General features: G+C 76.2%; 59 protein-coding genes, 1 pseudogene and 1 riboswitch (2 of these 61 cut by a window edge). Of the genes and pseudogenes, 29 read left to right on the forward strand and 31 right to left on the reverse strand.

Annotated elements, in window-relative coordinates; genetic code table 11:
* The 4 genes in view from ACWIX3_RS06830 to ACWIX3_RS06845 are tightly spaced (at most 16 nt apart) and all read right to left on the reverse strand, a layout consistent with a single transcriptional unit that may run on beyond the window.
* Positions 1-271, reverse strand: the beginning of a protein-coding gene (locus tag ACWIX3_RS06830; RefSeq protein WP_448611321.1) for an energy-coupling factor ABC transporter permease. 404 nt of this gene lie to the left of the window's left edge; 271 of the gene's 675 nt are visible here — the first part of the coding sequence; the start codon lies at positions 269-271; its stop codon lies beyond the left edge, outside the window.
* Positions 258-1,670 (reverse strand): cobyrinate a,c-diamide synthase, encoded by a 1,413-nt coding sequence (locus tag ACWIX3_RS06835; RefSeq protein ID WP_448611322.1) that lies wholly within the window; start codon positions 1,668-1,670, stop codon positions 258-260. The genes ACWIX3_RS06830 and ACWIX3_RS06835 overlap by 14 nt, the downstream gene beginning before the upstream one ends.
* A gap of 16 nt (positions 1,671-1,686) precedes the next feature.
* Positions 1,687-2,301 (reverse strand): cob(I)yrinic acid a,c-diamide adenosyltransferase, encoded by a 615-nt coding sequence (gene cobO / locus ACWIX3_RS06840; protein WP_448611323.1) that lies wholly within the window; start codon positions 2,299-2,301, stop codon positions 1,687-1,689.
* Between the two features lies 1 nt (position 2,302).
* On the reverse strand, positions 2,303-4,297 hold the full coding sequence (locus ACWIX3_RS06845) for a putative cobaltochelatase (protein ID WP_448611324.1): 1,995 nt from the start codon (positions 4,295-4,297) through the stop codon (positions 2,303-2,305).
* Positions 4,298-4,358: 61 nt separating this feature from the next.
* A riboswitch (cobalamin riboswitch) is annotated at positions 4,359-4,430 on the reverse strand.
* Between the two features lie 106 nt (positions 4,431-4,536).
* On the opposite strand from ACWIX3_RS06845, the gene ACWIX3_RS06850 reads away from it, so the two are divergent.
* From ACWIX3_RS06850 to ACWIX3_RS06870, 5 genes are all read left to right on the forward strand, one after another.
* The gene (locus tag ACWIX3_RS06850) at positions 4,537-5,025 is read left to right on the forward strand and encodes a hypothetical protein (protein ID WP_448611325.1); all 489 of its coding nucleotides are present in this window, start codon (positions 4,537-4,539) and stop codon (positions 5,023-5,025) included.
* Positions 5,022-5,483: a hypothetical protein gene (locus ACWIX3_RS06855; protein ID WP_448611326.1), complete on the forward strand. Its 462-nt coding sequence runs from the start codon at positions 5,022-5,024 to the stop codon at positions 5,481-5,483. Before ACWIX3_RS06850 ends, ACWIX3_RS06855 begins: the two co-directional genes overlap by 4 nt.
* A complete protein-coding gene (locus tag ACWIX3_RS06860; RefSeq protein WP_448611327.1) occupies positions 5,480-5,773 on the forward strand; it encodes a transcriptional regulator in 294 nt (97 codons plus the stop codon). The genes ACWIX3_RS06855 and ACWIX3_RS06860 overlap by 4 nt, the downstream gene beginning before the upstream one ends.
* 145 nt (positions 5,774-5,918) lie before the next feature.
* Positions 5,919-6,977, forward strand: a complete 1,059-nt coding sequence (locus ACWIX3_RS06865; RefSeq protein WP_448611328.1) for an AbrB family transcriptional regulator — start codon at positions 5,919-5,921, stop codon at positions 6,975-6,977.
* Positions 6,978-7,072: 95 nt separating this feature from the next.
* Positions 7,073-7,360: a hypothetical protein gene (locus tag ACWIX3_RS06870; RefSeq protein ID WP_448611329.1), complete on the forward strand. Its 288-nt coding sequence runs from the start codon at positions 7,073-7,075 to the stop codon at positions 7,358-7,360.
* A 266-nt stretch (positions 7,361-7,626) separates the two neighbouring features.
* On the opposite strand, the gene ACWIX3_RS06875 is transcribed toward ACWIX3_RS06870, so the two are convergent.
* Positions 7,627-8,172 (reverse strand): type II toxin-antitoxin system PemK/MazF family toxin, encoded by a 546-nt coding sequence (locus ACWIX3_RS06875; RefSeq protein WP_448611330.1) that lies wholly within the window; start codon positions 8,170-8,172, stop codon positions 7,627-7,629.
* Positions 8,173-8,339: 167 nt separating this feature from the next.
* Between ACWIX3_RS06875 and ACWIX3_RS06880 the strand changes: the two genes are divergently transcribed.
* Positions 8,340-8,537, forward strand: coding sequence for a hypothetical protein (locus ACWIX3_RS06880; protein ID WP_448611331.1), 198 nt, complete (start codon positions 8,340-8,342; stop codon positions 8,535-8,537).
* 190 nt (positions 8,538-8,727) lie between these two features.
* Here the strand turns inward: ACWIX3_RS06880 and ACWIX3_RS06885 are convergent, their stop codons facing one another.
* Together ACWIX3_RS06885 and ACWIX3_RS06890 are read right to left on the reverse strand one after the other, a co-directional pair.
* On the reverse strand, positions 8,728-9,153 hold the full coding sequence (locus tag ACWIX3_RS06885) for a VOC family protein (RefSeq protein WP_448611332.1): 426 nt from the start codon (positions 9,151-9,153) through the stop codon (positions 8,728-8,730).
* Between the two features lie 67 nt (positions 9,154-9,220).
* Entirely contained in the window at positions 9,221-9,820 is a 600-nt protein-coding gene (locus ACWIX3_RS06890; protein WP_448611333.1) for an MSMEG_1061 family FMN-dependent PPOX-type flavoprotein, read from the reverse strand.
* 33 nt (positions 9,821-9,853) lie between these two features.
* Here ACWIX3_RS06890 and ACWIX3_RS06895 point away from each other — a divergent pair, with 33 nt between their 5' ends.
* Positions 9,854-10,243 carry an acyl-CoA thioesterase gene (locus ACWIX3_RS06895; RefSeq protein ID WP_448611334.1) on the forward strand — a complete coding sequence of 130 codons (390 nt, stop codon included), beginning with the start codon at positions 9,854-9,856 and terminating at the stop codon, positions 10,241-10,243.
* Positions 10,244-10,266: 23 nt separating this feature from the next.
* Here ACWIX3_RS06895 and ACWIX3_RS06900 read toward each other — a convergent pair whose 3' ends face one another.
* From ACWIX3_RS06900 to ACWIX3_RS06925, 6 genes are all read right to left on the reverse strand, one after another.
* Complete coding sequence (locus ACWIX3_RS06900) at positions 10,267-10,950, reverse strand: DUF2182 domain-containing protein (RefSeq protein WP_448611335.1); 684 nt, start codon at positions 10,948-10,950, stop codon at positions 10,267-10,269.
* 148 nt (positions 10,951-11,098) lie between these two features.
* The gene (locus tag ACWIX3_RS06905; RefSeq protein WP_448611336.1) at positions 11,099-11,701 is read right to left on the reverse strand and encodes a DUF1326 domain-containing protein; all 603 of its coding nucleotides are present in this window, start codon (positions 11,699-11,701) and stop codon (positions 11,099-11,101) included.
* A gap of 85 nt (positions 11,702-11,786) precedes the next feature.
* A complete protein-coding gene (locus ACWIX3_RS06910) occupies positions 11,787-13,337 on the reverse strand; it encodes a cobyric acid synthase (protein WP_448611337.1) in 1,551 nt (516 codons plus the stop codon).
* A complete protein-coding gene (locus tag ACWIX3_RS06915) occupies positions 13,334-13,993 on the reverse strand; it encodes a lysophospholipid acyltransferase family protein (RefSeq protein ID WP_448611338.1) in 660 nt (219 codons plus the stop codon). Before ACWIX3_RS06915 ends, ACWIX3_RS06910 begins: the two co-directional genes overlap by 4 nt.
* A gap of 104 nt (positions 13,994-14,097) precedes the next feature.
* On the reverse strand, positions 14,098-14,835 hold the full coding sequence (locus ACWIX3_RS06920) for an ANTAR domain-containing response regulator (protein ID WP_448611339.1): 738 nt from the start codon (positions 14,833-14,835) through the stop codon (positions 14,098-14,100).
* A gap of 233 nt (positions 14,836-15,068) precedes the next feature.
* Complete coding sequence (locus ACWIX3_RS06925; protein ID WP_448611340.1) at positions 15,069-16,025, reverse strand: cobalamin biosynthesis protein; 957 nt, start codon at positions 16,023-16,025, stop codon at positions 15,069-15,071.
* A gap of 44 nt (positions 16,026-16,069) precedes the next feature.
* Here ACWIX3_RS06925 and def point away from each other — a divergent pair, with 44 nt between their 5' ends.
* From def to cobM, 3 genes are read left to right on the forward strand one after another with little or no spacing between them, the layout of a single operon-like run.
* Positions 16,070-16,627, forward strand: a complete 558-nt coding sequence (def, locus tag ACWIX3_RS06930) for a peptide deformylase (protein WP_448611341.1) — start codon at positions 16,070-16,072, stop codon at positions 16,625-16,627.
* Positions 16,624-17,931 carry a precorrin-6y C5,15-methyltransferase (decarboxylating) subunit CbiE gene (gene cbiE, locus ACWIX3_RS06935; RefSeq protein ID WP_448611342.1) on the forward strand — a complete coding sequence of 436 codons (1,308 nt, stop codon included), beginning with the start codon at positions 16,624-16,626 and terminating at the stop codon, positions 17,929-17,931. The genes def and cbiE overlap by 4 nt, the downstream gene beginning before the upstream one ends.
* On the forward strand, positions 17,928-18,668 hold the full coding sequence (gene cobM / locus ACWIX3_RS06940) for a precorrin-4 C(11)-methyltransferase (RefSeq protein ID WP_448611343.1): 741 nt from the start codon (positions 17,928-17,930) through the stop codon (positions 18,666-18,668). Before cbiE ends, cobM begins: the two co-directional genes overlap by 4 nt.
* Positions 18,669-18,775: 107 nt before the next feature.
* Here the strand turns inward: cobM and ACWIX3_RS06945 are convergent, their stop codons facing one another.
* A complete protein-coding gene (locus tag ACWIX3_RS06945) occupies positions 18,776-19,867 on the reverse strand; it encodes a cobalt-precorrin-5B (C(1))-methyltransferase (protein WP_448611344.1) in 1,092 nt (363 codons plus the stop codon).
* Positions 19,868-19,893: 26 nt separating this feature from the next.
* Here ACWIX3_RS06945 and ACWIX3_RS06950 point away from each other — a divergent pair, with 26 nt between their 5' ends.
* On the forward strand, positions 19,894-20,634 hold the full coding sequence (locus ACWIX3_RS06950; RefSeq protein WP_448611345.1) for a cobalt-precorrin-6A reductase: 741 nt from the start codon (positions 19,894-19,896) through the stop codon (positions 20,632-20,634).
* Between the two features lie 66 nt (positions 20,635-20,700).
* Here ACWIX3_RS06950 and ACWIX3_RS06955 read toward each other — a convergent pair whose 3' ends face one another.
* Positions 20,701-21,093, reverse strand: a complete 393-nt coding sequence (locus ACWIX3_RS06955; RefSeq protein WP_448611346.1) for a hypothetical protein — start codon at positions 21,091-21,093, stop codon at positions 20,701-20,703.
* A 34-nt stretch (positions 21,094-21,127) separates the two neighbouring features.
* On the opposite strand from ACWIX3_RS06955, the gene ACWIX3_RS06960 reads away from it, so the two are divergent.
* The gene (locus ACWIX3_RS06960) at positions 21,128-21,814 is read left to right on the forward strand and encodes an HAD hydrolase-like protein (RefSeq protein WP_448611347.1); all 687 of its coding nucleotides are present in this window, start codon (positions 21,128-21,130) and stop codon (positions 21,812-21,814) included.
* Positions 21,815-21,877: 63 nt separating this feature from the next.
* Entirely contained in the window at positions 21,878-22,369 is a 492-nt protein-coding gene (locus ACWIX3_RS06965; protein ID WP_448611348.1) for an FBP domain-containing protein, read from the forward strand.
* Positions 22,370-22,508: 139 nt separating this feature from the next.
* On the opposite strand, the gene ACWIX3_RS06970 is transcribed toward ACWIX3_RS06965, so the two are convergent.
* The 6 genes from ACWIX3_RS06970 to ACWIX3_RS06995 form a co-directional block, all read right to left on the reverse strand.
* Complete coding sequence (locus ACWIX3_RS06970; RefSeq protein WP_448611349.1) at positions 22,509-23,720, reverse strand: MFS transporter; 1,212 nt, start codon at positions 23,718-23,720, stop codon at positions 22,509-22,511.
* Between the two features lie 59 nt (positions 23,721-23,779).
* The gene (gene mftD / locus ACWIX3_RS06975) at positions 23,780-24,949 is read right to left on the reverse strand and encodes a pre-mycofactocin synthase MftD (RefSeq protein ID WP_448611350.1); all 1,170 of its coding nucleotides are present in this window, start codon (positions 24,947-24,949) and stop codon (positions 23,780-23,782) included.
* Between the two features lie 221 nt (positions 24,950-25,170).
* Positions 25,171-26,706 (reverse strand): precorrin-2 C(20)-methyltransferase, encoded by a 1,536-nt coding sequence (locus tag ACWIX3_RS06980; RefSeq protein ID WP_448611351.1) that lies wholly within the window; start codon positions 26,704-26,706, stop codon positions 25,171-25,173.
* Positions 26,707-26,858: 152 nt separating this feature from the next.
* Positions 26,859-27,485: a precorrin-8X methylmutase gene (locus tag ACWIX3_RS06985; protein WP_448611352.1), complete on the reverse strand. Its 627-nt coding sequence runs from the start codon at positions 27,483-27,485 to the stop codon at positions 26,859-26,861.
* Complete coding sequence (cobG, locus tag ACWIX3_RS06990; protein WP_448611353.1) at positions 27,485-28,735, reverse strand: precorrin-3B synthase; 1,251 nt, start codon at positions 28,733-28,735, stop codon at positions 27,485-27,487. Before cobG ends, ACWIX3_RS06985 begins: the two co-directional genes overlap by 1 nt.
* A 55-nt stretch (positions 28,736-28,790) precedes the next feature.
* Positions 28,791-29,486 carry a DUF4383 domain-containing protein gene (locus ACWIX3_RS06995; protein ID WP_448611354.1) on the reverse strand — a complete coding sequence of 232 codons (696 nt, stop codon included), beginning with the start codon at positions 29,484-29,486 and terminating at the stop codon, positions 28,791-28,793.
* A 126-nt stretch (positions 29,487-29,612) separates the two neighbouring features.
* Here ACWIX3_RS06995 and ACWIX3_RS07000 point away from each other — a divergent pair, with 126 nt between their 5' ends.
* Together ACWIX3_RS07000 and trxA are read left to right on the forward strand one after the other, a co-directional pair.
* Positions 29,613-29,933 carry a tetratricopeptide repeat protein gene (locus ACWIX3_RS07000; protein WP_448611355.1) on the forward strand — a complete coding sequence of 107 codons (321 nt, stop codon included), beginning with the start codon at positions 29,613-29,615 and terminating at the stop codon, positions 29,931-29,933.
* A 28-nt stretch (positions 29,934-29,961) separates the two neighbouring features.
* A complete protein-coding gene (trxA, locus tag ACWIX3_RS07005) occupies positions 29,962-30,402 on the forward strand; it encodes a thioredoxin (RefSeq protein WP_448611356.1) in 441 nt (146 codons plus the stop codon).
* Between the two features lie 3 nt (positions 30,403-30,405).
* Here the strand turns inward: trxA and ACWIX3_RS07010 are convergent, their stop codons facing one another.
* Positions 30,406-31,278 (reverse strand): helix-turn-helix domain-containing protein, encoded by an 873-nt coding sequence (locus ACWIX3_RS07010; protein WP_448611357.1) that lies wholly within the window; start codon positions 31,276-31,278, stop codon positions 30,406-30,408.
* A gap of 59 nt (positions 31,279-31,337) precedes the next feature.
* On the opposite strand from ACWIX3_RS07010, the gene ACWIX3_RS07015 reads away from it, so the two are divergent.
* Positions 31,338-32,069 (forward strand): TIGR04222 domain-containing membrane protein, encoded by a 732-nt coding sequence (locus ACWIX3_RS07015; RefSeq protein WP_448611358.1) that lies wholly within the window; start codon positions 31,338-31,340, stop codon positions 32,067-32,069.
* Positions 32,070-32,075: 6 nt separating this feature from the next.
* Here the strand turns inward: ACWIX3_RS07015 and ACWIX3_RS07020 are convergent, their stop codons facing one another.
* Positions 32,076-32,858, reverse strand: coding sequence for a PIG-L deacetylase family protein (locus ACWIX3_RS07020; protein WP_448611359.1), 783 nt, complete (start codon positions 32,856-32,858; stop codon positions 32,076-32,078).
* A gap of 138 nt (positions 32,859-32,996) precedes the next feature.
* Between ACWIX3_RS07020 and cobN the strand changes: the two genes are divergently transcribed.
* Positions 32,997-36,596 carry a cobaltochelatase subunit CobN gene (gene cobN, locus ACWIX3_RS07025; RefSeq protein WP_448611360.1) on the forward strand — a complete coding sequence of 1,200 codons (3,600 nt, stop codon included), beginning with the start codon at positions 32,997-32,999 and terminating at the stop codon, positions 36,594-36,596.
* A gap of 339 nt (positions 36,597-36,935) precedes the next feature.
* Here the strand turns inward: cobN and ACWIX3_RS07030 are convergent, their stop codons facing one another.
* From ACWIX3_RS07030 to ACWIX3_RS07040, 3 genes are all read right to left on the reverse strand, one after another.
* Positions 36,936-37,673 (reverse strand): adenosylcobinamide-GDP ribazoletransferase, encoded by a 738-nt coding sequence (locus tag ACWIX3_RS07030; RefSeq protein WP_448611361.1) that lies wholly within the window; start codon positions 37,671-37,673, stop codon positions 36,936-36,938.
* Positions 37,670-38,191 (reverse strand): bifunctional adenosylcobinamide kinase/adenosylcobinamide-phosphate guanylyltransferase, encoded by a 522-nt coding sequence (cobU, locus tag ACWIX3_RS07035; protein WP_448611362.1) that lies wholly within the window; start codon positions 38,189-38,191, stop codon positions 37,670-37,672. The genes ACWIX3_RS07030 and cobU overlap by 4 nt, the downstream gene beginning before the upstream one ends.
* Positions 38,192-38,273: 82 nt before the next feature.
* The gene (locus ACWIX3_RS07040; protein WP_448611363.1) at positions 38,274-38,825 is read right to left on the reverse strand and encodes a histidine phosphatase family protein; all 552 of its coding nucleotides are present in this window, start codon (positions 38,823-38,825) and stop codon (positions 38,274-38,276) included.
* A gap of 74 nt (positions 38,826-38,899) precedes the next feature.
* On the opposite strand from ACWIX3_RS07040, the gene ACWIX3_RS07045 reads away from it, so the two are divergent.
* Positions 38,900-39,688, forward strand: coding sequence for an oxidoreductase (locus ACWIX3_RS07045; protein ID WP_448611364.1), 789 nt, complete (start codon positions 38,900-38,902; stop codon positions 39,686-39,688).
* Between the two features lie 20 nt (positions 39,689-39,708).
* Positions 39,709-40,677, forward strand: a complete 969-nt coding sequence (locus ACWIX3_RS07050) for an aldo/keto reductase (RefSeq protein ID WP_448611365.1) — start codon at positions 39,709-39,711, stop codon at positions 40,675-40,677.
* Positions 40,678-40,791: 114 nt separating this feature from the next.
* On the opposite strand, the gene ACWIX3_RS07055 is transcribed toward ACWIX3_RS07050, so the two are convergent.
* Positions 40,792-41,634, reverse strand: a complete 843-nt coding sequence (locus ACWIX3_RS07055) for an HAD family hydrolase (RefSeq protein WP_448611366.1) — start codon at positions 41,632-41,634, stop codon at positions 40,792-40,794.
* 127 nt (positions 41,635-41,761) lie between these two features.
* Between ACWIX3_RS07055 and ssd the strand changes: the two genes are divergently transcribed.
* The 7 genes from ssd (at position 41,762) to ACWIX3_RS07090 (ending at position 46,658) form a co-directional block, all read left to right on the forward strand.
* Positions 41,762-42,859 carry a septum site-determining protein Ssd gene (gene ssd / locus ACWIX3_RS07060; protein WP_448611367.1) on the forward strand — a complete coding sequence of 366 codons (1,098 nt, stop codon included), beginning with the start codon at positions 41,762-41,764 and terminating at the stop codon, positions 42,857-42,859.
* On the forward strand, positions 42,856-43,995 hold the full coding sequence (locus tag ACWIX3_RS07065) for a TadA family conjugal transfer-associated ATPase (protein WP_448611368.1): 1,140 nt from the start codon (positions 42,856-42,858) through the stop codon (positions 43,993-43,995). Before ssd ends, ACWIX3_RS07065 begins: the two co-directional genes overlap by 4 nt.
* The gene (locus tag ACWIX3_RS07070) at positions 43,992-44,780 is read left to right on the forward strand and encodes a type II secretion system F family protein (protein WP_448611369.1); all 789 of its coding nucleotides are present in this window, start codon (positions 43,992-43,994) and stop codon (positions 44,778-44,780) included. The genes ACWIX3_RS07065 and ACWIX3_RS07070 overlap by 4 nt, the downstream gene beginning before the upstream one ends.
* Entirely contained in the window at positions 44,777-45,511 is a 735-nt protein-coding gene (locus ACWIX3_RS07075) for a type II secretion system F family protein (protein ID WP_448611370.1), read from the forward strand. Before ACWIX3_RS07070 ends, ACWIX3_RS07075 begins: the two co-directional genes overlap by 4 nt.
* Positions 45,512-45,640: 129 nt before the next feature.
* Entirely contained in the window at positions 45,641-45,904 is a 264-nt protein-coding gene (locus ACWIX3_RS07080; RefSeq protein WP_448611371.1) for a DUF4244 domain-containing protein, read from the forward strand.
* 47 nt (positions 45,905-45,951) lie between these two features.
* The gene (locus tag ACWIX3_RS07085) at positions 45,952-46,293 is read left to right on the forward strand and encodes a TadE family type IV pilus minor pilin (protein WP_448611372.1); all 342 of its coding nucleotides are present in this window, start codon (positions 45,952-45,954) and stop codon (positions 46,291-46,293) included.
* Entirely contained in the window at positions 46,290-46,658 is a 369-nt protein-coding gene (locus ACWIX3_RS07090; protein WP_448611373.1) for an Rv3654c family TadE-like protein, read from the forward strand. Before ACWIX3_RS07085 ends, ACWIX3_RS07090 begins: the two co-directional genes overlap by 4 nt.
* A gap of 7 nt (positions 46,659-46,665) precedes the next feature.
* On the opposite strand, the pseudogene ACWIX3_RS07095 reads toward ACWIX3_RS07090, so the two are convergent.
* Positions 46,666-46,950 (reverse strand): annotated as a pseudogene (locus tag ACWIX3_RS07095) (YybH family protein); the annotation flags it as partial.
* 125 nt (positions 46,951-47,075) lie between these two features.
* Positions 47,076-48,656: a purine-cytosine permease family protein gene (locus ACWIX3_RS07100; RefSeq protein WP_448611374.1), complete on the reverse strand. Its 1,581-nt coding sequence runs from the start codon at positions 48,654-48,656 to the stop codon at positions 47,076-47,078.
* Between the two features lie 146 nt (positions 48,657-48,802).
* On the opposite strand from ACWIX3_RS07100, the gene ACWIX3_RS07105 reads away from it, so the two are divergent.
* Entirely contained in the window at positions 48,803-49,387 is a 585-nt protein-coding gene (locus tag ACWIX3_RS07105) for a cupin domain-containing protein (RefSeq protein ID WP_448611375.1), read from the forward strand.
* A 19-nt stretch (positions 49,388-49,406) separates the two neighbouring features.
* Positions 49,407-50,093, forward strand: coding sequence for a cyclase family protein (locus tag ACWIX3_RS07110; protein WP_448611376.1), 687 nt, complete (start codon positions 49,407-49,409; stop codon positions 50,091-50,093).
* A gap of 98 nt (positions 50,094-50,191) precedes the next feature.
* Here ACWIX3_RS07110 and ACWIX3_RS07115 read toward each other — a convergent pair whose 3' ends face one another.
* The gene (locus tag ACWIX3_RS07115; protein WP_448611377.1) at positions 50,192-50,452 is read right to left on the reverse strand and encodes an SDR family NAD(P)-dependent oxidoreductase; all 261 of its coding nucleotides are present in this window, start codon (positions 50,450-50,452) and stop codon (positions 50,192-50,194) included.
* 92 nt (positions 50,453-50,544) lie between these two features.
* Positions 50,545-52,881: a DEAD/DEAH box helicase gene (locus ACWIX3_RS07120; RefSeq protein ID WP_448611378.1), complete on the reverse strand. Its 2,337-nt coding sequence runs from the start codon at positions 52,879-52,881 to the stop codon at positions 50,545-50,547.
* Between the two features lie 350 nt (positions 52,882-53,231).
* Between ACWIX3_RS07120 and ACWIX3_RS07125 the strand changes: the two genes are divergently transcribed.
* A protein-coding gene (locus ACWIX3_RS07125; RefSeq protein WP_448611379.1) for a sodium-translocating pyrophosphatase crosses the window boundary here: on the forward strand, positions 53,232-55,010 show its 5' portion. Its footprint extends 483 nt past the window's final position; the window shows 1,779 of its 2,262 coding nt (coding positions 1-1,779); it begins with the start codon at positions 53,232-53,234; the stop codon falls past the right edge of the window.

Here is a 55,010-nt window from a genome sequence, read left to right on the forward strand (position 1 = left end):
TCGTGCCCAGCAGCGCCATCACCGGCGGCCGGAACAGCACCGCGCCGGCCCCGGTGCCCGTCGGGTGGCTGGAGCTGCCGGTGAACGAGGGCAGCTTCACCGCGCTGAGCACGAAGGTGAACGCGCCCGCCGCGCCGAGCAGCAGCGTGTTCTCCGGGCGCTCCCGCACTTCCGTCACGACCTGCCGCGCCCCGTGGACGACGAACGGTGCGGCGGCCAGCGTCCAGCCGACCGCGTGCGTCACCGGCAGGAACCCCTCAGCGATGTGCATGCCGTGCCCGACTCCTCTCCCCGCCCGCCCCCGCCGCCGCGCAGGCGGACACGAACCGCTCGGCCAGGGCCGGGGAGCCGGCCCAGTTCAGGTGCAGGTAGGACGCGTGCACGCCACCCGAGACGAAGCCCTCGGGGTGGGCGGGTCCCTGGCGATCGGCCCACCGCCAGGCAGGGGCGGGGCCGGCGGCCGGGGTGGCGACCGTGCGGTGGAACTCGTGGCCGCGCACCCGCGTGCCGGCCGGGGCGAGCACCGAGTCGCCGAGCGCGACCGCCTCGCGGTAGCCGAGGGTCAGCCGCGGCGACATGACCGCGTCGGTGGCGAGGACGCCGCACATCGGGACGCCGTCCAGGCTGCGGGCCAGGTACAGCAGCCCGGCGCACTCGGCGGCGACCGGGCCACCCCGCGCGGCGAGCGCCGCGACGTCCGCGCGCAGCGTGCCGTTGGCCGAGAGGTCGGCGGCGTGCACCTCGGGGAACCCGCCGCCGACCACCAGGCCAGCGGTGCCCTCGGGGAGGGCCTCGTCGCGCAGCGGGTCGACCGTCACCACCTCGGCGCCGGCGGCCTCCAGCAGCTCGGTGTTCTCCGCGTAGCCGAAGGTGAAGGCCGCCCCGCCCGCGACGGCGATCCGCGGCCGGCGCGCCACCGGGGTGACCGCGGCCGCCGGGTCCCACGGGACGGCGTCCAGGGCCGGGGCGGTGCGGGCCAGCCGCAGGACGGCGTCCAGGTCCACCGCGCCGGCCACCACCTCGCCGAGCCGGCCGACGGTCGCCAGCGCCTCGGCCGACCGCTCGGCGGCGGGCACCAGGCCCAGGTGGCGGGACGGCGTGCCCAGCTCCGCCAGACGCCGCACCGCACCGAGCACCGGCACGCCGGACCCGCCGAGCGCGTCACGGAGGATCTCCTCGTGCCGGTCGCTGCCGACGCGGTTGAGCACCACGCCGCCGAGCCGCACGGTCGGGTCGTAGGTGGCGAAGCCGTGCACGAGCGCGGCGACGCTCTGCGCCTGCGCGCTCGCGTCGACCACCAGCACCACCGGGGCACGCAGCAGCCGGGCCACGTGCGCGGTGGAGGCGAAGCCGGGTTCGACGGCCGGGGAGGTCGCCCCGTCGAACAGGCCCATGACCCCCTCGACGACGGCGACGTCGGCGCCGCGCGCCCCGTGCAGGAACAGCGGGACGACGCGCTCCTCGCCGACCAGCACCGGGTCGAGGTTGCGCCCGGGGCGCCCGGCGGCCAGGCCGGTGTAGCCCGGGTCGATGTAGTCGGGGCCGACCTTGTGCGGGGAGACCGACAGCCCGCGGGCGGTGAGGGCGGCGACCAGCCCGGTGGCGACCGAGGTCTTGCCCGCGTTGCTCGACGGCGCGGCGACGACCACGCGCGGGACCGCGCTGTTCACCCGCCCACCCCTCCGGTCACCACTCGATCCCCCGCTGGCCCTTCTGGCCGGCGTCCATCGGGTGCTTGACCTTGGTCATCTCGACGACCAGGTCGGCGGCCTCGACCAGCGCCGGCGGGGCGTCCCGGCCGGTGACGACGACGTGCTGCGTGCCCGGCCGGTCGGCCAGCGTCCGCACGACGTCGTCGACGTCGACCCAGCCCCACTTCAGGGGGTAGGTGAACTCGTCGAGCACGTAGAACCGGTGCGCCTCGGCGGCCAGGTCGCGCTTGATCTGCGCCCAGCCCTCGGCGGCCTCGGCGGCGTGGTCGACCTCGGTGCCCTGCCGGCGCGACCAGCTCCAGCCCGCGCCCATCTTGTGCCAGACCACCGGCCCGCCCTCGCCGGTCTGCTCGTGCAGCCGGCCCAGTGCGGTGAGCGCGTTCTCCTCGCCCACCTTCCACTTGGCGCTCTTGACGAACTGGTAGACCGCGATCGACCAGCCCTGGTTCCAGGCGCGCATCGCCATGCCGAACGCGGCGGTGGACTTGCCCTTCATCTCGCCGGTGTGGACGGCGAGCAGCGGCCGGTTGCGGCGCTGCCTCGTCGTCAGCCCGTCCTGCGGGGTGACCGCGACCCGTCCCTGCGGCACGTCACGCGGCCTCTCGGACGCTGCGCACCGTGGCGGCCAGCGACTCGGCGGCCAGCTCCTCCAGGCGGAGGGTCTGCGCGCCGAGCGCGGTCCCGAGCGCGCCGGCCAGGCCGAGGCGCACCGGCCCGGACTCGCAGTCGACGACGACGGCCGCCGTCCCGTCGGCGGCGAGCAGGCCGGCCGCCCGCCGCGCCTGGCCCAGGTGGTCACCCCCGCGCGCGCCGGTGGCCCGCCCGTCGGTGACGACCACCAGCAGCGGACGGCGCTGCGGATCGCGGACCCGCTCCACCCGCAGCGTCTCGTGTGCCCGAAGCAGGCCGGCGGCCAGCGGGGTGCGCCCGCCGGTCGGCAGCGCGGTGAGCCGGGCCGCGGCGGCCTCGACCGACCAGGTCGGCGGCAGCGCCAGTTCGGCCTCGGCACCGCGGAAGGTGACCAGGCCGACCTTGTCCCGCCGCTGGTAGGCGTCGAGCAGCAGGGAGAGGACGGCGCCCTTCACCGCGGCCATCCGCGAGCGGGCGCCCATCGAGCCGCTGGCGTCGACGACGAAGAGCACGAGGTTGCCCTCGCGGCCCTCCAGCACCGCTTGGCGGAGGTCCTCGCGGGCGATCCGCAGGCCCGGGCCGGTGCGGCCCCGGGCGACCTGGTGGGGCGCCGCGGCGAGCACGGTGCCGGTCAGGTGCAGCCGGCTCACCGTGCCGCTCGGGCGGGTCGCGCCGACGACGCGGCCCCGGTCGCCGCGGGCCCGCGAGCGCCGGCCGGCCACGCCCGCGCCGGTGCCGGGCACCTCGAGGCGGCGGGTGCGGAACGGGTCGGCGGGTGCGACCGCGGCCCGCTCCCGCGCGGGTGCGTCCGCGCTCTCGGCTCCTTCCGCGGGGCGGTCGCTGTCGAGGTCACGTGGTCCCGGCGGTCCGGGGTCGCCGTCGGAGGGCGGAGGCGGGGGAGGCGGGGCGCCACCGTCGCCGTCGGGGCCCTCGGGCGGGTCCTCGTCGGGACGGGAGTCCTGCAGCGCCTGCTCGAGGGTCTCGTCGTCCAGGCCGGGCGCGTCGAACGGGTTGCGCCGCCGGCGGTGCGGCAGGGCCAGCCGGGCGGCGACGCGCACGTCGTCCTCGGTGACCTCCTCGCGGCCGCACCAGGCGGCGTGCGCGATCGCGGCGCGGGCGGTGACCAGGTCGGCGCGCAGCCCGTCGACGTCGAAGGCGGCGCAGACGGCGGTCACCTGGCGCAGGGCCTCGTCGGAGAGCACGACGTGCGGCAGCCGGGCGCGGGCCCCGGCGATCCGGCGCGCCAGCCCGGCCTCCTCGTCGGCCCAGGACGCGGCGAACCCGGCCGGGTCGGCGTCGTACGCGAACCGGCGCCGCACGACCTCGGCGCGCTCGGCCGGGTCACGGGGTGCGGCGACCTCGACGGTGAGCCCGAACCGGTCGAGCAGCTGGGGCCGCAGCTCGCCCTCCTCGGGGTTCATCGTCCCCACCAGGAGGAACCGTGCCGCGTGCCGTACCGAGACGCCCTCGCGCTCGACGTAGGCGGTGCCCAGCGCGGCGGCGTCGAGCAGCAGGTCGACCAGGTGGTCGTGCAGCAGGTTGACCTCGTCGACGTAGAGCACGCCGCGGTGCGCGGCGGCCAGCAGTCCCGGCTCGAAGGCCTTCACACCCTCGGTGAGCGCCCGCTCGAGGTCCAGCGAGCCGACGACGCGGTCCTCCGAGGCGCCCACCGGCAGTTCGACCAGCCGCGCCGGACGGGTGAGCCCCGCGACGCCGGCGTCGTGCGGGCCGTCGGGGCAGCCCGGGTCCGGGGCGGCGGGGTCGCAGGCGAAGCGGCAGCCGGCGACGACGTCCACCGGCGGGAGGACGGCGGCCAGCGCGCGCACCGTCGTCGACTTCGCCGTCCCCTTCTCCCCGCGGACGAGCACGCCGCCGACGGCGGGGGAGACGGCGTTGAGCAGCAGGGCGAGCCGCATGTCGTCCATGCCGACGACGGCGCCGAAGGGGTACGTCATGCGGGGGCACGTGTCCTCTCCCCGGGTGTCCACGCCCGGAGGTGGCAGGAGGCGACGGCGGGAGTTCCTGGCTCTGCCGGCGGGAGCCGGCTCACAGTGGCGGGACCGCGCCGGAGTCGCACCGGGCTTCCTCCACTGCCGTCGCTGTGGCCGCGCCATTCGACCACGACCACCCCGGTGGGTGACACCCCGGTGTCGTTCCTTGACGAAGTGGAAAGTGACCGGGCACTCTTTCCGGCATGGAAAGCGACGCGGTTCCGGACCGCCTCCCCGACGCGGTCTCCGACCGCTCCACCGCCACGGCCGAGCTGGCCGCCCTGCAGGCACAGCGGACCGCGCTGGCCGACCGCGTGACCACGCCCTGGTGGTACGACGCGTTGCTCGGGCTGCTGGTCTTCGGCCTGCTGGCCTCGTACTCCGCCCGCAACCCCTGGGTCGTCCTGGGCGCGCTGGTCGTCTTCGTGCCGGCGCTGCGCGGGATGGTCGTGCTCTACACGCGCCTGACCGGCGTGTGGGTCAGCGGCTTCCGGCAGGGCCCGACGCGCCGCGCGATCAACGTGTGGATCGTCCTCTACGCCGTCGTGCTGGCGGCCTCCGCAGTCGCCGAGTACCTGCTCGACGTGCGCGGGGCGATGGTGGTCGGCGCGGCGGTGATCGGCGTCGGCCTGGCGCTGATCAGCCGGTGGTGGACCCGCATCTACGTCGCGGAGCTGCGGGGCGCGCTGTGACCGCCGCCGAGCGGGACCCCGAGGCGGAGGCCGCGGCTGCGGAGCTGGCCGCCCTGCGGTCCCAGCGTGCCGCGCTGGCCGAGCGGGCGGTGCAGCCGTGGTGGTACGACGCGCTGCTCGGCCTGCTCCTGTTCGGGTTCGTGAGCTCCTACGCCCTGCACAGCACGTGGGTCACCCTGGCCGCGCTCGTCGTGTTCCTCCTGTGCCTGCGCGGGCTGGTCGCCGTCTACAGGAAGCGCACCGGCTTCTGGGTCTCCGGGCTCCGGGAGGGCCGGACCTGGCGGGCGGTGCTCGCGTGGGGCGCGTTCGCCCTCCTCGTGCTCCTCGCCGGGTTCGCCGGCGACGACCACTGGCGTGGCTCGATGGTGGTCGCCGGTGCCGTCCTGGGAGTCGGGGTGGCCGTGGTCAGCCGGTGGTGGACCCGCATCTACGTCGCCGAGCTGCGCGGGCAGCGGTGACCGCCGTCGTGCCGCGCTTCGACGCGGTCATCCACCCGCCACCCCGGCTGCAGGTCTGCGGCCTGCTCGCCGTCGTCGACACGATGGACTTCGCCGCGGTCCGCGACTCGGTCGGGGTCAGCGACTCGGTGCTGTCCAAGCACGTCAAGCAGCTGGAGGAGGCCGGCTACGTGCGCGTGCACAAGGCCACCCGCGCCTCCCGGCTGCGCACCAGCCTGGCGCTGACCAAGGCGGGCCGGGCCGCCTTCGACGCGCACGTGGCCGAGCTGCGGCGCATCACGGGCGGCTGAGACAGGACCCCTGCCCCCCCGTGCGAGGACCCCGTCCTCCTCATCCCTCGCAGGCTCGGGACGGGGCCGGCGGCGGGACCCTGCAGGAGGCCGCGGCGGGGCACTGCAGACGGGTCGGGGAGGGTCGCGCGGCAGAGTGGGCCGGGTGGGCAGGGGTGCGCGGGCGGTGGACCTGGCGCTCGTGGTCGCCGCCGCCCTCGCCGTCACGCTGGCCCTCGACGTCCTCGACCTGCCCTCGCCGTCCCTCTTCGGCGGCCTGGTGGCCGGGCTGGTGCGCGGTCTGGCCGGACGCCGCCGGCTCACCGTCCCCCGGCCGGCCACCACGGCGGCCCAGGGGCTGGTCGGCGTCTCGATCGGCGCGCTGGTCGACCTGGACACCCTCGAGGCGATCGGCCGCGACTGGCTGCCGGTCCTCCTGGTCACCGTCGGCACCCTGCTGCTCAGCGTGCTGGCCGGGCTGCTCATGCGCCTGCAGCCCGGCGTCAGCCCGGTGACCGGGGCGTTCGCCATGGTCGCCGGGGGCGCGTCGGGGATCACGGCGATGTCCCGCGAGCTGGGCGCCGACGACCGGATGGTCGCCGTCCTCCAGTACCTGCGGGTGCTGCTGATCGTCGTCCTCATGCCCGTGACGGCCACGGCCCTGTTCGGCGCGGAGCCCGGCTCCGGGGGGACGACGGTGGACGACGCCGGGCCCGGGTGGCCGGCCGGGCTGCTGTTCGCCGCGATCTGCCTGGGAACCGGTGCGCCGCTGGCCCGGCTGCTGCGGATCCCCGTGCCGACGCTGCTCGGACCGCTGCTGGTCGCCGCCGGGCTCGACCTCGGCGGGCTCTCGGGCGGGGCGGACGTCCCCGCGCCGCTGGAGACCGCGGCCTTCCTGGTCATCGGGCTGGTGGTCGGGTTGAACTTCGACCGGGACGGTCTGCGCACCGTCGGCCGGGCGCTGCCACTCGCGCTCGCCGTGATCCTCGGCCTGGTGGCCGCCTGTGCCGGGCTGGGCGCGGTGCTCGCCGCCACAACCGGGGCCAGCGCGCTGGACGCCTACCTCGCCACCACCCCCGGCGGGCTCTACGCCGTGCTGGCCACCGCCCAGGACGGCGGCGCCGACGCCACCTTCGTGCTCGCCGTCCAGGTGCTGCGGCTGTTCGTGATGCTGCTCTCGGCGCCGCTGCTGGCGCGCTGGCTGCGACGCACCGGGGGGAACTGAGGGACGACCCCGTCCTCCCCCGTCCCTCGCAGGCTCGGGGCGGTGCGCTGGACGGGGCCGTGCCACGGCTGCCGAGCGCGCCTACTCTCGACCGGGTGTCGGAGGAGGTGAGGGAGCTGTCCGAGGACCAGACCGGCGCGGACGCCGGCACGCAGGACGCGGTGCTGCTGTACGTCGGTGGCCCGCTCGACGGTCGGGTGGAGATCCGCGAGGCGCGGCACGGGGAGCCCCTGCCGACCGTCACGCACGTGCACCTGCACGGCGGCCCCAAGGTCGTGCACCGCTACGACCTGACCCCGCTGGGCCCGCAGGCCGGCGTCTACCACCTCCGCCCGCGGCAGGCGGTCCGCGACGAGGTCCGCGACGAGTCCGTCGCCGACTGAAGAAGGACCCCCTGCTCCCCGCCGCTCGCAGGCTCGCGGTGGGGCCTGCAGGGGAGCGGTGGCCGCGGTCACGGGCACCGGCGGGATCCTGGCGGTCCCGGCGCCGGGCCCGGGGTGGCTGCTCCCGGTGGCCGTGGCCACGGAGGCGCTCGCGGTCGCGAAGCGCCGGGTGCACGACGCAGGTGTCGGTGCGCCGGTCGCTCGGCCGGGACGTCCCTGACCGAGCCCGCCGCGCCGGCCGTCACGGGCGGCGGCGCCGAGGGCGGTCAGCGGTGCAGGTCGCGCAGTGCCGTCACCACGTCGTCGAACACCGCCCGCCCGACGGCCGCGCCCTCGCGGCGGGCCGAGCCGGGCGGGACGAGCAGCAGCCGGTCCAGCCGCACCTCGCTGGGCCGGCCCCGCGGGTCCCAGCCGCCGCGGCCGACGTCCATCCACCGGCGGCCGTGCCGGGCCTCGGCGGCGGCGTCCCGGTCGTGGTCCTGGCTGGAGAGCATGAGGCCGACCAGGTCCGGCCCGCGGCGGCCGACGACGAGGACCGGGCGGTCCTTGCCGCGGCCGTCGCCCTCGTCGTAGGGCACCCACGCCCAGACGACCTCGCCGGGGTCCGGCCGGCCGTCGTCCTCCGGACGGTGCACCAGGTCGACGCCGTCGAGGCCCCCGGCCAGGTCGCGCACGCCGCCGGCCGCGGCGGGCGCGACCCGGCTGGGTGCCGCAGGAGGTGCCGGGTGGGGCTCGGCAGGCCCCAGCGCCGTCCGCAGCAGCGACCTGAGCGTCCGGGACCTGAGCACCCGGGACAGGAAGGGTCCGGCCATGCCCGGCACGGTACGGGCGTGACACCTGGGACGGGTGGGGAACGCGGGGTGTTCCGTGTGACACACAGGTACCAATCGGTCACGAGGACGGTTGCGCCGGCCGATGGAGGGGCACCATGTGCGCACGGGGGCCGGGCACAGCTGTCCCCCGGGAGAGGGGGGCCGTCATGACCTCGGCCGAGCCGCTTCCCCCTGCCCAGCCGCGGGGGCGCGAGGTGAAGGCGAGCGTGCTCGCCGCCTTCCAGCTCGTGGAGGACGCCCGCTACCTGGGCACCGGCCGGCGCAGCCGGCACGGGCGCCGGCGGGCGCTCGCCGAACGCACCGTCGCCTACCGGAAACTGGCCCGGGACCTGCGCGTGGGCTGAGGAAGGACCCCTGCCCCCCACCGCTCGCGAGCTGGCGGCGGGACCCTGCAAGGGGCCGCCGTCCTCCCACCCTGCGTCGAAGGGCCCCTGCTCCCCGCCACCCGCGAGCTCGCGGCGGGACCCCGCAGGGGGCCGGCGGGGCCCGGGACGGGGCCGTGCCGGGGCGGCCCTCCCTGACCAGGGTCCTTCCTCAGGCGACGCAGAACTCGTTGCCCTCGGGGTCGGCCAGGGTGACCCACTCGAAGGGGCCCTGCGAGGCCCGGTAGAGCTGGGTGGCGCCCAGTCCGAGGACCCGGGCGACCTCGTCCTCCCGCCGGTCCGCGCCGACGTGCACGTCCAGGTGCACGCGGTTCTTGACCGTCTTGGCCTCGGGCACCCGTTGGAACAGCACGCGCGGCCGGCCCGGGTCGGGCGACCTGAGCGCCGCGCCCGACCGCCACACCAGCGCACCACGGTGGGTGGTGGTGTCCTCGGTCGAGGCCGCACCGGACTCCACCATGCGGCGGATGAACGCCTCGTCCTGCGGTTCGACCTGCCACCCGAGGACCTCGGCCCACCAGTCGGCCAACCCGTGCGGGTCGGCGCAGTCGATCACGATCTGGACGTCGGCGGCCATGTGCGGACGATAGGGCGGCCCACTGACAGGTCCTTCGTCAGAGCTCCTGGGCCGGCTCGGTCGGTCCTCAGAGTTCTGCGGCGAGCTCCGCGCGCATCGCCTCCTGGCCGGGCAGTGGCGTGCTCAGCCCGCAGTGGTCGCGCAGCACCTCGCCCAGCGACGGGAAGGTCGAGCGCTCGACCTGCCGCTGCGGGTCCCACAACCCCGAGCGCATGACCGCCTTGCCGCACTGGAAGTACGCCCGCTCGACGGTCAGCACCAGCACCGACCGCGGCGGGCGGCCGAACTCGGTCAGGTCCAGGCCGAGGTCGTCCGGACCCACGAGGGCCGTCGTCCCGAAGACCTTGAGTGTCTCCTCGAAGCCGGGCACGAAGAACAGCAGGGCGGCGCGCGGGTTGCCCACGGTGTTGCGCAGGCTGTCCACCCGGTTGTTGCCCTGCCGGTCCGGGAGGGCGAGCGTCCGCTCGTCGAGGACCCGCGCGAACCCCGGGTCACCGCCGCGCGGGGAGACGTCCGGCCAGCCGTCGGGAGAAGCCGTGGCCAGCGTGGCGAACGGCGACAGCGCGATGAAGGCCCGGCAGTGCCGGTCCAGGTGGTCGACGACCTTGTCCTGCACCAGCTGCGAGGGCGGGCGGTAGCCGGCCAGGACGTCGGGAGCGGTGTCCACGGGTGCACCGTAGCCCGGCTAGCCTGGCCCTCCGTGCCCGCACAGTGGAGCTCCCCGGTCCGGTACGTCGAGTGCGACCAGCAGGGCGTCGTCTTCAACGCCCACTACCTGACCTGGGCCGACGAGGCCTCCAACGCGTGGTGGACCGCCCACGGCCTGCCGTGGGACGAGCTGGTCGCGAGCGGCGTCGACCCGGTGGTCAAGGCCAGCTCCCTGGAGTGGACGTCGTCGGCGCGCTTCGGTGACACCGTCACCGTGGACGCCGTGACCGAGAAGGTCGGCCGCACCAGCGTGACCGTGCGGTTCACGGTCCGGGTGGGCGAGCGGGTCTGCTGCGTCGTCCGCACCACCTACGTGTGCATGACCGAGGCCGGCAAGGCGCCCTGGCCCGACGACGTGCGGGCGCGGCTCACCGCGGGTTGAGTTCGTCGGACCTGGGTGACGGGTCAGGAGGCCATCGGTCTCATCTCGTCCATCGGACCGCTGTCCGGGACGGCGAGGCCCGGGACGGCGTCGGGAGCGGCGAGCAGGAGCACGCCGAGGACGAGCAGCAGTGCGGCTGTCCCGTACGTGGCCACCCGACGCCACGGGAGGGTTTTCTCGACGGCGATCAGGCCGGCCACGAAGGCCATCCAGGCGACGCTCATGACGCCCAACGCGAACAGCGACGCCATCAGCGCCCAGCAGCAGCCGACGCACCAGGCACCGTGCTGCGCGCCCATCCGCAAGGCGCCCGACAGGCCGTTCCGCCAGGCGCCGAGCAGGAAGCCCAGCGGGCTGCGGCACCTACCGAGGCAGACGTCCTTGAGCGGGGTCAGTTCGTAGAGGGCCGCGACCAGGAGCGTCGAGCCCGCGACCCACCGGCCCGCGCGGTCCCACGCGAACACGTCCCCCGGGATCCGGGTCAGCGCAGACCCGATCAGGAACGCAACCACGCCCGCGCCGGCCCACACGACGAGATAACCCCCCGCGAAAAGCAGAGGCGAGAGCGGAGCCCGCTTCCGGGTCATGCGCGAGTACAGGGCGACCGTCGGCGCGACCGACGGCAGCATCATCGCGGCCATCATCACGACCCACACGCCGAGGAACCAGCCCAGCGCACCGAGGCCGGTCCACGGCCCGTCGTCCATGCCGCGCATCCGATCGGCCGTCCACCACCACCCGACGGCGGCGAAGGCGAACAGGGCGAGGACCAGTGCCAGGCGGACCCGTACCGCGGCGAAGGCGGGGCCGAGGTCCCAGGCACGAGAGAGTTCCCGCGCCTGGATCCTCGACGCGTCAGGCGGCCCAGGAGAACTCGGCGGTCGAGACACCGGTCTTGCCCTCGTACTGGATGCCGAAGGCGTTGATGTGCGAGTGCCGTGCCTCGGCCATCGTCAGGTCGGGCGCGACCGGGTGGAACGCGCCGTCGAACCGTACGGGCCGGCCGGTCTCGGACCCGAACGGCACGATATCCTCGACCTCGAAGTCGATCGCGTCCCCGACCCGGACGCTGTGCCGCAACCCGTCCTGGCTGATCTCGATCGGGGCTCGCTCGGCCCCGAGCACCTCGCCCACGAGCGGGGCCAGGGCGGCCATCGGACCGCCCAGCTGCCCGCCGAACACCTGGACCAGCTTGTCGAACTGCTCGTCGGTCGCCTGCTCGTCGACGAACACACCGAGCCGCCAGTTCCCGTCGGTCATGACCTTCGGTGTGTCGATGATCGCGACGACCTTGCGGCCTCCGATGTCGGTGCCGCCGACCTCCCCCTCACGGATGTCGAACACCAGGGTCGCCCGACAGAAGTCGTAGGTGGCACCGTGGCTGAAGGAGAGGTTGCACGGGCACATGAGCTCGCACGAGCAGGTCTCGAAGTAGCTCCCCCTGAGGTTCCACGACATCGCGGGGCTCCCTCCACGAGGCGGCAAGTGTCCGTCCGGCGGGACAGACGGGTCAACCGCCTCCCGCACCCTCGTCAGGGTCGGCTCACCGGGGGGTGAGCGCGTCCCCGGGCGGGAGCAGCGGCAGGCCGTCGGGGGCGCCGTCCTCGACCAGCCGCCAGAGCGCGTCGGTGTCGGCGTGCTCGGCCACCAGGTCCCCGAGGGCGTCCAGCCGCCGCTCGCGGACGGCGGCGAAGTCGGTGTCCGGGGCGGCCACGAACCGCCGTCCGGCCACTCGCGCGACCTCGGTGAGGAACGCCCGCCGGAAGCCGTCGACCTCCAGCGCCCCGTGCCAGGTGGTCCCGAAGACCGACCCGGCGCGGGCGCCGTCGAGGAAGGGCTCGGCAGGCAGGTCGTGGGAGAGCCAGTCCACGGTCACCACCCCGTGGTGGATCTCGTAGCCGCGCACCGGCTGCCCGAACGCCCTGCCCACCGGCCGGCCGAGGGTCTTCTCGGGCGCGAAGCGGACGTCGGCCGGCAGCAGCCCGAGCCCGGGCACCGTGCCGGCCCGTGACTCGACGTCGTCGGTGATCGTCCGCGCCAGCATCTGGGAGCCGCCGCAGACGCCGAGCACCGCGCGGCCGGCGGCGGCGTGCCGGGCGACGGCGTCGGCCAGGCCGGTGGCGCGCAGCCAGCCCAGGTCGGCGACCGTCGCGCGGGTGCCGGGCAGCACGACCAGGTCGGCGTCGGCCAGCTCCTCGGGGGTGGTCGCGTAGCGGACCAGCACCCCGGGCTCGGCGGCCAGCGCGTCGAGGTCGGTGAAGTTGGACAGCCGCGGCAGCCGGGCGACGGCGACCCGCAGCACCTCCTCGCCGTGCGGGGGCCCGGCCGACGAGACGCCGGTGGGGACGCCGAGGGAGTCCTCGACGTCGACCGCCGCCCCGGGCAGCCAGGGCAGCACCCCGAGGGTCGGCCGGCCGGTGAGCGCGGTGAGCCGGTCCAGCCCCGGGCGCAGCAGCCGGACGTCGCCGCGGAACTTGTTCACCAGGAAGCCCGAGACCAGCCGCTGGTCGGCCGGTGGCATCAGCGCGACCGTGCCGTACAGCGCCGGGAAGACCCCGCCCCGGTCGATGTCGCCGACCACCACCACGGGCAGCCCGGCCGCGGTGGCCAGGCCCATGTTGGCGATGTCGTCGGCGCGCAGGTTGATCTCGGTGGGGGAGCCGGCGCCCTCGCAGACGACGACGTCGAACCGGGACCGCAGGTCGGCGAGCGAGGCCAGCACCTGCTCGAGCAGCGCCGCCTTCATCGGCCGGTAGGACAGCGCGGTCACGTCGGCCACCGCCCGGCCGAGGACGACGACCTGGCTGGAGTCCTCGCCCCCGGGCTTGAGCAGCACCGGGTTCATCGCGGCCTCGGGCTCGACGCGGGCCGCGGCTGCCTGCATGACCTGGGCACGTCCGATCTCCGCGCCGTCGACGGTGACCATGGAGTTGTTGCTCATGTTCTGCGCCTTGAAGGGGGCGACCGACGCCCCCTGGCGGACCAGCCAGCGGCAGATGCCGGCGGTCACCACCGACTTGCCGGCGTCGGACGTCGTCCCGGCGACGAGCAGGGCGCCGCCGGAGGCCGGGCGCCGGGGAACGGTGCCGCTCATGCCGCCGGCTGCCCCCAGCCGGCCTTCTCCTGGCCGGAGAGCTCGGCGATGGCCTCCATGATCCGGTCGGTCACCACGCGGCGGGCGCGGCCGTTGCCCGCCATCCCACGCTGCTCGGGGAAGGTCAGCGGCTTCCCGAAGGTGACCGACACCTTGTGCGGCCGCGGCCAGCGGGAGTCGACCGGCTGCACCCGGTCGGTGCCCGCGACGGCCACCGGGACGACGGGGCAGTCGGCGGTGAGCGCCAGCCAGGCGACCCCGGTCTTGCCCCGGGCCAGCCGGCCGTCGCGCGAGCGGGTGCCCTCCGGGTAGATGCCGAACCCCTCACCGCGTCGCAGCACGCCCAGCGCGGTGTCCAGCGCCTCCTGCGCGGCCCGCGACGTCTGCCGCTGCACCGGCATGGCGCCCAGTCCGGTGAACAGCGTCCGGGTCAGCCAGCCGCCGATCCCCGTGCCGGTGAAGTACTCCGCCTTGGCCAGGTAGTGCACGCGGCGCGGCGCCGACAGCGGGATGACCATGCTGTCGATGAAGGACAGGTGGTTGCTGGCCAGGATCACCGGGCCGGTGGGCGGCACGTTCTCCCGTCCCGTCACGTGCATGCGCAGAGCAACGTGGAACAACGGGCGCAGCAGGAACCGGACGACCAGGTAGAGCACGCCGCGTTCCCCTCTCGGCTCGGGGACCGCCGGCGAGCACCGGCGTCAGCGGCATCCTCTCCTGCGGCCGGGAAGCGATGGCCTCCCGGGGCGCACGGCGCGCCTCAGTGGTGCGGGCGGGGTGGGCAGACGTCCCGGATGAGGGCCTGGATGTCCTCGGGCAGCCCGGCGTGCCCGGCGGCCGACTCGACGATGGCCACCGCGACCTCGCGCACCTTGCGGTGCGAGTTGCTCGAGATGTGCGCCAGCAGGTCGAAGGCCACCTGCTCGCTGCAGCTGGTGAGCAGCATGAGGATGCCCTTGGCCTGCTCGATCGCCGCCCGGCTGCTCATCGCGGTGCGCAGCTGGGCGACCTCGGTCTCCAGGGCCTGCACCCGGTCGTCCCCGGTCCCGGCCGCCCCCGGACCTGCCGCCGGCGGGCGTGGCTCCGGGGGGACCTCGACGAGCACGCCCTCCAGCGCGTCGACCGTCCCGGCTGCGTCGACCACGGGCTCGCCGACGAGGACGGCGGGGCGCTCCAGTCCGCCCCGGCTGCCCAGCCGCACCCGCAGGGCGAAGGGCACGCCTGCGGTGCAGGCGGCGGTGATCGCGTCGAGCGCCCGTGGCCGGTCGCCGGGGTGCAGCGAGTGGACCAGCAGCTCGGTGCACGGGTGCCCACCGTTGCGCGCCAGGTTGAGCAGCACCGACATCTCCGGGGACCAGCTCCACGTGCCGGTGCGCCGGTCGTAGCGGTACCGGCCGGCCATCCGCCGGGCGGCGGGGAGGGGGCGTGCCGGCGGTGCGGTGGGAGCGGCCCGGGAGACGGTGCTCCGGGCGACGGTGGGGGAAGGGGTCGCGGTCATCTCGACTCCACGGGGTGCCACCGGGCCGAACCCGGTCGGGGCGCCGCAGGCCGTGGGTTCGACCTCAGCGGTACGCCGGTGACCACGTGTCACCAGCCGCTCCGTGTCACCGGACCGTACGGTGTCGCGGAGCGACACGCCCGCCCGTCGGTGCCGTTCCGGTGGCGGCTTCGCGTGTCCTCGTGTGCCGGACCGAGAAGCGTGACGCACCGCTTTCGAGCCATGCCGCTGCGTCAGCTTCGGGGCAGCGCCCGGGACGCGGCGGCGAGCGCGGCGGCCGCCGTCCACACCGCGCGGGAGAGCCGCACGGCGCGCGGGACGTCGGAGGCCGCCGGCGCCCGGCCGTCGCCGAGCGTCGGGCGGTGCTCCACCCGGCTGCCGTAGACGTTGCGGCCGCCCAGCCGGAGGTGCAGCGCGCCGGCCAGGGCCGCCTCGCAGCGGCCGGCGTTGGGCGAGGGGTGGGCCGCGCCGTCGCGGCGCCACACGGTCCACGCCCCGCGCGCCGAGCCCCCGACCAGCGGCGCGGACGCCACCGTGAGCGCCGCGGTGAGCCGCGCGGGCAGCCAGTTGGCGACGTCGTCGGTGCGCGCGGCGGCCCAGCCGAAGCGGGCGTACCGCGGCGAGCGGTGCCCGACCATCGCGTCGAGGGTGTTGACCGCGCGGTAGCCCAGCAGGCCGGGCAGCCCGGCCACCGCACCCCACACCAGTGGCGCGACGGCGGCGTCGGAGGTGTTCTCCGCGACCGACTCCACCGTGGCGCGGGCCAGTTCCGGGACGTCGAGCCCGGAGGGGTCCCGGCCGGCCAGGGTGGGCAGCAGGGCGCGGGCGGCCGGGAGGTCCACGGGGTCGAGCGCGTGCGCCATCGCCGTCCCGGCGCGGCCCAGGGAGGTGCCCCCGAGCACCGTCCAGGTGGCGGCGGCGGTGACCAGCGTGCGGACGGCGGGCCGGCCGCGGGTGGCGCGGTCGAGGGCGACGCCCAGGGCGGCCGCCGCGCCGGCCAGCAGCCCGGCGTACCCCACCCCGGCGGCGCGGGTGTCGCGCCAGAGCGGGCGCTCCAGGGCCGCGGCGGCCCGGCCGAACCCGGCCACCGGGTGCCACCGGCGTGGATCGGCCAGCAGCAGGTCGGCGGCGGCGCCCAGGGCCAGCCCCGCGGCGGTCGGGAGGTCACGCGCGGGCAGCACGGCGGTCATCGTGCCAACCGGCCCGCGTGGGGGCGTCCCTAGGATCGACGGTCATGCGCCTGCCCGGCCGTTACAGCGGCGTCGCCCGGCCGATCGTCACCTACGGCAGCAACCCGGTCCTGCACCGGCCGTGCGCGCCGGTGGGCGAGTTCGGCAAGGGCCTCCGCCGGCTGGTCCTGGACATGTTCGCCAGCATGGAGGCCGCCGACGGCGTGGGCCTGGCGGCCAACCAGATCGGCGTCGACGCGCGCGTCTTCGTCATCGACTGCCCGGACGCCGACGGCGAGGACGTCGTCGGCTACGTGGTCAACCCGGAGCTGACGATCCCGCAGCCGCACGAGGGCGAGCCGGCCGAGGAGGTCACCGAGGAGGGCTGCCTGTCGGTGCCCGGCCCCTACGCCGAGCTGCCGCGGGCCTTCCGTGCCCGGGTGGACGGCGTCGACGCCGACGGTGCACCGGTGTCCATCGAGGCCACCGGGATGGCCGCCCGCTGCCTGCAGCACGAGGTCGACCACCTCGACGGCACCGTCTACGTCGACCGGCTGCCGGAGGAGCTCCGCGACCGGCTGCTCGCCGAGGCCGCGGGCCCGGCGGGGGAGCTGCCGGCGTGACGGCCGCCGCCGGAGCACCGCAGCGGGCGCCGGCGCACGGTTCCGTCCCCGGGCGAGGCGGGCGCACCCCGGTCGTGGTCGTCGGCATCGGCGCGGACGGCTGGGACGGTCTCTCGCCGCGGGCCCGCCGGGCGGTCGAGGACGCCGACGTGCTGCGCGGGAGCGCCCGCCAGCTGGCCCTCGTGCCGGCCGGCGTCCCCGCCGAACGGGTGCCCTGGCCCTCGCCGATGGCCCCGGCGCTGGCCGGGTTGCTGACGCAGCACCCGGGCCGGCGGGTCGTCGTGCTGGCCAGCGGCGACCCGATGCTGTCCGGCGTCGGCAGCTCGCTGGTCCGGCTGCACGGCGCCGACGCGGTCGAGGTGCTCCCGCACCCGTCGTCGGTGACGCTGGCCTGCGCCCGGCTGGGCTGGGCGGTGGAGGAGACGCAGGTGGTCCCCGTGGTCGGCCGGCCGGTCGAGCTGGTCGTGCCGCACGCCACCCCGGGACGGCGGCTGCTCGTGCTCGGCTCGGACACCCGGACCCCGGCCGCGGTCGCCGCCGTCCTCGCCGACCGCGGCTACGGCGCTAGCCGGCTGGTCGCCCTGGCCCAGCTGGGCGGGCCGGCCGAGCAGCGCTTCACCGGCACCGCCGCCGGGTGGCCGCACGCCGAGACCGACCCGCTCGTGGTGACCGCCGTCGAGGTGGTCGCCGATGCCGGCACCGTGCTGCTGCCGACCGTGCCCGGCCTGCCCGACGACGCCTACGCGCATGACGGGCAGCTGACCAAGCGCGACGTCCGCGCGGTCGCCCTCGCCCGGCTCGCGCCGCTGCCCGGCCGGCTGCTGTGGGACGTCGGCGCCGGCGCGGGCTCCGTCGGCATCGAGTGGATGCGGGTGCACCCCTCCTGCCGGGCGGTGGCCGTGGAGTCCGACGTCCCCCGGGCCCGGCGGATCGGGGAGAACGCCGCGCGGCTCGGCGTCCCCGGGCTGCAGGTGGTGGAGGGCCGCGCCCCCGCGGCGCTCGACGGGCTGCCCGCGCCGGACGCGGTCTTCGTGGGGGGTGGGCTCACCGGCGAGGGGCTGCTGGAGACGTGCTGGGAGGCGCTGCGCCCGGGCGGCCGGCTGGTGGCCAACGCGGTGACGGTGGAGGGCGAGGCGGTGCTGGCGCGGTGGCGCTCGCGGGTCGGCGGCGAGCTGACCCGGCTGTCGGTCGCGCACGCCGCGCCCGTCGGGAGCTACACCGGCTGGCGGCCCGCCATGCCCGTGACCATCTGGAGCGCCGGGAAACCGGCCAACTCCGCGGAGAGCGCCGGAGGTGCCGCATGACGGTGTACTTCATCGGGGCGGGTCCGGGGGCGGCCGACCTGGTCACGCTGCGAGCCGCGCGGCTGATCGCGTCGGCGCCGGTCTGCCTCTACGCGGGCGCGCTGGTGCCGCGCGACCTGCTCGACACCGCGCCGGCCGGCGCCCGGCTGGTCGACACCGCCGATCTCGACCTCGACCGGATCACCGCCGAGCTGGTCGCGGCGCACGAGGCCGGGTACGACGTGGCCCGGCTGCACTCCGGCGACCCGTCGATCTGGAGCGCCATGGCCGAGCAGATGCGCCGGCTCGACGCCGCCGGGGTGCCCTACGAGGTCGTGCCCGGCGTCCCGGCGTTCGCCGCGGCTGCTGCGTCGCTCAAGCGGGAGCTGACCGTGCCGGGGGTGGGGCAGACCGTCGTCCTGACCCGGACCAGCGCCCGCTCCACCCCGATGCCGCCGGGCGAGGAGCTCGCCGCCTACGCGGCCACGGGCGCGACGCTGGTGCTGCACCTCGCCGTCCAGCGGATCGCCGAGCTCGCCCCCGAGCTCGCCGCGCACTACGGGGACGACGGCCCGGTCGCCGTGGTGGCCCGCGCCAGCCGGGACGACGAGCTGGTGCTGCGCGGCACGCTCGCCGACATCGCCGGGCAGGTCGCGGCGGCCGGGGTGCGGCGGACGGCGGTGGTGGTCGTCGGCCCGGTGCTCGCGGCAGCGGAGTTCCCCGACAGCCACCTCTACTCGAGCGCCCGGTGTCGTTAGTGGGCGGACCCCCTCCCCCCCACCCCTCGGGGAAGGACCCCGTCCTCCTCGCCACTCGCAGGCTCGGAGCGAGCCTCCGGACAGGGCCGGCCCGGGAGGGGGCCGGATCACGACCTGCCGACCACGGTGCCGGCCCGGTCGACCACCACGACGTCGACCTCGACCGGGGCCCCGCGCAGCACACCGACTGCCGTCTGCCGGGCGCCGGCCGCCACCAGGTCGCCCAGCGGCAGCCCGGCGGCCTGGCACTGGTGCAGCGCGTCGAGCGCGGTGTTCGCGCCGCGCACGCCCTCGACCAGCTCCGGCGCCCCGCCGGCGTCGCGCACCATCGCGGCGAGCGACTCCGTCGACACCTGCGAGCGGCCCGAGTGCAGGTCGAGGTGGCCGTCGGCGAGCTTGGCCAGCTTGCCGATCCCGCCGGCCACCGTGAGCCGCGGCACCGGGTGCCGGCGCAGGTACTTCAGCACCGCTCCGGCGAAGTCGCCCATGTCGAGCAGCGCGTCCTCGGGCAGTCCGTACAGCTCGGTGACCACCCGCTCGCTGGTCGAGCCGGTGCACCCGGCGACGTGCGTGTGCCCGGCCGCCCGGGCGACGTCGATGCCGCGGCGGATCGAGTCGATCCACGACGAGCAGGAGTAGGGGACGACGACGCCCGTCGTCCCCAGGATCGACAGCCCGCCGAGGATGCCCAGCCGCGGGTTCCACGTCCGCCGCGCCAGCTCCGCGCCGTTCTCCACCGAGACCTCGACGACGACGTCGCCCGTGCCGCCGTGCCGGGCGGCGACCGCGGCGACGTGCTCCCGGATGAACTGCCGGGGCATCGGGTTGATCGCCGGCTCGCCCACGGGGAGCGGCAGCCCGGGCTTGGTCACCGTCCCGACGCCCTCACCGGCCCGGAAGACCACCCCGGACCCCGGCTCGCCGGGGGTGACCCGGACCGACACCAGCGCGCCGTGGGTGACGTCGGGGTCGTCGCCGGCGTCCTTGACCACACCCACGGTGGCGACGCCGTCCCCGAGGTGTTCGGTCGCCAGCGCGAAGGTCGGGTGCCTGTCGTTCGGCAGGTCGATCTGCACGGGGTCGGGGAACTCGCCGGTCAGCAGCGCGGTGTAGGCGGCGGTCGTCGCGGCGGTCGCGCAGGCGCCCGTCGTCCAGCCGTAGCGCAGCCCCGTGCTGCCCTCACGCCCCGCACCGGTCACGTGATCAGCATGCACGGGCGGCGGGTGTGACCGGCCGGGTGCTGGTCCTGGGCGGGACGGGCGAGGCCCGCCGGCTCGCGGAACGGCTGGTGGCCGAGGGCGTCGACGTGCTCAGCTCGCTGGCCGGCCGCGTGGCCGACCCGGTGCTGCCGCCCGGCGGGGTGCGGATCGGCGGGTTCGGCGGGACCGCGGGCCTGGCGGCGGCGCTCGACGGCGTGGCCGCCCTCGTCGACGCCACCCACCCGTTCGCCGCGACCATGACCGCGCACGCGGCGACGGCGGCCGCGACGACCGGCACCCCGCTGCTGCGGCTGCAACGCCCCGGGTGGACGGCGCAGCCCGGTGACGACTGGCGCTGGGTGGACTCCCTGGCCGACGCCGCGACCGCGGTGGACGGCTGCGACTCGGTGCTGCTGACCACCGGCCGGCAGGGGCTCGCGGCCTTCGCCGGGCTGCGCGCGCACTGCGTCGTCCGCTCGGTGGACCCGCCGGAGCCGCCGCTGCCGGCGCGCGCCACGGTGGTCCTCGCCCGCGGCCCGTTCACCGTCGAGGACGAGCGGGCCCTGTTGACCGCGCACCGGGTCGACGTCGTCGTCACCAAGGACAGCGGCGGGTCGATGACCGCCGCCAAGCTGACCGCGGCCCGGCAGCTCGGCGTCCCGGTGGTCCTGGTGCGCCGGCCACCGCTGCCCGAGGGCGTGCCCGTGGTGCCGACGGTCGAGGAGGCCGCGGCCTGGGTGCTCGGGGGGCGGTGCCCACGAGCCTGACAGCGCCCGTCCCCGTCCAGGGGCCCGCCCCGAGCCTGCGAGGGGTGGGGAGGACGGGGTCCCCTCTCAGGCGGTGGGCGAGCGGAACGCCCAGGCGGTCAGCCAGACCGTGCCCACCGTGATCACCAGGGCCAGCGGCACGTGCGTCGCGATCGAGCCCGAGCTGCCCAGCGCCGCCTGCACGAAGGTGAGCACGAAGCCCGCCGCGGCCAGCGCGGCCGGCCACCACACCCGCGTGCGCCGCCCGTGCAGCACCGTGGCCAGCAGCAGCAGCCCGGTGGTCACGTGCAGGGCGATCGCCCCGGCGCCGTGGCCGCCGGTCGCGTCCTCGCCGACCATGATCCGGCCGGCGGAGAGGAACTGCCAGAACAGCACCAGCACCGACAGCACCGCGGCTGCCTGCACCGGCCGGAGCGTCGAGACGGGGGCTGCCACGGCGGTGTCGTGGGTCCGGGTCATGGGTCCTCCGGGCGGGTGACGGCAGGAGAGGTGCTTGAAGATCGAAGCAGATGACCGCGTTCCGCGCCAGGGGCTCGCTCGCCGCCTGGTGCTGTTCGACCTCGACGGCACGCTGGTCGACTCCGCACCCGGCATCTGGGCCTCGGTCCGCGCCGCGGCCGACGTGCTCGGCCTGCCGGAGCCGACGCCCGAGCAGCTGCGCGGGATGGTCGGACCGCCGCTGCAGGACGGGTTCGCCCTCGTCCTCGGCGTCCCGGCCGACGACGTCCCGCGCGCGGTGGCCGCCTACCGCGCGCACTACGCCGCCGGCGCGCTGCTCGACGCGACCGTGTACCCCGGCGTCCCCGGGCTGCTGGCCGCACTGGCCGGCGCGGGCGCCACCCTCGCCGTCGCCACGAGCAAGCCGGAGCCCTTCGCCGTCCGGCTCCTGGAGCACGTGGGACTGCTGCCGTCCTTCGCCTCCGTGCACGGCGCGACCCTCGACGGCGCCGTGCGGCACAAGGACCAGGTGGTGGCCGCCGCGCTGGCCGCGCACCCCGACCGCGAGCGCCCGGTGCTGGTCGGCGACCGGGCGCACGACGTGCTCGGCGCAGCCGCGCACGGGCTGCCCTGCATCGGTGCCGGCTGGGGCCCCGCGCCGCCGGGCGAGCTGGCCGGCGCCGGAGCGGCGCTGGTGGCGGCCACCCCGGAGGAGGTCCTCGCGGCCCTGGAACTCGGGTGACCGGCCGGCGCGGTTCGCGCATGATGTCCGCCGGCGGTCCGACGACGGGGAGGAGCAGGCACGGTGCGCGCGCTGACGGAGAAGCAGGTGCGGCGGTCCTTCGTCAACTGTTCCCGCGGCGAGGCCGAGGCCCTGACGCTGCCGCGCACCTTCGCGGAGACCCCGTGGGAGGAGCTCGTCGTCCTGGGCTGGCGTGATCCGCGGGCGCCGTTGCGCGGCTACCTGGTGGTCGAGCGCGACGGGCGGCCGGTCGGGGTCGCCGTGCGGGCCGCCGACACCCGGATGTCCTCGGCCACGCCCGCGATGTGCCTGCTGTGCCAGACGGCGCAGGCCGGCAGCGACGTCTCGCTGTTCACCGCGCGCCGGGCCGGGGAGCCGGGTCGGAACGGCAACACGGTCGGCACCTACGTCTGCGCGGACCTGGCCTGCGCCGTCCGGGCGCGCAGCGAGATCCCGCCGTGGCTGCGCGAGCGCGACCCGGAGGAGGTCGCCGCCGAGCGGACCGCCGAGCTCGAGCAGCGGGTGCACGGGTTCCTGGACGCCGTCCTGCGCTGACTCCTCCGGCGCGGGTGACGTGCTGGAACGGTCACCCTCCAGGGGCCCACCGGCCCCGTCCCGGGTCCCGCCCCGAGCGGGCGAAGGGAGGGGAGGACGGGGTCCTTCCACGAGGCGTGGGGGAAAGGGTGGTCCTCTCTCAGACCGGTACGGGCTCGGGACGGCGCTGGGCCGCGCGCCGGTGCCGCTGCAGCCCGGCCACCGCGCCGAGGGCCAGGGCGATCACCACGACGCCGTACACCACGGCGGTCGGCCGCAGCCCCACCGCGCCCGACGCCAGCCCCGCGACGACGGCCGGGATGCTGAAGGCCAGGTAGCCGACGACGAAGACGCTCGAGAGCAGCCCGCCGCGCTCGCCGGGCGCGACGCCGGCGGTCACGGTCGCCACCGCGCCGAGGAAGGCCGCGCCGAAGCCGAACCCGGACACCGCAGCGGCGGCGAAGAACAGCGCGGCGCTGCCGGTGGCCAGCGAGACGATCGTGCCGCTGACGCCCGCGGCGAAGACCAGGCAGCCGGTGGTCATCGCGGTGTGCGGGGCGATGTTGCGCAGGCTCACGCCGCCGACGGCGCCCATGCCCTGCATCGCCACGATGACCAGGCTGCCGACGAGGTGGTCCTCCAGGCCGAAGACGCCGGCGGCGACCGACGGCCCCAGCGAGAGGTAGAGGCCGCCCAGCGCCCACATCGCCACCAGGCACGGCGACGCGACGAGGAACGCCGCCCGGTGGGCGGCGGGCACGTGCACCCGCGGCCGCAGCGAGGCGAGTGCACCCGGGGTGCGCGGCGAGGACTCCGGCAGCAGCAGGGCCACACCGGCGGCGACGGCGAACAGCGCGGTGAGCGTGCCGAACACCCAGTCGGTGGGGGAGGGCACGAAGTCGACCGCCAGCCCGGCGCTCACCGCGCCGAGCGCCAGGGCGAAGCCGGGGGAGGCGCTGTTGACCAGGGCGCCGAGAGGGCGGTCGGCGCGCTGGTGGTCCAGCAGCGTCGCGCCCAGGGCGCCGGTGAGGCAGCCGACCGACAGCCCCTGCACCACCCGCGCTGCCAGCAGCCAGCCCACCGAGTCGGCAGCCCAGAACAGCGCCATCGCGACGACCTGCAGCAGCATCCCGGCCACGATCACCGGCCGGCGTCCGACGTGGTCCGACAGTGCCCCGGCCACGAGCAGCGTGGCGAGCAGTGCGAGGGCGTAGATGCCGAAGACCGTCGTCAGCACGCCGGCCGAGAAGCCGAGACGCTCCTGGTAGACGCGGTAGAGCGGCGAGGGGACGCCGGAGGCCGCGAGCACCAGGACGAGCAGCGCGGCCGCCGTCCAGAACGGGACGGCGCGGGACGCGCGGCGGGCGGGCACGCAACAGCGCAAGCCCGACGGCCGCGCCCGCATTCCCGCGCGTCGGCGCGGCGCGCGGGTCAGCTGCGGGTGAAGTTCGGCGGCAGGACGACGTCCTCGCGGGTCAGGTCGTGCACCGAGGCCTTCCCGAGCCCCAGCAGCGCCTCGTCGATGCCCTGCCGGATGATCGCCAGGACGTTCTGGACGCCACGCTCACCGTTCGCGGCCATGCCCCACAGGTAGGCGCGGCCGATCATCACCGCCTTGGCGCCCAGGGCCATCGCCTTGACGACGTCGGCGCCGCGGCGCACCCCGCCGTCCATGAGCACCTCGACCTGGTCGCCGACCGCGTCGACCACCCCGGGCAGCGAGCGGACCGCACCCGGTGTGCTGTCGAGGTTGTTGCCGCCGTGGGTGGAGACGGAGATGGCGGTGACGCCGGCGTCGACGGCGCGGCGGGCGTCGTCGGGGCGGGTGATCCCCTTGAGCATGAACGGCCCGCCCCACTGCTCGCGCAGCCAGGCGACGTCCTCCCAGGTGGGCAGCGGGGTGCCCATCCACTCGCCGTAGGCGCCGAAGAAGTTCGGCGGCTCCTCGCCGTCCAGCGCGAGGTTCGGGACGCTGAGCTCGGGGATGGCGCCGGAGCGCAGGTAGGTGGCCAGCCAGCGCGGCTTGCGCAGCACCTCGGGGGCGAACTTCAGCGCGTTCTTGACGTCGATCTTCTCGGGGATCGGCGGGCTGCCCCAGTCGCGCCGGGAGGCGAAGGACCAGTCCAGCGTCATGATCAGGCCCTTGGCGCCGGCGGCCCGGGCCCGCTCGGCGCGGGCGAGGATCGTCTCCCGGGAGCCGACCCAGTACATCTGGAAGAACAGCTTCTGCTGGGCCGCCCCGACCTCCTCGACCGGCTTGCTGGCGAACGAGGACAGGCCCATCGCGACGTCCTGGGCCGCGGCCGCGCGGGCCACCGCCACCTCGCCCTCGGGGTGCACCGCCTGCACGCCGGTGGGGGAGACCAGCACCGGCATGGACACCTCCTGGCCCATGACCGTGGTGCCCGTCTCCCGCTTGCCCGGCAGGTCGGCGACGTGCGGCCGCCAGGTGATCTCGTCGAAGGCGGCGACGTTGTCGTTGGCCGTCAGCCCCTTCTCGGTGCCGGCGACCAGCGCCAGGTAGACCGACCGCGGCAACCGCTTCCTCGCACGGTGCTGGGCCTCCTCCACGGTCTCGAACCAGTCCCTGGTGCTCGCCATGAGAGCCCCTCCCGCGATCGCCCGGCCGCCAGCGCCGTCCCCGGGGGAGGGTGACGCACGCCACTGGCGGGCCATCGTGCCAGGCGTGGCACTGAGTGTCACGTGGCCCGTCCCGGGTCCCCGTCGGCCTCCCTGCAGGTGCCACCGCCGGCCCCGTCCCGACCCGAGCGTGCGCGGGGTGAGGAGGACGGGGTCCTTCGACGGTGGGCAGGGAGGTCCTGCTACGAGGGGTGGGGAGGGCGAGGTCCTCCATGGGTGCGAGGTCCTTCATGGGTACGGGGGCTGTAGACGGCGCCGGTGGCGCTGACCCGGGTCTGCGACGAGCCGACGATCACGCAGCAGCGCATGTCGACCGTCTCCGGGTCCAGCTCCCCGAGGGTGGTGACCCGGATGCTCTCCTCGGGGCCGCCGACGTCGCGGCCGACGACGACCACCGTGTCGGGCTTGCGGCCCTCCAGCAGCACCTCCTGCGCCTGGGCGAGCTGGTGCGGCCGGGCCCTGGATCGCGGGTTGTAGAGCGCGAGCACCAGGTCGGCGGCCGCGGCGTGCCGCAGCCGGTCGACGACGACGTCCCACGGCTTGCGGACGTCGGAGAGGCTGACCACGCAGAAGTCGTGGCCCAGCGGCGCGCCGACCCGGGCGGCGACGGCCTGCGCGGCGGTGAGGCCGGGCAGCACCCGCACCGGGACCTCGGCGTAGTCCGGCCGCTCGGCGACCTCGAGCACCGCGGCGGCCATCGCGAAGACGCCGGGGTCGCCGCTGGATACGACCGCGACCCGCCGTCCGGTCCGGGCCAGGTCGAGGGCGTGCGCGGCACGCTCGGCCTCGACCCGGTTGTCGCTGGGGTGGCGGGTCTGCCTGGGGTTGGCCGGCACCCGGTCCAGGTAGGGGCCGTAGCCGACGAGGTCGTCGGCGGCGGCCAGGGCCTCGGCGGCCTCGGGGGTGGTCCAGCAGCGGGCACCCGGGCCGAGGCCGACGACGACGACCTCGCCGGTGCCGGGTGCGGCCTCGTCGTGCCGTTCCGGTCCGGCGGTCGGATCGGTGAGCGGGCTGGGCAGCAGGGCGAGGGAGAAGTAGGGGACGGTCGCCGGGTCGACGTCGGCCAGCGGCATCGTGCGCTGCCGGTCGGTGGAGGCGCGCTCGACGTAGAGGGCCCGGTCGAGCACCCCGGCGGCGTCGAACGCCTCGCGCACGTTGCCGAACGTGCGCCCCAGCTTCAGGACCGCTGCGGCGTCGGTGGTGGCCAGCCACTCGGCGAGCTCGTCGGCGGGCAGCGTGCCGGGCAGCACGGTGAGCACCTCGTCGCGCTCGACCAGCGGCCGGCCGACCGCCGCGGCGGCCCCGCTGACGCTGGTCACGCCGGGCACCACCTCCGTCGGGTACCGGTGGGCCAGCCGTTTGTGCATGTGCATGTAGGAGCCGTAGAAGAACGGGTCACCCTCGGCGAGGACGACCACGTCGCGGCCGGCGTCCAGGTGTGCGGCCAGCCGCGCCGCGGCCGCCTCGTAGAACTCGTCGATCGCGCCCTGGTAGCCGCCGGGGTGGCCGGTGGTCTCGGTGGTGACCGGGTAGACGAGCAACTCCTCGACCTGGCCCGCGCGCAGGTACGGCGCGGCCACCGCGCGGGCGACCGAGCGGCCGTGCTGGGCGGCGTGGAAGGCGACGACGTCGGCGGCCGCGATGAGCCGGGCGGCCTTGACGGTGACGAGCTCGGGGTCGCCGGGGCCCAGCCCGACGCCGTACAGGCGGCCGGTCACCCGATGCCCCCCGCTCCCGCGGGACGCTCCGCTCCTCGCGCCATGCCGTGGGTCGCCTCCGCGGTCGCTCCGCTCCTCGGTCGCAGAGCTCGCTGCGATGCTCACCCCCTGTCGGCTCCGGTCCTCGCTGCGATGCGCACGTCCCTGTCCGCTCATTCGATGTCGCTCGCGATCGCGTTGACGGCCGCCGCGGTGATCGCGCTGCCACCACGCCGGCCGCGGACCACGAGGTGCTCGAGGTCGGAGGCGGCCAGTGCGTCCTTGGACTCCACGGCGCCGATGAAGCCGACCGGGATGCCCAGGACGGCAGCCGGGCGGGGCGCGCCGGCAGCGACCATCTCGAGCAGGTGGAACAGCGCGGTGGGCGCGTTGCCGATGGCCACGACCGCGCCCTCCAGCCGGTCGCGCCAGAGCTCCAGTGCCGCGGCGGTGCGGGTGGTGCCGAGATCGGCGGCCAGCGCGGGGGTGCGCGGGTCGTTGAGCGTGCAGACCACGTCGTTGTCCTTCGGCAGCCGGCGGCGGGTGACGCCCGAGGCCACCATCTCCGCATCGCAGAGCACCGGGGCGCCGGCGTCCAGCGCCTCGCGGGCCCGGGCCACGACGTCGGGTGAGAAGGCGAGGTCCTCGACCAGGTCGACCTGGCCGCAGGCGTGCACCATCCGCACGGCGACGCGGGCGACGTCCGGGGGCAGCCCGGCCAGGTCGGTCTCGGCCCGGATGGTGGCGAACGAGCGCCGGTAGATCTCCGCGCCGTCCTTCTCGTACTCGTACTCGTACATCAGCTCCACCCGACTCGGTATCCGGTCCCGGTCGCCACCACGTCGACGACCTCGCCGCGTGGACGGCCGCAGCGCCGCCCGCACCCGGCCCAGTGCTGGCGGGCGCCCTCGGCCGGCAGTGTGCCGTCCGCCACGGCCCGGGCGGCGTCGGCCCGGACGTCGGCCAGCGACTTCGCACACCCCGGCCGTCCCGCGCAGGCGGTCACCCGGCTCCAGGCGCTGCCGGGGTCGAGCACCAGGCCGGCGGCGGTCAGCTCCGCGGCGGCGGCGTCGTCGGGCAGGTCGGGGACGACGACGCTGCGCCACGGCGTCAGCTGCACCTCATCGGCCAGTCGAGCCAGGAGCTCGGTCTGGTCGGCGGTGAGCCGCCCCAGGGGGACGACGGCGACGAGGGCCACCCGCCCGTCGTCCTGGGGGGTGGTGCCCGCCGGGGTCCTGACGAGCGGGAGGCCGGGGGCCTCCCCGAGGAGGGACGGCAGCGGCTCCACACGACGTGGGGACGGCACCTGGCCGCGGTGCCGTCCGGAGGACGACGGGGTCATCGCCCCGGCCCCCCGCTCGTCGGGCGACGAGGTGGCGATCCGTGCGGCCACCCGCTCCTGACCCCGGGTCAACTCCGCGAGGCGCCACGCGGTGCCGCCCTGGGCGGCGCGCTCGTCGAGGAAGGCCCGGGTGGCCGCGACCGCCAGGGGGACCGCGCGGTCCGGCGTCGTCCGCAGCCCGCTGTCCGCCCCGGCGAGGGTGAGGGCCACGGAGCCGGGGGCGAGGGCCAGCAGGCCGACGTCCCCGCCGAGGCCGGCGACGTCGCCGCGGCCGTCGTCGAGCGTGGCGAGGTACCGGCCGGGCAGTGCGGCGAGCGCGCGGTCGGCGCAGATCCCGGCATCCAGCGCACGCACCCACGGCCGGACGTCGACGTGCCCGCCGGCCCGGCCGGTCAGCGCGCTGGCCAGTACGTTGCGCACCCGCTCGTGCGACGCGCTGGGCAGCAGGCCGGCGGCGGCCAGCCGGTCGCCGAGCCCGGCCTCCGCGCCGTCGGCCAGGCCGCGCAGCTGCACGTTGCCCCGGCTCGTGAGCTCCAGCGCCCCGTCACCGAGGTCACGCGCGGCGGCCGCCAGCGCCCGCAGCTGACCGGCGGTCAGCAGACCGCCGGGCACCCGGACCCGCGCCAGCGCGCCGTCGGCGGCGGCGTGCGTCTGCAGCGCCCCGGGGCACGCGTCGGCGCGGACGCGGGCGGTGGGGCTGGCGGTCATGGCGGTGGCGAGGGTACGTCCCGCCGTCCCGCCCGGTGACCGGTGGCGGCCCGGTTCAGCCGAGTCGGCGCGCCTCGTCGAAGGACATCCACACCCGGCGGCGGTCGCCCCGGCTGTGCACCTGCGCCATGGCCGCCACCCGGCGACGCTGCTCGTTGGTGGCGACGTGCTGGACGACGGCCACCTCGGCGGCGCGCATCGCCTGCTCCGCGGCGACCTCGGCCGGCGTCGTCGGGAGGTCGTCGTCCTCCTCCTCGACCGGCGCGTGCGGGTGGGCGTACGGGCTGTCCTCCGGCAGGTGGCCGCTGATCCGGCCGTAGGCCCCCAGCGTCAGCAGGAGCAGGCCGACGACGACGGAGAAGACGACGTTCTCGAACTCGAACGCGAGGATGTTGAAGGAGGTGCGGAGCACCGCCAGGTTCACCAGGGCGGAGAGCAGGAACAGCGAGCCGGCGACGATCATGATCGTCGAGGTGACCCGCGGGCTGCGCGCAGCGGCGACCAGCAGTACGACCGCCATGACCACCGAGATGGTCGACAGCAGGCCGTTGGACGACAGGCCGAGGATGCGCTCGCCCTCGGTCGAGAAGTAGTCCAGGCCGCCGGCGAAGCCGAGGAGGCCGAAGACCAGGAGGGTCAGCGCCACCAGGACGGCGCCGGTGCGTTGGACGGCGTACACGCGGGCGCCGGGTCCTGGGCGCTCGTCGGTGGTGTCGGCCGTGCGGTGCGGGAGGTGCGGTCGCAGTGCCATGAGGACTCCCGGGGCTGTGGGACGGTGCCCATTCTTCTCCCTGCACCCTCCGTTGGATGCACTACAACGATGCGCCTTCTCGGGGACGCATGGGAAGCCGCGGAGGGGTCGGCGGGTTCTCCTGGCATGACGCAGCGCGACCTGCACTCGGAGTTCCTCCGCGCGGACCTCTTCCTCGCGATGGCGCAGCCGATCGAGGCGGCGCGCCTGCTGGAGCCGCTCGTCGAGGCGGAGCCGGCCAACGAGGCCGCCCTCGAGCTGCTGGCCCGCGCCTACTTCGGCTCCGCTCAGCTGGCGAGGGCGGAGGACGCGCTGACCCGGCTGGTGGAGATGGCCCCGGCCAACGGCTGGGCGCGCCGCGCGCTGGCCCGCACGCTCGAGCGGCAGAGCCGGGCCGGTGAGGCGGTGGCGCACCACCGGGTGGCCGACGCCCTCGGTGCCGCCTGAGGAGCCCCAGGAACGGGAGGGAGCGGACATGCCGAGCCGGATCACCCCGTGCCCGACCTGCGGGCAGCGCAACCGGGTGCCCGCGGCCGCGGCCGGCAGCCCTCGGTGCGGCAGGTGCCGAGCGGCGCTGCCGTGGGTGGTCGACGCCGGGGACGCGGACTTCGCGGAGGTCGCCGAGCACTCGCCGGTGCCCGTGCTGGTCGACCTGTGGGCGACGTGGTGCGGGCCGTGCCGCGCGGTGGGCCCCGCCCTGGAGCGGCTGGCCGCGGCCTTCGCCGGCCGGGTGAAGCTGGTGAGGGTCGACGTCGACGCCGCACCCCGGTCGGCCCGGCGGTTCGGCGTGCAGGCGGTGCCGACGCTGCTCGTGCTGGACCGGGGGAAGGTCGTGACCCGGCAGGCCGGCGCCGCACCCGAGCCCGCGCTGCGCGCCTGGCTCGAGGGCGCCCTCGCCTCCCGGACCGGTGGGTGACGACTACAGCTCGGCGGCCCGCCGCTCGACGAGGCGGATGGACTCGTCGGGGTCCAGCGCCATCTCGGTGAGCAGCTGGAAGGCGCGGCCGTAGCGGTGCACCTCCGCCTCACCGTCGACGAAGGCGATCCGCGTCTTGTTCTCCAGGTAGACGACGTCCGGCGCCCGCGTGGCGCGCGAGTCGAGGACGGAGAACGAGCCCGCCGTCACCGGCGGCAGCCCGGCGTCGAACGGCAGCACCTGCAGCGTGACGTTCGGCCGGCCGGCCACCTCGGCCAGCCACTCCAGCTGACCGCGCAGCACCGCCGCACCGTCGGGCGTTCCGGGCGCGCCCGCGGTGCGGCGGAGCACCGACTCGTCGAGCACGGCCCACAGCCGCATCGGGTCGGCCGCGTCGAGGACCTCCTGGCGCCGCCGGCAGACCTGCACCCGGCGCTCGATCTCCGGCGGGGACGGCCGCTCCCAGGTCGACAGGACCACCTGGCGCACGTAGTCGGGGGTCTGGAGCAGCGCGTGCGGAACCAGCGCGCCGAAGCAGCGCAGCGCCCGTGACCCCGCCTCCAGCCGGATGAGGTTGGCGTACCCGGCCGACAGCGTGTCGGCGTAGGCGTCCCACCAGCCGCGCGGCCGGGCCGACGGGGCCAGCCGGCGCAGCAGGTCGGCGTGGGCGTCGGGCACCCCGTACAGCTCGAGCAGCCGGTCGAGGTCGTCGGCGGCGATGCCGATCCGCGCGGTCTCGATCCGCGACACCTTCGACGGCGACCACCCGAGCCGGGCGGCGACGTCCTTGGCGTGCAGTTGCTCCCCGGTCCGCAGCTGCCGCAGCTCGCGTGCCAGCCGGCGCTCCCGCACCGACGGTGTGTCCCGTTCGACCACGGCGCGACGCTATCGGTCCGTGCAATCGTGCAAGCACGCTCGCGGGGATCCGGCGGGACGTGCGACCGTCGGCGTGCGGCCGCAGCCCCTCTCGATCCTCGACGCGAAGGACGACGGACATGACCGGAACGCACGTCCCCCTCCTCGGCTCCGACCTGTACGAGGTCGCCTACCTGGCCGGCGGGCCGCGCCGGGCCGTCGAGGCCGCGGTCGTGGCCCTGGTCGAGGACGGGCGCCTGCGGGTGACCCGCTCGACCGCCGAGCTGCACGTGGTCGATCCCCGCCGGCGGCACCCCGTGGAGGCCGCCGTGCTCGACGCCGCGGGTCCGCGCGCCCGCCGGTCGATCGACGGGATCGCCTGGCGGGTGCGCACCGACGCCCGGCTGGCCGCCCTCGCCGATGGTCTCCGGCAGGCCGGGCTGGTCTCCCGGCGCGGCGGCGTGGACGCCACGGCGGAGCGGATCTGGACCGCCGTCGGGCTGACCCGGGCCGGACGCCGGGCGCTGCGCGACCTGCGGTCCGACCCGGCGCGCCTCGGCAGCTCCGGGGTCGTCGCGGTGGCGCTCGGCGGGCCCGGGGCGTGGGCCGACGCCGACCTCCGGGCCGCCGTCTTCGCCCCGCCCCGGCCGTACCTGCCGACGACCCCGGGCCCGAGCGTGCGAGAGGTCCGCCGCAGCCACTCCGCGGCGTACGTCGACGGGGGCTCCGGCGGATGGGCCGGTGGCGGCTGGGGCGGTGGCTTCGGCGGCGACTGCGGTGGCGGTGGCGGCGACGGCGGCGGGGGCTGCTGACCCCGCTCAGCCGACCGGCTCGGCCGCGGCCCGCATCGCCTCGAGCGCGATCGGCGGTGGGGCCAGGAAGTCGAAGGCGCGGAAGAGCACCGCGTGCGGCACCCCCATGGGCCGCCCCTGCAGCGCCGTGATCCCGGTGATCATCGCGCGTGGGGGCGGGTGGCCCGGGATGCCGGCGAGGTACTGCCCGTGGGCCTCCAGCGACGCGATGCCCCGCTCCAGCGCCTCGCCGGTCACGTCCACGCCGTGGGTCGGGCGGGGGTCACCGCCGACCAGCAGCCAGCGCACCGTCCACGGCTCCAGCCCCTCGTCGAGCAGCTCGGGGAAGACCCAGCGGTTGCCGGCGTCGCGCAGCGCGTCCACCGCGGCGAGGCCGGCGACCCGGTGGTCGGCCTGGTTCAACCCGGCGACGAACTCGACCTCCCACGAGCCGACGAGCAGGGCGTCGGGGCGGTGCTCGCGGATGACGCGTGCGATGTCCCGGCGCAGGTCCAGGCCGTACTGGAGGACGCCGTCGGGGTGGTCGAGGAACCGGATCCCGCTGACCCCGACCGCATCGCCGGCGGCCAGCTGCTCCGCCGTCCGCAGCCGGGCGGTCTCCTCGGGGCGGAGCGCGTCCATGCCGGCCTCGCCGCGGGTGAGCAGCAGGTAGGCGACGTCGACGCCGCGGGCGGTCCAGGCGGCGACCGCGGAGGAGGTGCCGTACTCGACGTCGTCGGGGTGGGCGACGACGCAGAGCACCCGGGAGAACGCGCCGTCCGGGAACGGCGGCACCGAGGGAGGGGCCATGGCCGGACGCTAGGGCCGCGACCCGGGTCGTCCGGGGTCCTCCGGCGCGTGACCCCCGGTCCCCGGGGCGTCGCCACCTGCCGGAGGCAGCCGGGTCCTCGCCGCGAGGCCCCGCCTCGTCCCGGTAGCGTGCCGTCGGTGTTCACGCTGCTGTCGACCAGCGACACCGACCTCCTCTCCGCTCGCGCCAGCGGAGCCGACTGGCGCCTGGGCAACCCCTCCCGCCTGGACGACGCGGGCATCGCGGCGCTCGCCGAGGGCGCGGAGCTGGTCGTCGTCCGCATCCTCGGCGTGCGGCGGCAGTACGAGGAGCTGCTCGTCCCGCTGCTGGCCGGGCCGGCGCCGGTCGTCGTCCTGGGTGGGGAGGCGCTGCCCGACGCCGAGCTGATGGAGCTGTCGACGGTCCCGATGGGGGTCGCGACCGAGGCGCACGGCTACCTGGCGCAGGGCGGCCCGGACAACCTGGTGCAGCTGCACCGCTTCCTGTCCGACACCGTGCTGCTCACCGGCGAGGGCTTCGAGCCGCCGGTGGTCGCGCCGGACTGGGGAGTGCTGGAGCGGCCGTCCACGGGGACCGGCCCGACCGTCGCCGTCCTCTACTACCGGGCGCACCACCTGGCCGGGAACACCGCCTTCGTCGAGGCGCTCTGCGGCGCGATCGAGGACGCCGGGGGCTCCGCGCTGCCGGTGTACACCTCCTCGCTGCGCAGCGTCTCCGACGAGCTGCTCGACGTCCTGCGCACCGCCGACGCCCTGGTGGTCACCGTGCTCGCCGCGGGCGGCTCGCGACCGGCCACCGCCCAGGCCGGCGGGGACGACGGCGCGTGGGACGTCGGCCAGCTCGCCTCGCTGGACGTGCCGGTGGTCCAGGGGCTGTGCCTCACCCGCTCGCGGGAGGAGTGGCTGGCCGACGACGACGGGCTCTCCCCCCTCGACGTCGGCAACCAGGTGGCGATCCCGGAGTTCGACGGCCGGCTGATCAGCGTGCCGTTCTCGTTCAAGGAGACCGACGACGACGGGCTGACCAGCTACGTCGCCGATCCGGAGCGGGCCGCCCGCGTGGCCGGCACCGCCGTCGCGCACGCCCGGCTGCGGCACACCCCGCCCGCGGAGCGCCGCATCGTCGTGATGCTGAGCGCCTACCCGACCAAGCACGCCCGCATCGGGAACGCGGTCGGCCTGGACACCCCGGCGTCCGTCGTCCGGTTGCTGGCCGCGATGGCCGGGGCGGGGTACGACATCGGCCCGTTCGACGGGCCCGACGCGCTGCCCGGCGTCGCCGACCTCGACGGCGACGCGCTGATCCACGCCCTGATCGCCGCCGGCGGCCAGGACGCCGACTGGCTCAGCGAGGAGCAGCTGTCGGGCAACCCGGTGCGCATCCCCGCCGCGGAGTACCGCGCCTTCTTCGACACGCTGCCGGCCGACCTGCGCGAGGCGATGGTCGAGCACTGGGGGCAGCCGCCGGGCTCGCTGTTCGTGGACCGGGACGACATCGTCTTCGCCGCGCTGCGGGCGGGCAACGTCGTGGTGATGGTCCAGCCGCCGCGCGGCTTCGGGGAGAACCCGATCGCGATCTACCACGACCCGGACCTGCCGCCGTCCCACCACTACCTGGCCGCCTACTGGTGGCTGCGCTCGGTCTTCGGTGCGCACGCGCTGGTGCACGTCGGCAAGCACGGCAACCTGGAGTGGCTGCCGGGCAAGACGGTGGGCCTGTCGGCCTCGTGCGCGCCCGACGCCGCCATCGGCGACCTGCCGCTGGTCTACCCGTTCCTGGTCAACGACCCGGGCGAGGGCTCGCAGGCCAAGCGGCGCGCGCACGCCACGCTGGTCGACCACATGGTGCCGCCGATGGCCCGCGCCGACTCCTACGGCGACATCGCCCGGCTGGAGCAGCTGCTCGACGAGCACGCCAACGTCGCGGCGATGGACCCGGCGAAGCTGCCCGCCGTCCGGGCGCAGATCTGGACGCTGCTGCAGGCGGCCAAGCTCGACTCCGACCTGGGGCTCTCCGAGCGGCCCGAGGACGACCACTTCGACGAGATGATCCTGCACGTCGACGGCTGGCTCTGCGAGATCAAGGACTCGCAGATCCGCGACGGGCTGCACGTGCTCGGCACGCCGCCGTCCGGGCAGAACCGCGTCGACCTGGTGCTGGCCATGCTGCGCGCCCGGCAGATCTGGGGCGGCGCGGTGGCGCTGCCCGGCCTGCGCGAGGCGCTCGGCCTGGCCGAGGGGGCCGACCGCGTCACCACCGACGCGGTGGAGGCGCAGGCCGAGGCGCTGGTGGCGGCCGTGGAGGCCCGCGGTTGGGTGCCCGAGGCCGTGCCGTCGGTGGTGGCCGAGGCCCTGGGCCGGTCCGACGAGGGTGTCGAGGCGGTGCTGCGGTTCGCCGTCTACGAGGTCGTGCCCCGGCTGGAGCGCACCACCGACGAGATGGACGCGACGCTGCACGCCCTCGAGGGCGGCTACGTGCCGGCCGGGCCGTCGGGCTCGCCGCTGCGCGGGCTGGTCAACGTGCTGCCGACCGGCCGCAACTTCTACTCGGTCGACCCGCGGGCCATCCCGTCCCGTCTCGCCTGGGAGACCGGGCAGGCGATGGCCGACTCCCTCGTGGAGCGCTACCTCGCCGACACCGGCGAGTACCCCGCGTCGGTGGGGCTGTCGGTGTGGGGCACCTCGGCGATGCGCACCTCCGGGGACGACGTCGGGGAGGTGCTCGCGCTGCTCGGCGTCCGCCCGGTGTGGGACGACGCGTCGCGGCGGGTGACCGGCCTCGAGGCGGTCCCGCTCGACGAGCTCGGGCGACCGCGGATCGACGTCACCGTGCGGATCTCCGGCTTCTTCCGGGACGCCTTCCCGCACGTCGTGACCATGCTCGACGACGCGGTGACGCTGGTGGCGGGGCTCGACGAGCCCGCGGACCGCAACTTCGTGCGCGCCCACGTGGACGCCGACGTCGCCGGGCACGGTGACCGCCGCCGGGCGACCACCCGGGTGTTCGGCTCCAAGCCGGGCGCCTACGGGGCCGGGCTGCTGCCGCTCATCGACTCCCGGGACTGGCGCGGGGACGCCGACCTGGCCGAGGTCTACGCCGTCTGGGGCGGCTACGCCTACGGTCGCGGGCTCGACGGCGTGCAGGCCCGGCCGGACATGGAGACGGCCTACCGGCGGATCGCGGTGGCGGCGAAGAACGTCGACACCCGCGAGCACGACATCGCCGACTCCGACGACTACTTCCAGTACCACGGCGGGATGGTGGCGACGGTCCGCGCGCTGACCGGCTCGGCGCCGCGGGCCTACATCGGCGACTCGACCCGACCCGAGTCGGTGCGCACGCGGTCGCTGACCGAGGAGACCGCCCGGGTCTTCCGCGCCCGCGTGGTCAACCCGAAGTGGCTGCAGGCGATGCGCCGGCACGGCTACAAGGGCGCCTTCGAGCTGGCCGCCACCGTCGACTACCTGTTCGGCTACGACGCGACCACCGGCGTGGTCGCCGACTGGATGTACGAGAAGCTCACCCAGACCTACGTGCTCGACCCGGAGAACCGGGAGTTCATGGAGCAGTCGAACCCCTGGGCGCTGCACGGCATCGCCGAGCGGCTGCTGGAGGCCGTCGACCGGGGGATGTGGGCGTCGCCGGACCCGGAGCTGCTGGCCGACCTGCAGCAGGCCTACCTCGACACCGAGGGCGACCTGGAGGGCGGGGAGACCCCGGCGTCGTCCCGTTCCTGATCTCCCGGCGCATCGACCGGTGGGGTCCTGGGTAGCCCTGACGGCATGAGCATCCTCGGACGACTGATGGGCACGGCAGAGAACACTGCGCGCAGCGCCGGCCGCACCGCTGGGCGGTCCGGACGGGGCATGCCCCGCTCCACCGGCCGGATGTCGACCGGTCGCGGCTACGGTCGGGCGACCTCGGGTCGGATGGGCCGTGGGCGATCCGCGACCCCCGCGGCCTCCGGGCTCGGTGGGCTCCTCGGCGGCCTGCTGCGCCGCCGCTGAACAAGGACCCCGTCCCCCTCACCGCTCGCAGGCTCGCGGCGAGGCTCTGGACGGGGCCGTTCCAGCCCCTCACGGCAGGGCGGCCGCGGCCACCAGCAGGGTGACCGCGGCCGTCGTCTCGCCCATCGCACCCATCACGTCGCCGGTGACGCCGCCCAGCCGGGCGCGCGCCCGGCGCAGGAGGAGCTCGGCCGCGAGCAGGCCGGCCGCGGCACCGGCCACCAGGGCCCGGTCCGCGGTGGTCAGCAGCGCTGCGGTGACGAACACCCACCCGGCCAGCCAGCGCGCCGAGACCGTGCCGGCGACCGACTGCCCGAGTGCCGAGCCCGCAGCCATCGGGACGCCGGGCAGCCCGGTGCGGGCCATCGCGAGCCGGGCGACGAGCGGTGCCGTCACGAGCGCGGTCCAGCCCCGGTCGGCCTCGAGCAGGGCGGCCGCGGCGGCGACCTGCAGCAGGACGGTGAGCAGCAGCGCGACCACGCCGAACGGGCCGACGTCCCCCTGGCGCATGACCTCGAGCGCCCGCTCGCGACCGCGCAGCGGGCCCAGCCCGTCGGCGGTGTCGGCCAGGCCGTCGAGGTGCAGGCCACGGGTCAGCGCCGCGAGGACCGCCACGGCCAGCACCGACCCGGTGAGCGGGGAGACCAGGTGTGCGCCGGCGACGCCGACCCCGGCCGCCAGAGCGCCCAGCACCAGGCCGACCAGCGGCGCCCACGGCAGCACGCCGCGGGTGGACGCCGCGGCCCGCGCCGGCACCCGCAGGACGGTGAGCAGGGCGGCGGACTCCAGCGGGCCGGTCCACCTCATCGCAACCGCTGCGGCAGCCCCGCCACCACGAACCACACCTCGTCAGCGGTGCCGGCCAGCCGCTGGTTGACCGAGCCGAGGGTGTCGCGGAACAGCCGCCCGGCGCGGGTCTCGGGGACCACGCCCAGCCCCACCTCGTCCGACACCGCCACCACGTGCGCGGGCGTCATCGTCCAGGCCTCGACCAGTGCGTCGCAGCGGCGGGCCAGGCGGTCGGAGGCACCGGGTCCGTCGGCCCAGACGCCCGTCTCGTCCATCAGCGCGGCCACCCAGGTGGTGACGCTGTCGACCAGCACGGTGCCCCGGCGCAGCAGATCGCTGGGTGCGGTCGTCTCCAGCGTCGTCCAGCCCGCGGGGCGGCGGGCCCGGTGCGCGGCGATCCGCTCGGCCCACTCGGCGTCCCCAGGGACCGGGGGAGAGGTGGCCAGGTAGGTGACGTCGCGGGCGCCGGCCACCAACGACTCGGCGTGCGCTGACTTGCCCGACCGCGATCCGCCCAGCACGAGGACCCTGCTCATGGCTCCTCCCCGGGCTCGTGCCGCACCTCGGCCGGTGCGGTCCGTCGCCTCCGCGGTCGCTCCGCTCCCCGTTCGCCGGCGCTCACAGGACGAGCTCCAGCGGGGTCACCGTGCCGTTGTGCGGGGTCACCGCGGGCATCGCGTCCGGCCCCAGCCCGGCGGCGACCGCCTGTGCGGCCCGGATCGTGTCGCCGTGGGTGACCAGCGCGATCACCTCGGCCGGCGGGTCGGCGAACAGGGCCTTCAGGTAGGCGCCGACGCGGGCGTGCAGCTCGGCCAGGCTCTCCCCGCCCTGCGCCGCCCAGTGCGGGTCGGTCCAGTCGACGACGTCCCACAGCTCCCGCGACGGCCGGCCCTCGAGCACCCCGTAGCCCTGCTCGCGCAGCGCCGGGGTGGTCCTCACCGGCAGCCCCGTCGCGCGGGCGCAGTGCTCGGCGGTCTGCACCGCGCGGCGCAGGTCGCTGGAGACCAGCGCCCCCGGGCGCAGCGCCACCAGCTCGCGCGCGGCCTGCGCCGCCTGCGCGTGGCCGAGCTCGGTCAGCGGCACGTGCGCGGTCCGCCCCTGCAGAAGGCCTGCGGCGTTCCACTCGCTCTGCCCGTGGCGGACGAGCAGGAGGGTCAGGGGCCGGGCCATGGTGGCAGGCAGCCTAGTCAGAGCCCCGGCCAGGGTGCCGCGGGTTCCCGCGGCCCGCCTCGTACCGTCGGGGCGTGACGATCCCCGTGCGTCCCGGCGCCGCCCGTCCGGCGGCTCGTCCGGCTGCTGCCGACCCGCTGGCCCCGCTGCTCGACCTGCCCGGTGTGCGGGACGCCGCCGAGGCCGCCCGCACCGGGATCGACCGGCTGCTCCGCCACCGGCTGATGCGCAACCGCTCGGCCGAGGTCAGCACCGAGTCGGCACTGCGTGGCGCACGGGCCTCCGCCGCCCTCGAGGGGGTCGACGTCCCGCTGGCCGACCTGCGGGCAGGGCAGGTCGACGACCCGGTCGTGCAGGGCGCGCTGCGCGCCTCGGTGGCCCTCGGCTCGATGCAGGAGACCTGGACCAGGGCGCCGGGACAGGTGCTCGCCCGGCTGCACGTGCTGGCCGCCGCGGACCTCGCCGACCGCGCCGACCTCGGCCGGCCCGGTGTGCACGCCGGCCCCCGGCTCGGCGGGCTGTTCTCGCTGGTCACCGGGGAGGGCGCGGTGCCGGCCGTCGTCCTGGCCGCGGTGGTGCACGGCGAGCTGGCCGCCGTCGCCCCCTTCGGCACCGCGGACGGCGTCGTCGCGCGCGCCGCGGCCAGGCTGACCGGCATCACCCGTGGGCTGGACCCGAAGGCGGTGTCGGTCCCCGAGGTAGGCTTCGCCGAGCTCGGCCGCGAGGCGTACGCCCGAGCGCTGGCCGGCTACGCCTCCGGTCGGCCCGACGGCGTCGCGGGATGGCTGGTGCACTGCTGCCGCGCCACCGAGCACGGCTCCCTCGAGGGGCTGGCGATCGCCGAGGCCCTGCTGCGCGGCTGACGGGCGGGCAGACTGGGCCCGTGCGCTACCTCGACGTCGACGGGCTCGGTGCGGTCAGCCGCGTGGGCCTGGGCACCTGGCAGTTCGGCTCCCGCGAGTGGGGCTACGGCGACGCCTACGCCTCCGGTGAGGCCAAGGCGATCGTCCGGCGGGCCCGGGAGCTGGGGACCACGTTGTTCGACACCGCGGAGGTCTACGGCTTCGGTCGCAGCGAGCGGATCCTCGGGGAGGCGCTGGGCGAGGAGCGGGCGGACGTCGTCGTCGCCAGCAAGCTCTTCCCGGTGGCCCCGTTCCCGCCGGTGGTCCGCAGCCGGCTGGCCGGCAGCGCCCGCCGGCTGGGGCTGGACCGCGTGCCGCTCTACCAGGTGCACCAGCCCAACCCGGTGGTGCCGGACTCGGTGACCATGACCGGGATGCGCGAGCTGCTGGACGCCGGGCGCATCGGCGCCGTCGGCGTCTCCAACTACTCGCTGGAGCGCTGGCGGGCAGCCGACGCCGCCCTCGGCCGGCCGGTCGTCAGCAACCAGGTGCACTTCTCGCTCGCAGCGCCGTCGGCCCTCGACGACCTGGTGCCCTTCGCCGAGCGCGAGGACCGGATGGTGATGGCCTACAGCCCGCTGGCCCAGGGCCTGCTCGGCGGGCGGTACGGCGTCGACAACCGGCCCGGCGGCGTCCGCGCGGCCAACCCGCTCTTCGGCACCGAGAACCTGCGCCGCGCCGAGCCGCTGCTCGGCGTCCTCCGCGAGGTCGCCGCGGCCCACGACGTCGCGCCCGCGCAGATCGCGCTGGCCTGGCTGGTGTCCCTTCCGCGGGTGGTCGTGATCCCCGGCGCCTCCGGCGTCGCCCAGGTCGAGGCCAACGCCGCGGCGGCCGACATCGACCTGCGGCCGGACGAGCAGGCCGCGCTCACCGCGGCGGCGCGGGCGTTCCGGCCGGTCTCCGCGGCACGCACGCTCGTGGAGCGGGTGCGGGAGCGCCTGCCGCTCTGAGTGCTGGAACGGCCCCGCTGCAGGAGGAGGACCCCGTCCTCCTCACCCCTCGCGGGCCCGGGGCGAGCCCCGGAACGGGGCCGCGGCGGGGGGAGGGGGTAGCGAGGTCCTCCTTCAGGCGCCGCGGCGCCACCAGCGGCCGGGCGCGGGCGCCGGCGGGGTCTGGGCGACCACCCGGGGAGCGCGCCGGCGGGCGTACCAGGCCAGGCCCACCACGGCGGCGCCCACGCTCATCGCCGCACCGGTGACCACCGGCGCGGACGGGACCGGGAACCGCGAGCGCATGGTCACCGGCCAGGTGAACTCCAGCACCGGCCAGCCGTGCTCGGCCGCCGCCTTCCGCAGCGCCCGGTCGGGGTTGACCGCCGTCGGGTGCCCGACCGCCGCGAGCATCGGCAGGTCGGTGATCGAGTCGCTGTAGGCGTAGCAGTCGGCCAGGTCGTAGCCGCACTCGGCAGCCACCTCCCGGATGGCGACGGCCTTGTTCTCCCCGTAGGCGTAGAAGTCGATCTCGCCGGTGTAGCGGCCGTCGACGGTCACCATGCGGGTGGCCACCACGCGGTCGACGCCGAGCATCTCGCCGATCGGCTCGACCATCTCCGCGCCGCTGCTGGAGACGATGACGATCTCCCGGCCCGCCGCCCGGTGCTCCTCGATCAGGTCGGCGGCCTCGGCGTAGACCATCGGCTCGACGATGTCGTGCAGCGTCTCGCGCACGATCTCGTGCACCGTCGCGACGTCCCACCCGGCGCACATCTCGGTGATCTGCGCCCGCATGCGCTCCATCTGCTGGGCGTCGGCGCCGGCGAGGGAGAAGACGAACTGCGCGTAGGCGCCCTTGAGGACGGCGCGCCGGTTGATCAGCCCGCCCTGGAAGAAGGGGCGGCCGAAGGCGAGGGTGCTGGACTTGGCGATGACCGTCTTGTCCAGGTCGAAGAACGCCGCTGCGCGGGTCACGGTTCACGACTGTAAGTGGGCGCGGCGGCAGTGACGTGTCCCACAGCGCCGTCCACACCCTTTCGGGTCGTCCACAGATCCCGGCCGTCCCTCCCGACACGTCCGTCGCGCCGCTGGGCTGGCAGCCGTGTCCGCGTCCCGGTCCTCGCCGCCCCGCCCGCTCGTCGCCAGTGCCGACGAGGAACTGCTCGACGACCTGTTGCGGCTGCTCGCCGCAGCCGGTGCCGAGGCGGAGGTCGCCACCGGCGGTCCGGCGCTGCGCCGCGCGCACCGGGAGGCGCCCTTGGTGCTCCTCGGCGCCGACGTCCTGGCGTCTCCGCCCGTGCGGGGGCTGCCCCGCCGTCCCGGCGTGGTCGTCGTCGCGGCGGAGGAGCCCCCGGCGCCGGTCTGGGCGTCCGCGGTCGAGCAGGGCGCGGAGCGGGTGGCGGTGCTGCCGGCGGACGAGGGCTGGCTGGTCTCCCGGGTGGCCTCGGCGCTGCGCCGCCCGGTCGACCGCGGCCGGCTGGTCGTGGTCGGCGGGAGCTGCGGCGGGGCGGGCGCGAGCACGCTGGCGGCCGCGCTGGCTCTCACCGCCGCGCCGGGCGGGGACGGCGTCCTGCTGGTCGACACCGACGGCTGGGGCGGCGGCCTGGACCTGCTGCTGGGAGCCGAGCGCGAGGAGGGCGTGCGCTGGCCGGACCTCGCGGGGCTGCGCGGCCGGGTGGCCGGCGACGCGCTCATGGCGGCGCTGCCGGAGGTCGGGGGCGTCTCGGTGCTCGCCGCCTCGCGCTCGGCTCCGGGTGAGGTCCCGGCCGAGGCGCTGACGGCGGTCGTGGAGGCGGCGCGGGCCGGCGGTCGGCCGGTGGTCGTCGACCTGCCGCGCACCGCGGGCCCGGAGGCGGCCGCCGCCGTACTGGCCGAGGCCGACCTCGCGGTGCTCGTCGTCCCGGCCCGGCTCCGGGCGGTCTCGGCGGCCCGGCTGCTCGTCGAGCCAGCCGGGGACGGCCGTCCGACGCCGTGGTCCTCGGCGCAGGTGGTGGTGCGTCCGGTGCCCGGCGGGCTGTCCTCCGACGAGGTCGCCGACGTGGTCGGCCGGCCGGTGCTGGGGGAGCTGGCCACCGACCGCAGCGCGCTGTCCCGGGGCGAGCAGGGCCGGCCGCCGCAGGTGGGAGCCCGCTCACCGCTGGGTGCGCTGTCCCGCCTGCTGCTCGCCGAGCTGGCCGCTGCGGACGGGGCCGCGGCATGAGCGGAGCGCTGGTCGACCGGGTCCGGGCGCGCCTGGTCCTCGAGCCCGGGGTCCCGACGCGGGCCGCCGTAGCCGCACTGGTGCGGGAGGAGTCCGGCGGCCTGCTCGGTGACGACGACGTGCTGCAGGCGGTCCGGGACGCGGTGGACGAGCTGGCCGGGGCCGGTCCGCTGGAGCCGCTGCTGAGCGAGCCGGGGGTGAGCGACGTGCTCGTCAACGGCCCGGACCAGGTCTGGGTCGACCGCGGCAGCGGGCTGGAGCGCACGCTGGTGCGCTTCGCGGACGAGGACGCGGTGCGCCGTCTCGCCGTCCGGCTGGCGGCCGCGGCCGGGCGGCGGCTGGACGACGCCGCGCCCTGGGTGGACGCCGGCCTGCCCGACGGCACCCGGCTGCACGCGGTGCTGCCACCGGTGTCGGGCAGCGGCACGTGCCTGTCGCTGCGGGTGCTCCGCCGGGCCTCGCTGTCCTTCGCCGACCTGGCCGCGCGCGGCGCCTTACCCGGCGCGTCCGGCGACCTGGTGCAGGCGCTGGTCGCCGGGCGGCTGGCGTTCCTCGTCACCGGCGGCACCGGCTCGGGCAAGACGACGCTGCTGTCGGCGCTGCTCGGACTCGTCCCGGCCGGCGAACGGATCCTGCTGTGCGAGGACGCCCCGGAGCTGGTGCCGGCGCACCCGCACGTCGTCCGGCTGGCCACCCGACCGCCCAACGTCGAGGGCGTCGGGGAGGTGACACTGCGCGACCTGGTCCGCCAGGCGCTGCGCATGCGGCCCGACCGGCTCGTGGTCGGCGAGGTCCGCGGCGCCGAGGTCACCGATCTGCTCACCGCGCTCAACACCGGGCACGACGGCGGCTGCGGCACCCTGCACGCCAACCGGCCGGCCGAGGTCCCCGCGCGGCTCGAGGCGCTCGGTGTGGCCGCGGGCCTGGACCGGCTGGCCGTGCACAGCCAGGCGGCCGCCGCCCTGTCCGCGGTGGTGCACCTGCGCAGGTCCCCGTCCGGACGGCGGATCGAGGAGATCGGCGTGGTCCGTCGCGCCGGGGACCTCGTCGTCGTGGAGTCCGGCTGGCGGGCCGACGGCGGCCCCTGTCCGGGCGCACCGTGGCTGTCGGACCTGCTGTCGGCGGGGTCCGGGTGAGCAGCGGGCTGCTGGTGCTCGCCGCCGCCCTGTTCCTGTGGCCGGGGCGCGCGGCGCTCCGCCGAGAGCGCCGACGGTCGCTGAACCGGCGGGCGGACGCCGCTGCCCGCCCGGCCGTCAGGGTCCCGCTGCCCGCGGTCGCCGCGGTCGCCGCCGGCGGCGTCGCGGCGCTGCTGAGCACCCCGCTGGTGGCCGGGCTGGCAGGCGGCTGTGCGGCGCTCGGCGCCCGCGCTGAGCTGCGCCGCCGGGCGGGCCTGCAGCAGGAGGCCCGGGTGGCCGCGCTGGTCGAGGCGCTGGCCGCCCTGGGCGCGGAGCTGCGCGGTGGCCGCTCGCTGGAGGAGGCGACCCGCGCTGCCGTCGCCGCCTGCGCGGACGCGGACAGCGGCCGGTCGCTCGCCCAGGCGGTGCGGTCCCCGGGGGACGGCGGCGCAGGGCCCGAGGGCGAGCTCGGCCGGGCACTGGGACGCGTGGCGGCGGCCGCACGGCTGAGCGCGCGCACCGGCTGTTCCCTGGCTGCTGTCGTCGGCGCGGTGGAGGACGACCTGCGCGCCCGCTCCCGGCAGCGGCTGGAGCTGCGCTCGGCCACCGCCGGGTCGCGGGCCAGCGCGGCGCTGCTGGCGGGGCTCCCGGTCCTCGGGCTGGTCATGGGCGGTGGCGTGGGCGCCGACCCGTGGCGGGTGCTGACCACCACGCCGACCGGCCAGACCCTGCTGGTGGCCGGAGTGGGGCTGGAGGTCGCCGGGCTGGCCTGGTCGGCTCGGCTGGTGTCGCGGGCCGCGCGGTGAACGCCGCCGCGGTGTCGCTGCTGGTGGCGGCGGCGCTGCTGTGCTGGCCGGTCCGCTCACCCGTCGCCGCCCGCGCCCGGTGGATGGCCGGCCGGGGCGGTACGGCGCCCCCACCCGGGCCACCCGGGCCACCTGGTCCCGCCGATGCCCGGCGTCGGTGGCTGCTGGCCGGTGCGGCGGGTGTGGCCGCCGGGCTGCTGGTCGGCGGCGGAACCGGGGTCGTGGTGGCCGGACTGGTCGCGGTCGGCGGTGAGCGGCTGCTGCGCCGCGGCGGCGGGCAGGGGAAGCGAGGGGGGCCGGCGCCCGAGGCGGACCTGCCGGTGGCCTGCGACCTGCTGGCTGTCTGCCTCGAGGCGGGGCTGCCGGCGGGCGGGGCGCTGACCGCGGTGGCGACCGCGGTGCCCGGTCCCCTCGGCCCCGAACTCGCGACGGTGGCCGGCCTGTACCGGCTGGGCGCGGCCCCGCGGAGGGCGTGGTCCGACGTGTCACCGGGGCTGGCCGTCCTCGGCCGGGTGCTGGTGCGGGCCGGCGAGTCGGGGTCGACCGTCGTCCCGGCGCTGCGGTCGCTGGCCTCCGACGTGCGCGCCGGTGAGCGCAGCCGGGCCGACGCCGCGGCCCGCCGGGCCGGTGTGTGGGTCCTGGCGCCGCTCGGCGCCTGCTTCCTGCCGGCCTTCCTCTGCCTGGGCGTGGTGCCGCTGGTGCTCGGCATCGCCGCCGACGTCTTCGGCTGAGGCGCACGGCCGGCGTCCACAGCGAACGGCGGCGTCCACAGATCCACCGCGCACCTGGGCTCGGCTCCCGCACCCGGCGATGGTCGGGAGCGACGGCCCGGCAGGCGGGCCCGACACCGAGGAGGCACCGTGACAAGACCCTGCGAGACCCACCCCGACGGGGAGCTGCCCGACGTGGGCCAGCCCCCCGCCGAGGCGGCTCCCCGCGGACTGCGAGCGCGCTGGTCCCGCGTCCGGGCCGCCGGGGAGGCCGGGATGAGCACCGCGGAGTACGCCGTCGGCACCGTTGCGGCCTGCGCCTTCGCCGCCGTGCTCTACCGCGTCGTCACCGGCGGGTCGGTCGTCGACGGGCTCAGCGCCCTCGTCGCCGACGCGCTGGCCACCCTGTCCTGATGGCCCGGCGTCGGCGCCGCGGAGCTGGACTCCGTGAGCAGGTGGGCATGGTGACGGCGGAGACGGCCGTCGTGCTGCCCGTGCTGCTCCTCGTGCTCGCCGGCGCCGTCGCCGCGGTGACCGTCGTCGGCGCGCAGCTGCGCTGCGTGGACGCCGCCCGGGAGGGGGCGCGGGCGGCCGCCCGGGGCGAGGACGCCGCGCTGGTGACCGCGTTCGCCGGCCGGGCGGCACCCGAGGGAGCGGCGGCCACGGTGGCCGTCGACGCAGCGACGGTCACCGTCACGGTCACCGCGCAGGTGGCCCCGCTGGGCCCGGTTCCGTTCCGGGTGCCGGTGTCGGCCACCGCGGTGGCCCAGCGCGAGCCGGGCACCGCGGGGGAGGTGGGGTGAGCGTCCGGCCCCGGGTCGCGGGGGAGAGGGGCTCGGCGACGGTGTGGGTGGTCGCCCTCGCCGGTGTCCTCGCTGCGATCGGGGTGGCGGCGGTGCTCGTCGGGGCGGCGGTGGTGGGCCGGCACCGGGCCACCACCGCCGCCGACCTGGCGGCGCTGGCCGCCGCCGAGCACGCCGTCCGCGGTGACCCCGGGGCCTGTGCCGCGGCCGGGGAGGTGGCCGGCGCGAACGGCGCCCGGCTGGCCGCCTGCACGGTCGGCGACGGGGCGGTGGTCGAGGTCGCCGTGGCGGTGCCCGTCCGGCTCGGCCCGCTGGGCGTCAGCCGGGCCGGCGCACGGGCCCGCGCCGGCCCGGTGGTGCCGTGAGCTCCGGCTACCCGGCCGCCGGCGGCGCGGCCGACAGGTGCTCGTGCACGGCCGGCCACCGACCCGAGGGCTCGCGGTGGAAGACGATCGTCTCCCGCTCGCGGAGCTCCTCCCGCCCGGCCCGCGTGGAGACCGTGGTGCGCACCGCGTGGGTCAGGACGGCGGTGTCCCCGAGGACCTGGACCTCCGTGCCGGACGTCTCGCAGCCGAGCACACGGAAGCCGTCGTCCCGGACCCACGAGGCCCACTCCTGGCGGTACTCCCCGCGGGAGGCCAGGAGCCCGTCGGTGGTGTGGAACGGGAACGTGGCGTCCTCGCGGAATCAGGCGAGGTACCGGTCCAGGTCGTTGCGAGCGAAGGCCGCCACGAGGACGGCGGCCGCCTCCCGCGCCTCCTCGGCGGCGCCGACGTGCCGGGTCACCGGTCGACCGCCTCCGGGGCGGGCACGACGGAGGAGCGGAGACCGGCGCGGTGCACCGAAGCGCGGGGGTCGCCGGTCACCGGCGGCATCGCGGCGTCCCGGAAGGGCACCAGCCGCGGGCCCTCCGGGCCGAAGACGTACCGGGGCTCGGGGAAGGCGAACAGCAGCGCCAGGTAGACCACCGCGGCCAGGCCGAGCGACATGGGCAGGCTGATGTCCACCCCGCCCGCCGCACTGCGCAGCGGGCCCTCGATCAGCGGCGGGTAGTTGGCGAACAGCAGGCCGACGACCGCGGCCGGGATCCAGGCCACCATGCCACGCCAGTTCACGCCGCCGCTGAACCAGTAGCGGCCGCCGAGCCGGCCCTGGTTGAAGACCTGGACGTCGTCGGGCGAGTAGTACCCGCGGCGCACCCAGTAGCCGATCATCATGATCACCATCCACGGCGTGGTGCAGATGACGATGGCGCCGATGAACGCGTTGACGCTGGCCAGCAGGTCGAAGACCAGCCGCCCGACCAGGATGAAGACGAACGCCAGGGTGCCGATGAACAGCGACGCCTGCACCCGGTTGAGGCGGGGGAAGACCGAGGAGAAGTCCAGCCCGGTCCCGTACAGCGAGGTGACGCCGGTGGACATCCCGCCGAGGAAGGCCACCACCATGAGCAGGACGGCGTACCAGAGCGGCGAGACCTGGATCAGCGCGAAGACGTAGTCGGCCTCGCCGGCCACGAGCGTCGCCGTCCCCACGCCGAACAGGAACGGCACCAGGGTGGCCAGCTGACCCAGGAACGTGGCGGTGAGCAGCCGCGACGGGCGGGTGCCGGCGGGGATGTAGCGCGACCAGTCGCCGAGGAAGGCGCCGAAGCTGACCGGGTTGCCCATGACGATGAGGGCGGAGAGCACGAACGTCGGCCAGAAGCCGCCCAGCGCGTAGGCGTCGGGGCCCGGGTCGTAGGACGGGTCGAACAGCGTCGCGTAGGCGACCAGGCCCAGCAGCATGAGCGTCGTGTTGGCCAGCACCACGATCTTGTTGACCAGCAGCATCAGCTGGTAGCCGTAGATGACGACGACGATCACCAGCGCGCCGAGCACCGCGTAGACGACCCCGCGGAGCAGGTCGGAGTCCCCCGTGCCGAACAGCCGGGTGGCCGCGCCGACCAGGGCGTCGCCGCTGACCCACACCGAGATCGAGTAGAACGAGATCGCGGTCAGCAGGGACAGGAACGAGCCCAGCACGCGGCCGCGGACGCCGAAGTGGGCGCCGGAGGAGACGGCGTTGTTCGTGCCGGTGCGCGGGCCGAACAACCCCATGGGCATGAGGATCAGCGCACCGACCACCACGCCGGTGACGGTCGCGGCCACGGCCTCCACGAGGTCGAGGCCCAGCAGCACCGGGAAGGTGCCCAGGATGACGGTGGCAAAGGTGTTCGCCCCACCGAACTGGATCCGGAACAGGTCGAAGGGCCGCGACGCGCGCTCGGCGTCGGGGATCGTGTCGATGCCGTGCTGCTCGACCTCCGTGGCCCGCGGCCGCCGCTGCTCGGCAGCCAGCCCCGCGACCTCAGCTCCGCTCATGTGCACCCTCCCGGTGAGGCGGTGGATGCACCACCGCGGTGCGCAGAGGCTAGAGGCGAGTTGTCTGCTGAGCAACCAAAGTTGCACAAGCTCCGGAGTCGCATGGTGGGATGTGCGGAGCGAGCCGACCACGAGGGGAGCGCGGCATGGCGGGGGAGGTCCGGCGGCTCACGCGGCCGCACGACCCGGCGGAGGCGTTGGTGGGAGCGCGGCTGCGGGCGGCCCGGCAGGCCTCCGGTCTCACGCTGGCCGCCGTCGCCGAGCAGGCCGGGCTCACCAAGGGGTTCCTCAGCCGTCTGGAGCGCGACGAGGTGTCCCCGTCGGTCGCGTCGCTGGTCTCGGTGTGCGGCGTCCTCGGCATCGGCGTGGGGCAGCTGTTCGAGCCGCCCGCCACCTCGCTGGTCCGCGCCGCCGACGCGCCGCCGATCAACTTCGGCGGCCGCGGTCTCCGGGAGGTGCTGCTCACGGCGGGCACCCAGCGCAACCTGCAGGTCATCCGCTCCGTGGTGCAGCCCGGGGGTGGCGGCGGGGACGAGCTCTACGCGCTCGCGTGCGAGGTCGAGTTCGTCCACGTGCTGCGCGGCCGGCTGGAGCTCCGGCTGCCGGGGGAGTCGGTCGAGCTGCAGGAGGGCGACGCGTTCACGATGCCGGGCGCCACACCGCACACCTGGGTCAACCCCTCTCCGACCGAGATCTGTGAGGTCCTGTGGGCCCTCACACCCGCACCGTGACCGACGCCGAGGAGGCCAGGTGACCGGCTCCGCAGCTCCACCCGTCCGCGAGGTGGTCGACCTCTCGCACCCCCTGGACGACGACACCCCGGTCTACCCCGGCGACCCGGTCGCCCGGTTCACGCCGGCCGCCACGGTCGCGGCCGACGGCTACAACGTCCTGCACGTGCGGATGGGCTCGCAGACCGGCACCCACGTCGACGCCCCGTACCACTTCCTCGACGACGGGGCGCGCATCGACGAGCTGCCGCTCGAGTACTTCCTCGGGCCGGCCGTCGTCGCCGACGTCCGCGGCAAGCCGCCCCACGGGCGGATCGAGTGGGCCGACCTGCAGCCGTGCGCGCACCTGCTCGCCCCCGGGCGGATCCTGCTGCTCCGCACCGGCTGGGACGCGCACTGGGGGACCGACGCCTACTTCGACCACCCGTACCTGACCGGGGACGCCGCCGCGCGGGTGGTGGCCGCGGGGATCCGCACGGTCGGGCTCGACGCGCTGAGCCTCGACGAGACCGTCGTCGGCGGGACGTCCGCGGACGGGTTCGCCGCCCACCTCGAGGTGCTCGGCGCGGGCGGCGTGATCGTGGAGAACCTGCGGGACCTGGGTGCCGTTCCGCAGGTCGACCCGGTGATCAGCGTCCTGCCGCTGCGGTTGGCAGGTGCGGACGGCGCTCCCGTCCGCGCGGTCGCGTTCCGGCTCGACCGCTGAGGCTCAGGGGCGCAGCGGCCCGCCCCGGCCCAGGGTGAGCAGCTGCCCGACCACGGCGCCGGCCGCGTCGCTGCACAGGTAGGACACCGCGGCGGCGATCACCTCGGGGGACACCCCTGCCGCGGTGACCAGCGCGGCCACGGCGCCCAGACGCGCTCCACCCGGTCGACGGCCGACCCGACCGCGGCCGCGTCCGTCACGTCGACCTCGACCCCCAGCGCGGTCTCCCCGCTCGGCCGCAGGTCCAGGCCGGCGACCTGCCACCCGGCGGCCGTCAGAGCACGGGCGACCGCCGCTCCCAGGCCGCTGGCCGCGCCGGTGACCACGGCGACGCGCGGTGCGTCCTGGTCCTCGGCCACGCCACCTCCCGCACGCACCGTCGCCCGTCGGTCGAGCGGTCGGCGGCCCAGTCTGTCAGCCGAGCCGGGCAGACGCTCCGCGGTCGGCCGGCTCAGAAGACGATGTCGTCCTCGACCGGCCCGGTCTCCCGCGCGGTGTCGTCGTCGCCGGCCTCGTCACCGGCCGCCTCCGTGTCGCTCTCCCCGGCCGCCTCGGCCGCGGCCAGCTCGTCGAGGACGACGTCGAGCACCCGCACCGCACCGGCCTTGTCCAGCGGCTCGTTGCCGTTGCCGCACTTGGGCGACTGCACGCAGGAGGGGCAGCCGCTCTCGCACTCGCAGCTGGCCACCGTCGCCCGGGTCGCCTGCAGCCAGCGCCGCAGCACGGCGAACCCGCGCTCGGCGAAGCCCGCGCCGCCGGGGTGCCCGTCGTAGACGACGATCGTGGCCGCACCGGTGTCGGGGTGCAGGGCGGTCGAGACCCCGCCGAGATCCCACCGGTCGCAGGTCGCCAGCAGCGGCAGGATGCCGATGGCGGCGTGCTCGGCGGCGTGCAGCGAGCCGGGGAGCTCGGCGTCGTCCACCTCGGCCCGGCCGACGGCCCGCTCGTCGAGGGTCAGCCACACCGCGCGGGTGCGCAGCTGGCGGGCCGGTAGGTCGAGAGGGAACTCGGCGAGCACCTCGCCGGTGCCCAGCCGGCGGCGCTGGTAGGCCACCACCTGGTTGGTGACGTCGACGACGCCGGTGTGCGCCGTGACCGTGCCCAGCGGCCGCGACCGGTCGGTGGCGACGATCGCGAGGTCGGTGACGTCGCGGGCCACCGTCGTCCATTCGGGACTCTCCGGGTGCACCACCGCGACGGCGTCGTCCACGTCGAACTCGTCGACGACGTAGGTCTCGCCGCGGTGCACGTACACCGCGCCGGTGTGCACCGTCGCGTGCGCCGCGTCGCCGTCCACGGTGCCGAGCAGCCGGCCGGTGTCGCCCTCGATGATCGTCACCGGCGCCAGGCCGCTGCCGCGGATGTCGACGTCCGGCCGACCCCGCCCGGCCCAGTACCAGCCGGTGGGACGACGGCGCAGTGCTCCCTCGGCGACGAGCTCCTCGACCCGCGCCTCGGCCGCCGGGCCACCGAAGTCCGCCAGGTCCTCGGGCACCAGGGGGAGCTCGGCCGCCGCGCAGCACAGCTGCGGCCCCAGCACGTAGGGGTTGCTGGGGTCGGTGACGGTGGCCTCCACCGGCCGGCCGAACACCGCGCGCGGGTGGTGGGCCAGGTAGTGGTCGAGCGGGTCGTCGCGGGCTACGAAGACCACCAGCGACTCCCGCTGCGCCCGCCCCGCCCGGCCGGCCTGCTGCCACAGCGACGCGAGGGTCCCGGGGTAGCCGGCGAGCACGACGGCATCGAGGCCGGCGATGTCGATGCCGAGCTCGAGGGCGTTGGTGGTGGCCACCCCGAGCAGCTCCCCGGCCGACAGCGCCCGCTCCAGCTCCCGGCGCTCCTCGGGCAGGTAGCCGCCACGGTAGGAGTCGACCCGGCGGGCGAGGTCGGCGCGACCGCGGTCGAGCAGCACGTGCCGGGCCTGCTCGGCGACCGACTCGGCGCTGCGGCGCGACCGCACGAACGCCAGCGTGCGGGCGCCCCGCTCGACCAGGTCGGCCAGCAGGGTGGCGGCGTCCGCGGCCGCCGAGCGGCGCAGCGGGGCGCCGTGCTCGCCGGTGCGCTCGGTCAGCGGCGGCTCCCACAGCGCGAAGGTCGCGCCGGGCCGTGGCGAGCCGTCCTCGGTCACGGCGACGACCGGGGCGCCGACCAGGCGGGTCGCTGCCGCGGCCGGCTCGGCCACCGTCGCCGAGGCCAGCAGGAACACCGGCTCGGCGCCGTAGCGCCGGCAGATCCGCCGCAGGCGGCGCAGCACGTGGCCCACGTGGGACCCGAAGACGCCGCGGTAGGCGTGGCACTCGTCGACGACGACGTAGGCCAGCCGGCGCAGCGTGCTCGACCACTTCTGGTGGGCGGGCAGCACACCACGGTGCAGCATGTCGGGGTTGGTGACGATCCAGCGCGAGTGCCGCCGGACCCAGTCCCGCTCCTCCATCGGGGTGTCGCCGTCGTACGCGGCCGGGCGCACCGACGGGTCGGCCAGCTCGGCCACCGACGCCAGCTGGTCGCGGGCGAGGGCCTTGGTCGGCGCGAGGTACAGGACGCAGGCGCGGGGGTCCTCGGCGAGCCGGGTCAGCGCCGGCACCTGGTAGGCCAGCGACTTGCCCGACGCCGTCCCGGTGGCGACGACGACGTGCGAGCCGTCGCGGGCCAGCTGAGCGGCCTCGACCTGGTGCCGCCACGGCGCGGACACGCCCTGGGCCCCGAGCCGCTCGCGCAGCTCCGGGCTGACCCATGCGGGCCAGGGCAGGGTGCGGCTGTCCCGCACCGGCATCCGGTGCACGTGGGTCACCGGCTGCTCCTCCTCCGGTGTCCCGGAGAGGACGGCATCCAGCAGGTCGGCCCCCGGCAGCGGCGTGCCGGCGGGGGAGGGCGAGCCACCCCGGGGAAGAGGGTCCGTACCGGCTGGAGGAGCCGAGCGGACCGGGTGGAGCGTGGTCACCCCACAACTGTCACACCTGCCGACGACGTCTCGCCGGGCGCGAGCGCCGGATCACGGGTGGCTCCGGGACTATCGGTACGGGGTGTGACCTCCCTTACACTCCGGCGGCACCAGCCGTGCGGGCCCGTGCGTGCTGGACACGTACCTCGGCCGACCGGAGCGAGTGTGCTCCGGGGGCAGCCGATCGCTGGGAGGAACACATGCCGGACAGGGCACTCTCCGGTGGCGACGTCGTGCTGGTCGCGATAGTCCTCGCCATCTCGCTCGCCGCTCTCGCCTTCGCGGCCTACCTGGTCCGCGCCGTCATGGCAGCCGACCAGGGCACCCCGACGATGCGCGAGATCGCGCAGGCGGTGCAGGAGGGTGCCGCGGCGTACCTGCGCAGACAGTTCAAGACCCTCGGCGTCTTCGCGGTCATCGTCTTCCTGGTCCTGCTGGTGCTGCCCGTGCACGACGGCGGCTGGGGCACCCGCATCGGCCGCGCGCTGTTCTTCCTGGTCGGCGCGCTGTTCTCGGCGATGGTGGGCTTCATCGGGATGACCCTCGCCACCCGCGGCAACGTGCGGGTGGCTGCGGCCGCGCGCACGGGCGGCTACCGGCCGGCCTTCCGCATCGCGTACCGCACCGGCGGCGTCTGCGGGATGATCACCGTGGGCCTGGGCCTGTTCGGCGCGGCCCTCGCGCTGCTGCTGTTCGACGAGACCGCCCCCGTCGTGCTGGAGGGCTTCGGCTTCGGAGGTGCGCTGCTGGCGATGTTCATGCGCGTCGGCGGCGGCATCTTCACCAAGGCCGCCGACGTCGGCGCGGACCTGGTCGGCAAGGTCGAGGCCGGCATCCCCGAGGACGACCCGCGCAACGCGGCGACCATCGCCGACAACGTGGGCGACAACGTCGGGGACTGCGCGGGCATGGCTGCCGACCTGTTCGAGTCCTACGCCGTCACCCTCGTCGCCGCCCTCATCCTCGGCCAGGTCTTCTTCGGCGCCGTCGGCATGGTCTTCCCGCTGACCGTCGCCGCCATCGGGGTGATCGCCTCGGTCGTCGGCATCCTGGCCAGCAACCCGGGCAAGGGTGACGCGAGCGGCCTGGCGCCGATCAACCGCGGCTTCTTCACCTCCGCGGTCGTCTCCCTGGTCCTCGTCGCGGCCGCCTCGTTCACCGTGCTGCCCGGCGTGGCCGACGTCCCCGACAGCGTCGTCAGCCCGCAGGTGCTCGGCTTCGTCTCGGTGCTCGTCGGCATCGTGCTCGCCGCCGCCATCCAGCAGCTCACCGGCTACTTCACGGAGACCAGTCGCAAGCCGGTGCAAGACGTCGGCCGCAGCTCGCTGACCGGCCCGGCGACGGTGATCCTCTCCGGCATCTCGCTCGGCCTGGAGTCGGCGGTGTACGCGGCGCTGCTCATCGGCGGTGCCGTCTACGGCGCCTTCCTGATCGGCGGCGGCGCCGCGCTGTACGCGGTCGCGCTCGCCGGCTGCGGCCTGCTGACGACGGCCGGCGTGATCGTCTCGATGGACACCTTCGGCCCGGTCAGCGACAACGCGCAGGGCATCGCCGAGATGTCCGGCGACATCGACGACGAGGGCGCCCGCGTGCTCACCGATCTCGACGCGGTCGGCAACACGACCAAGGCCATCACCAAGGGCATCGCGATCGCCACCGCCGTCCTCGCCGCGACCGCGCTGTTCGGCTCCTACAACGCCCAGATCGAGGCCGCGCTCGACGAAGCCGGGACCACGCTGGGGGACGCCTTCAGCCTCGTGAACCCGAACAACGTGGTGGGCGCGGTGCTCGGGGCCGCAGTGGTGTTCTTCTTCTCCGGCCTGGCGATCAGCGCGGTCTCCCGCGCGGCCGGCCGGGTGGTCTTCGAGGTCAGGGAACAGTTCCGCACTCGGCCCGGGATCATGGACTACAGCGAGCGTCCGGACTACAGCGCCGTCGTCGACATCTGCACGAAGGACTCGCTGCGCGAGCTGGCCACC

The sequence above is a fragment of the Geodermatophilus sp. URMC 60 genome (genome assembly GCF_053502585.1).

Coding starts and splice junctions, on each gene's coding strand:
- ACWIX3_RS06845 (WP_448611324.1), bottom strand. CDS start 4,297: ATGACGTACCCCTTCGGCGCCGTCGTCGGCATGGACGACATGCGGCTC.
- ACWIX3_RS06850 (WP_448611325.1), top strand. CDS start 4,537: ATGGAAAGCGACGCGGTTCCGGACCGCCTCCCCGACGCGGTCTCCGAC.
- ACWIX3_RS06875 (WP_448611330.1), bottom strand. CDS start 8,172: ATGGCCGGACCCTTCCTGTCCCGGGTGCTCAGGTCCCGGACGCTCAGG.
- ACWIX3_RS06880 (WP_448611331.1), top strand. CDS start 8,340: ATGACCTCGGCCGAGCCGCTTCCCCCTGCCCAGCCGCGGGGGCGCGAG.
- ACWIX3_RS06885 (WP_448611332.1), bottom strand. CDS start 9,153: ATGGCCGCCGACGTCCAGATCGTGATCGACTGCGCCGACCCGCACGGG.
- ACWIX3_RS06900 (WP_448611335.1), bottom strand. CDS start 10,950: ATGGACGACGGGCCGTGGACCGGCCTCGGTGCGCTGGGCTGGTTCCTC.
- ACWIX3_RS06905 (WP_448611336.1), bottom strand. CDS start 11,701: ATGTCGTGGAACCTCAGGGGGAGCTACTTCGAGACCTGCTCGTGCGAG.
- ACWIX3_RS06910 (WP_448611337.1), bottom strand. CDS start 13,337: ATGAGCGGCACCGTTCCCCGGCGCCCGGCCTCCGGCGGCGCCCTGCTC.
- ACWIX3_RS06920 (WP_448611339.1), bottom strand. CDS start 14,835: ATGACCGCGACCCCTTCCCCCACCGTCGCCCGGAGCACCGTCTCCCGG.
- ACWIX3_RS06925 (WP_448611340.1), bottom strand. CDS start 16,025: ATGACCGCCGTGCTGCCCGCGCGTGACCTCCCGACCGCCGCGGGGCTG.
- def (WP_448611341.1), top strand. CDS start 16,070: ATGCGCCTGCCCGGCCGTTACAGCGGCGTCGCCCGGCCGATCGTCACC.
- cobM (WP_448611343.1), top strand. CDS start 17,928: ATGACGGTGTACTTCATCGGGGCGGGTCCGGGGGCGGCCGACCTGGTC.
- ACWIX3_RS06955 (WP_448611346.1), bottom strand. CDS start 21,093: ATGACCCGGACCCACGACACCGCCGTGGCAGCCCCCGTCTCGACGCTC.
- mftD (WP_448611350.1), bottom strand. CDS start 24,949: ATGGCGAGCACCAGGGACTGGTTCGAGACCGTGGAGGAGGCCCAGCAC.
- ACWIX3_RS06985 (WP_448611352.1), bottom strand. CDS start 27,485: ATGTACGAGTACGAGTACGAGAAGGACGGCGCGGAGATCTACCGGCGC.
- cobG (WP_448611353.1), bottom strand. CDS start 28,735: ATGACCGCCAGCCCCACCGCCCGCGTCCGCGCCGACGCGTGCCCCGGG.
- ACWIX3_RS06995 (WP_448611354.1), bottom strand. CDS start 29,486: ATGGCACTGCGACCGCACCTCCCGCACCGCACGGCCGACACCACCGAC.
- ACWIX3_RS07000 (WP_448611355.1), top strand. CDS start 29,613: ATGACGCAGCGCGACCTGCACTCGGAGTTCCTCCGCGCGGACCTCTTC.
- trxA (WP_448611356.1), top strand. CDS start 29,962: ATGCCGAGCCGGATCACCCCGTGCCCGACCTGCGGGCAGCGCAACCGG.
- ACWIX3_RS07020 (WP_448611359.1), bottom strand. CDS start 32,858: ATGGCCCCTCCCTCGGTGCCGCCGTTCCCGGACGGCGCGTTCTCCCGG.
- ACWIX3_RS07030 (WP_448611361.1), bottom strand. CDS start 37,673: ATGAGGTGGACCGGCCCGCTGGAGTCCGCCGCCCTGCTCACCGTCCTG.
- cobU (WP_448611362.1), bottom strand. CDS start 38,191: ATGAGCAGGGTCCTCGTGCTGGGCGGATCGCGGTCGGGCAAGTCAGCG.
- ACWIX3_RS07040 (WP_448611363.1), bottom strand. CDS start 38,825: ATGGCCCGGCCCCTGACCCTCCTGCTCGTCCGCCACGGGCAGAGCGAG.
- ACWIX3_RS07065 (WP_448611368.1), top strand. CDS start 42,856: ATGAGCGGAGCGCTGGTCGACCGGGTCCGGGCGCGCCTGGTCCTCGAG.
- ACWIX3_RS07085 (WP_448611372.1), top strand. CDS start 45,952: ATGGTGACGGCGGAGACGGCCGTCGTGCTGCCCGTGCTGCTCCTCGTG.
- ACWIX3_RS07100 (WP_448611374.1), bottom strand. CDS start 48,656: ATGAGCGGAGCTGAGGTCGCGGGGCTGGCTGCCGAGCAGCGGCGGCCG.
- ACWIX3_RS07105 (WP_448611375.1), top strand. CDS start 48,803: ATGGCGGGGGAGGTCCGGCGGCTCACGCGGCCGCACGACCCGGCGGAG.